Below are 57,671 nucleotides of genomic sequence, written 5' to 3'. Positions count from 1 at the left end.
TGCCTGGAGAAGAACGGCGTCAAGATCGAGACCACCCCCGACGGCGAACTCCGTGTGGTCAAGACCGGTGGGAACGAGGCCGGGCTGACCAAGGCAGAGGCGGAGTGTGCGGACCTCCTGCCGGACACCCCCAAGGACACGGGCGAGGCGGCGAACGCGGACCCGGCCTTCGCCGCATGCATGAAGGCCGAGGGCTTCGCCGAATACAAGCGGGACGACATCGACGACAAGGACGCCCTCGTCGCGGCCGTGGAGAAGTGCAGCCACGGCAAGAACGGCGGCCAGGACCCCGTCGTCGGCGGCTGACCGACCCCGGCAGGACACGACGAAGCAGGTCTGCACGGTGCGACGAGGAATGTGATGACGTGACCGCACAACCGGATGCCGGGGACGAACCCGTTGTAGAGACGACGCAGGAGGTCGCGGTGACCGCCGCAGGCCCGGCTCCCGCCGACGGACTTGTGCGCAGGCGCCGCTGGATCGCCGCCGTCGCGGGTGGGGCGATGCTGCTCGCGGGGGCCGGGGTGGTGGCGTCCACGCTGATCAAGTCGCCTTCGCAGGCGGCGGCGGAGGCGAGGCCGCCGGAGCGGTCGGTGCTGACGTCACCGGTGGAACACCGGGTGCTGACGTCGTCGGTGATCGTGCGCGGGCAGGTCGTTGCCGGACAGAGTGTGGACGTGGCGCCGCAGGTGGCCGGCGGGGAGGACGGTGCCGCACCCGTCGTGACCAAGTTGCCGGTCAAGCAGGGCGATCGGCTGAAGGCCGGGCAGGTGCTGCTCGAGGTCTCCGGGCGGCCGGTGTTCGCCCTGCCCGGACGGATACCCGTCTACCGCGATCTCAAGCCCGGCGCGGTGGGCGACGACGTGAAGCAGTTGCAGGGGGCGCTGCAAGGCCTGGGCCACGGCACGGGCGGCGACACCGCCGGGACCTTCGGAGCGGGTACCAAGGCCGCGCTCAACGCCTTCTACGCCGCGATAGGTTACGACCCGCTGCCGGCCGTGGACGACAACGGGGTGGGGCTGAAGACGGCCCAGGGCGCGGTGACGGCGGCCGAGCGGGCTGTGGAGGAGGCCAAGGACACCGAGGGCAAGGGGTCGGCCCGTGCGGTGCAGTACGCGCAGGCCGATCTGGCGGCCGCGCAGGCCGATCTGGCGACCGCGCAGGCCGCGTCGGGCCCTCGGCTGCCGGCCGGCGAAGTGGTCTTCCTGCAGGGCTTTCCCGCCCGGGTGGATGCGGTGCCGGGGCGGGTGGGTTCGCCCGTGAACGGGACGATGCTGACGGTGTCCGGCGGGAAGCTCACGGTCCAGGCCTATCTGCAGGAGTACCAGAAGGGTCTGGTGCGCAAGGGGCAGCGGGTGCAGATCTACTCGGAGCTCACCGGCATCGAGGCGCGGGCGAAGGTGGGGTCGCTGGCCGCGTCACTGACCGCGCCGGACAGCGGCGGAGGCGGCGACGAGGGCGAGCAGAGCGGTGAGGCGCCCGGGGCGACGGGGCAGAGCGGCTATCTGCTGCGAGTCGATCCGGACAAGACGTTGGACGCCCAGCTGGCCGGGCAGGATGTGCGGCTGACCATCGAAGCGGCCCGTACCGACGGCAAGGCGCTGGTCGTACCGATCACCGCGCTGACCGCGGGGGCCGACGGCCGGACCACGGTCACGGTGCTCCAGCCGGACGGCAAGCAGCGTCGGGTGGAGGTGCGCACGGGCACCGCGGGCGACGGCTTCGTCGCCGTGGAGCCGGTGGGGACCGCCCGGCTGGACAAGGGAGAGCAGGTCATCTCGGGTGTGAAGAGGGGGGCGGCGGGCCAGTGACGCCGGTCATCGAGTTCCGCCAGGTCGGCCTCACCTATCCCGGGCCGCCGCCCGTGCCTGCCCTCGAACCGTGTGATCTGGTCGTCGAGCCGGGGGAATTCGTCACGGTCGTCGGGCCCTCGGGCTCGGGCAAGTCCACCTTCCTCAACATAGCCGGGCTGCTGGACGCCCCCACCCACGGCACGTACCTCCTCGACGGCTACGACACGGGCGCGCTGTGCGACGCCGACCGGACCGCGCTGCGCGGTCGTCGCATCGGCTTCGTCTTCCAGTCCTTCCACCTGCTGCCGCACCGCTCGGCGTTGGAGAACGTCACCCTGGCCATGGTCTACAACGGCGTCCCCCACGCCGAGCGGGCCCCGCGCGCCCGCGACGCCCTGGTCCGCGTGGGCCTCGGCCACCGCGTCGACTCGCTGCCCACCCGGCTCTCGGGCGGTGAGCGCCAACGCGTCGCCATCGCCCGGGCGCTGGTCGCCGGCCCCTCTCTGCTGCTGTGCGACGAGCCCACCGGCAACCTCGACACCGCCAACGCCAAGGCGGTCCTGGGGCTGCTGGACGAACTGCACGCCGATGGGATGACCATCTTGCTGATCACGCACGACCCGGAGGTGGCCGCCCGTGGTGCCCGCACCGTGGCCATCCGCGACGGTGTCCTTCGTGAGCAGCGGGTGGCCGTGTGAAGCTGCGCATCCGGCGGGGACGCGCCACCGCCGTCCTGCCCTCCGTCTTCACCCCCCGCGACATGCTCGCCGAGGCCACGGCCGGAATGCTGCAGCGGCCCGCCCGCTCCGCGCTGACCGCGCTCGGCACGGTGCTCGGCGTCGGCACCTTCGTGGCGATCCTCGGGCTGACCGCGACCACCTCGTCCCAGATCGACGCCCGGTTCAATGCGCTGACCGCGACCGAGGTGACGATCGAGGAGACGGTGGACGACCCCGACCAGCTCACCGGGCCCGCCTTCCCCGCGGACGCCGACGCCCGGATGCTCAGGGTGAACGGGGTGAGGGCCGCGGGGGTCTACTGGACCGTGAAGGACGACCGCGCGCGCAACATCCGCTCCGCGCCCCTCGGCAACAACGCCGGAGGCGAGCGGATCGATGTGGTCGCGGCCTCGCCCGGTGTCCTGAAGGCCGCCGTACCGGCCCTGTCCGAGGGGCGGCTGTACGACGAGCGGATGGCCCGGGCCGGCCGAGTCGCCGTGATCGGCGCGGGAACCGCGAGCCGGCTGGGCATCACCACCCTGGAGACCCATCCCGCGCTGTTCGTCGGCGACGAGTCGTTCACCGTCGTCGGCATCGTCGACGATGTGGAGCGCAAGGCCGACCTGCTGCTTTCCGTCGTCGTCCCGCGCACCACCGCCGAGCAGATCTGGGGCGCCCCGGGCCCCACCGAGTCCAGCATGCTGATCTCCACCGAACTGGGCGCCGCCCAGCAGGTCGCCACCGAAACGGCTACCGCACTGCGCCCCGACCACCCCGAGTACTTCAAGGCCATCCCGCCCCCGGACCCCAAGACCCTGCGCTCGACCGTGGGCTCCGACCTGAGTCAGCTCTTTCTGCTGCTGGCCGGGATCTGCCTGATCATCGGCGCGGTCGGCATCGCCAACACCACCCTGGTCGCGGTACTGGAGCGGACGGGCGAGATCGGGCTGCGCCGCGCCCTGGGTGCCCGCGCCCGGCACATCACCACCCAGTTCCTGGCCGAGTCCGGCGCCCTCGGCGCCCTCGGCGGCCTGGTGGGCACCAGCCTGGGCACCGTGACGGTGGTCGCCGTCGCTCTGGCCCGGGACTGGACGCCGGTCGTGCACCCCGCGACCGTCGCCGCCGCCCCCCTGATCGGGCTGGTGACCGGCGTGCTGGCCGGCCTCTACCCGGCCTGGCGGGCCTCGCGCATCCAGCCGGTGGAGGCCCTTCGGCGCTGAGCGGTGAGGCCCGATGGGCCTCCCCGGAACGCCGGCCGCGCCCCCGGAGGTTCCTGAGGGCTGTCCCGCAGCCTCCGGGGGCGCGGTCCACACCGGCCGCCTCCCGGCGTCAGCACCTCCGCCGCGTCCGCACCCCGGCCCGCCGAGTGGCGAACCGGGCACCGTCCTGACGGCGTTACCGAGGCGCACGTCCGCGGGATCGACGGGTCGCCGGGGAACGCGGTGGGTCTCCGGCTGGGCCCCGGCCCGGCCACCACCCGGGAGCCCCGTCCGCCGGACGGGGCTCCCGGCGTGTCAGGCGCCCTCCTGGTCCGCGGCCTCCGCCCCGGCCGCGCCCTCCTCGCCCCGGCGCCGACCGGACCGCACCGCGAGCACCAGCAGCACCACAGCCACCACCGCGACCAGCAGCACCGCGTCCGGTACGTGCGTACCGAGGGACCGCGCCCATTCCTCGGCGGCGAAGGACTGGTCCACGTTGAGCAGGCCGGGCAGCGCCGTCGTCCCGTCGTACACGAGGAAGAGGGCGCCGAGGCAGATGAAGAAGAGCCCCGACAGCAGCGTCGTGGTGTGCAGCTCGAAGCGGCCGAACCGCACGGCACGGCCACGCAGCCACGCCCGGCGGCCCAGCTCGAACCGCTCCCAGACCAGCGCGAGCAGGAAGAGCGGCACCGCCATGCCCAGCGCGTAGACGGCGAGCAGCAGTCCTCCGTACGCCGGGCTGCCGCTGACGGCCGCGACGGTGAGGACACTGCCGAGGATGGGCCCCGCGCAGAAGCCGGCCAGGCCGTAGACGGCGCCGAGTGCGTAGACCGACACGGCGGTCGTGGGGCGGATCCGGCCGCTGAGCGCGGAGATCCGGCGGGAGGCGAAGCCGAGTCCGATGATCTGGGCAGACCCGAGGCCGATGATCAGCCAGCCGGCGCCGAGGACGAGGGCGTCGCGATGGCTGTAGAAAAGCCGTCCGGCGTACGACCCTGCCGCCCCGAGCGGGACCAGGGTGGTGGCCAGGCCCGCGTAGAAGATGCCGGTCCGGGCGAGCAGCCGGGAGGCGGAGTCGATGGAGTACGCGAAGAAGGCGGGGAGCAGCAGCGCGCTGCACGGGCTGAGCAGGGCCAGCAGCCCGCCGAGGAACGCGGCGAAGTAGCCGATGTCCGCCGTCACTTCGCGAAGCCCTCACCGGGAGATGCCAAGCCCCCGGCACGGGGTGCGGAGCCTTTTTCGGGGGATGCGGCAGCCGCTCCCGGAGAGGGGGTGGCGTCTGCGGGGGATGCGGAGCCCTGGGCTTCCTGGCCCGCGGCGCCGGGCTTCTCCGCCCGGGCAGCCGCCTGTTCGACGGCCTGGGTGAAGGCCTCCGTCGGCTGCGCCCCGGCGACCGGGCGGCCGTTGATCAGGAAGGAAGGGGTGGACGTGGCGCCGATTCCGTACCCCTGCTCCTGGTCCTTGCTCACGGCTGCCGCGGCGGCCGCGCCGTCCGCGTCACGGACGAAGCGGTCGAGGTCGGGCACCCCGGCCTGGCGGGCGAGCTCCTTCAGCCGGTCCTCGCCGAACCCCTTCTCCTTCGCCCCTTCGGCGTACGCGGCACGGTGGAACTCCCAGAAACGGCCCTGCTGGCCGGCGGCCCACGAGGCGCGCGCGGCGGCCTCGGACTCGGCCCCGAAGATCGGGAAGTTGCGCCACTCGATGCGCAGGGTGCCGGCGTCGACGTACTTCTCCACCAGGGCGGGTTCGGTGTCCCGGGCGAACTTTCCGCAGTAGCCGCACGCGAAGTCGGCGTACTCGATGAGGACGACGGGCGCGTCCGCCCGGCCGAGCGCCAGCTTGTCGCCGGCGTCGCGCCGGGCGAGCCCGGCCAGTTCCCGGTAGAGGTCCTCGTCCGGGCCCGCGGTGACGCCGGCCACGACCGAGGACGAGGAACCGGCGCCGGGGGAATCGGGGGCGGTGGCCCGGTAGGACACGTATCCGAACAGCGCCGCGGCGACGACGACCCCGACGCCGTAGGCCAGGGGCTTCCTGCTGGGTGTCCGGGACGACTGCCGGCGGGGCGGCTTCGGGGACGGCGTGGGCAGGGATGTGGGCATGCGGAACTCCGAGCTGGTGATGCGAGAAGGAAGGGCGGCCGTGAAGCGGGGGCGGGCCGTCTACACCCTCAGTACGGAGAGTTCCACCGGGGTCGGAGCGGCCGCGTCGGGTCCGCGCGGCGTCGTCGGGGCGGGCTGCCGGACCGGCCCGGGGACGACGGCTGCCGGCAGGCCCCGTTCGGCGAGGCCGGGTGCCTGGTCATGGGCGGCGCGGGCCCGTCCCGGCAGGGCCGGCTCGGTGCCGTCGTGCTTGCCGCCCCTGCCGCAGCCCGGGACGCCGTCTCCCGGCCCGATGCTCACCGACACGGCGACGGCCGGACCCGAAGGCTCCGGCGCCACAGCCGTCGGCGGTCCCCCGAAGAGCCCCACGACGACCGCGAGAACCGCCACCAGGCAGCACCACGACGAACGGGACACGGAGAAAGGCCTTCCGGCGGAGAGGGCGGCAGCGACATCAGCGGGGATCAGCTGTCCGGAATGGTACGTGCTGTGATCACGCCCTCCCCGGCCGTAGGGACGGGTGACCGAGGCCGCGCGAAATAGGTTCGCCGTTCCCCGGGCCCGGGTGAGATCCTGGGACCCGTATGTCTACTTCCTTTGCCGATCTCCAGTCCCAGCTCGGTCAGCTCTCGCTCCGCGACGCGCACCGGCTCGGCCGCCGCCTCGAAGGCGCGCGCCGCATTCGCAAGCCCGAGGCCCAGCAGGCCGTGCTGGACGAGATCGCGGCCCAGGCCACGAAGGCAGCCGGCCGGCTCGCGCTGCGGGCCGGGCGGATGCCTGCCCTCTCGTACCCGGAACAGCTGCCGGTCAGCCAGAAGAAGGACGAGATCCTGGAGGCGATACGCGACCACCAGGTCGTGATCGTCGCCGGTGAGACCGGCTCCGGCAAGACCACCCAGATCCCCAAGATCTGCATGGAGCTGGGCCGTGGCGTCCGCGGCATGATCGGGCACACCCAGCCGCGCCGGATCGCGGCCCGTACGGTGGCCGAGCGCGTCGCCGAGGAGCTGAAGACGCCGCTGGGCGAGGCCGTCGGCTGGAAGGTCCGCTTCACCGACCAGGTCAACCAGGACGCGACCTTCGTCAAGCTGATGACGGACGGCATCCTGCTCGCCGAGATCCAGACGGACCGCGAGCTGCTCGCGTACGACACGATCATCATCGACGAGGCCCACGAGCGGTCGCTGAACATCGACTTCCTGCTCGGCTACCTGGCCCGGCTGCTGCCCAAGCGCCCGGATCTGAAGGTCGTCATCACCTCGGCGACCATCGACCCGGAGCGCTTCGCGCGCCACTTCGGCGAGGCGCCGATCGTCGAGGTCAGCGGGCGTACGTACCCCGTGGAGGTGCGCTACCGCCCGCTCCTCGAAGAGGACAGCGACGACTCCGACCGCGACCAGATCACCGCGATCTGCGACGCCGTCGACGAGCTCCAGTCCGAGGGGCCCGGTGACGTCCTGGTCTTCCTCTCCGGCGAGCGGGAGATCCGCGACACCGCCGACGCGCTCGGCAAACGCAACCTCCGGCACACCGAGGTGCTCCCCCTCTACGCGCGCCTGTCGCACGCCGAGCAGCACCGCGTGTTCCAGCGCCACACCGGCCGCCGGATCGTCCTGGCGACGAATGTCGCCGAGACCTCGCTGACCGTCCCCGGCATCAAGTACGTGATCGACCCGGGCAACGCCCGCATCTCCCGCTACAGCCACCGCACCAAGGTCCAGCGGCTGCCGATCGAACGGATCTCGCAGGCCAGCGCCAACCAGCGCAAGGGCCGTTGCGGCCGTACGTCGGACGGCATCTGCATCCGGCTGTACTCCGAGGACGACTTCCTGACCCGTCCGGAGTTCACCGATCCGGAGATCCTCCGTACGAACCTGGCCTCCGTCATCCTCCAGATGACCGCGGCCGGCCTCGGCGACATCGAGAAGTTCCCCTTCATCGACCCGCCGGACCACCGCAACATCCGCGACGGCGTGCAGCTCCTCCAGGAGCTGGGCGCGCTGGACCCGGAGGAGAAGGACCCCAAGAAGCGGCTCACCCCGCTGGGCCGCAAGCTCTCGCAGCTTCCGGTGGACCCGCGCCTGGCCCGCATGGTCATCGAGGCCGACCGCAACGGCTGTGTCCGCGAGGTCATGGTCATCGCCTCCGCGCTCTCCATCCAGGAGCCGCGCGAACGGCCTTCCGAGAAGCAGACGCAGGCCGATCAGCAGCACGCCCGGTTCAAGGACGAGACGTCCGACTTCCTGGCGTTCCTGAACCTCTGGCGCTACATCCGCGAACAGCAGAAGGAGCGCGGCTCCTCCAGCTTCCGCCGGATGTGCAAGCAGGAGTACCTGAACTTCCTCCGCATCCGGGAATGGCAGGACATCTACGCGCAGCTGCGCACGGTCGCCAAGCAGATGGGGATCGAGCTCAATGAGGACGACGCCCCCGAGCAGTCGGTGCACACCTCGCTGCTCGCCGGTCTGCTCTCGCACATCGGGCTGAAGGACACCGAGAAGAACGAGTACCTGGGCGCCCGCAGCGCCAAGTTCGCGATCTTCCCGGGCTCGGCGCTCTTCAAGAAGCAGCCGCGGTTCGTGATGTCGGCCGAGCTGGTCGAGACGTCCCGCCTGTGGGCGCGGGTCAACGCCCGGGTCGAGCCGGAGTGGATCGAGCCGCTGGCCCAGCACCTGCTGAAGCGCACCTACAGCGAACCGCACTGGGAGAAGGACCAGGCGGCGGTCATGGCGTACGAGCGGGTCACGCTGTACGGCGTACCGATCGTGGCCCAACGCAAGATCAACTTCGGCCGCATCGACCAGGAGGCCTCGCGGGACCTCTTCATCCGCAACGCCCTGGTCGAGGGCGACTGGCGCACGCACCACCAGTTCTTCCACGACAACCGCAAGCTCCTGGGCGAGGTCGAGGAGCTGGAGCACCGCGCCAGGCGCCGCGACATCCTCGTGGACGACGAGACGCTCTTCGACTTCTACGACCAGCGCATCCCGGAGCACGTCGTCTCCGGTGCGCACTTCGACTCGTGGTGGAAGCACAAGCGCCGGGACGAGCCGGACGCGCTGGACTTCGAGCGCTCGATGCTCATCAACGAGAAGGCGGGGCCCGTCACCAAGGACGACTACCCGGACTCCTGGCGGCAGGGGAAGCTCAAGTTCCGGGTTACGTACCAGTTCGAGCCCGGCGCGGACGCCGACGGGGTGACCGTCCACATCCCGCTCCAGGTGCTCAACCAGGTCACGTCCGAGGGCTTCGACTGGCAGATCCCGGGCCTGCGCGAGGAAGTGGTCACCGAGCTGATCCGTTCCCTGCCCAAGCCGATCCGCCGGCACTACGTCCCCGCGCCGAACTACGCCGACAAGTTCCTGGACCGCGCCGTACCCCTGCAGGAGCCGCTGCCGGTGACACTGGCCCGCGAGCTCCAGCGGATGGTCGGCGTGCCCGTCACCGCGGACGACTTCGACCTGAGCCGCATCCCGGACCACCTGAAGATCACCTTCCGGGTGGTCGACGAGCGACGCCGCAAGGTCGCCGAGGACAAGGACCTGGAGGCGCTGCGGGTCCAGCTGCGCCCCAAGGCGCGTCAGGCCCTCTCCCAGGCCGCCGCGGCGACCGCGGGGCCGTCAGGCGAGTCCATCGAGCGTTCGGGCCTCACGGACTGGACGATCGGCACGCTGGACCGGGTGTTCGAGACCCGGAGGGCGGGGCAGCCGGTCAAGGCCTTCCCCGCCCTGGTCGACCAGGGCGAAACGGTGGCCGTACGCCTCTTCGACACCGAGGCCGAGCAGCAGCAGGCCATGTGGCGCGGCACCCGGAAGCTGATCCTGCTGAACATCCCGGTGAACCCGGCGAAGTTCGCCTCGGACAAGCTGACGAACCAGCAGAAGCTGGCCCTGTCCCGCAACCCGCACGGCTCCGTCCAGGCGCTGTTCGACGACTGCGCGACGGCGGCCGCGGACCGGCTGATCGCCGCCCACGGCGGTCCCGCCTGGGACGAGGCGTCATTCCGGAAGCTGTACGACAAGGTGCGCGCGGACCTGGTGGACCTGACCGTCCGCACGATCGGCCAGGTCCAGCAGATCCTGGCGGCCTGGCAGGCGTGCGAGCGCCGGCTGAAGACCACCAACAGCCTGGTCCTGATCAACAACGTCACGGATGTACGGGAGCACCTCGCCCGTCTCGTGCCGGCCGGGTTCGTCACCCTGACGGGGCTGCGCCGGCTGCCCGACCTGATGCGCTACCTGGTCGCCGAGGACCGCCGGCTCCAGCAGATGCCGACCAACGTCCAGCGCGACACCACGCGCATGGAGAAGGTCCACGAGATGCAGGACGAGTACGCCTGGCTGCTGGAGCAACTGCCGCAGGGCAGGCCCGTGCCGCAGGAGGTCCTGGACATCCGCTGGATGATCGAGGAGCTGCGGGTCAGCTACTTCGCGCACGCGCTGGGCACCGCGTTCCCCGTCTCCGACAAGCGGATCGTGAAGGCGATCGACGCCGCAGCCCCGTAGGACTCCCGGTGGTGACCGGGTGACCGCTCCACCACCGGGAGTGAGGTCGACCGCACCCTCTGACCTCCTGTAGAGTCTGTCTTCGCAGGCAGCCGCAAGGCAGCCGCGAAAACCTGGTCCTGTGGAGCAGTTTGGAGTGCTCGCCACCCTGTCAAGGTGGAGGCCGCGGGTTCAAATCCCGTCAGGACCGCAGTAACGAAAGCCCGGATCCCCTGGATCCGGGCTTTCGCGCGTCTTGACTCCGGCCTTCGCCGACGAGTACTCAGAAACCAAGGGCTGCCCCTGGTTTCCCGGGCGGGGCGGCGCGCATCCACCGGGAGGTGGCGCGAATGGCGGCATCCACGGGCGAGGACTTCCTGCCGGACCGCTCCGGTCCCCGCGAGCCGGCCACGGCCTCGCCCCCCTTCCCTGCCCGCGGGGCGACACCCCGGCACGAGATCCGCGCCCTGCTGCGCGCCCATCTGGCGGCGGCTTCGGGCTATCGCCACCTGATGCGACGTTGCGCGGTCTGCGCGCGGATACTGCGGCTCGCCATGGAGCCCCTGACGGCCCCGGAGCGGCCGGGGGTGGCCGTAGCACCCCTGGCGGCTCTCGGACCGCCGGAGGCGGCTTCGGCGCCTCTGGCAGCTCTCGCGCCGCCGGAGACGGCGGCGGTACCCCTGGCGGCTCTCGGACCGCCGGAGGCGGCTTCGGCGCCTCTGACCGCCCTCGCGCCGCCGCGGACGGATGCAGGACCCCTGGCTGCTCTCGCACCGCGGGAAGCTGCTGCGGCATCACTGCCGGCTGCCGGGCCTCCGGAAGCAGCCACGCAAGGCTCTACGGGCCCCCCGAGCGCCGGGCGCGAGCCCGGAGAGCACGACGCCTCCCCGAGCGCCGGGCGCGAGCCCGGAGAGCGCGACGCCGCCCCGAGCGCCGGAAACGACCACGGGGGACGGGGCGGCCCCGTGCGCGCGGAGCGTGACGCGTCCCCGGGTGCCGGAACAGACCGTGCAGCCCGTGACGGGCCGGCCAAACTCCCCCTCCGCAGCCCCGACAGAGACGGCTGAGCCGCCGATCGAAGCGCTCCGGCGGCCCTCGGTGGCCGCCTCCGGACCCTCGTCGGGCGGGCGGCGACCCTCGCCCGGCCGACGGCACACCTCACCCCGCACGCGCCTCCGCGTCGCGCGACGGTGCCGGAGCAAGGCCGGTCGCGCTGTACGGCCCCCGTCGGGGGAAGGTCGGAAGTCCCCCCGACGCGTGACCAACGGCGCGGGCTTCCCCTCCCTGACAGTGGCAGGCTCGTACTTGGCAAGACTCATGCGGTGTGACGGGTGTCACCGAATCAGTTTTCAGAAGGGGTGGCTTTACACCCTTCCTACAACTGGCGAATTTAATATGTGCAATTGCACCACTCGGCGGGGACGCCCCCCGGGAACCCCCGCGCCGCCCGGACCCGGCCTCCGGAGAGCCGGGCGGACCACCTCACACAGAGGTGAGCGGGCCCACAGAAGTCCCGTCGGGAGCCAACCGGACGCCCGGTTTCCAGTGGCCGGATACGGACAGGAGACGGGGAGTCGACGGGATCCGAGGCCGGCCGCGCGCACAAAAAAGATCGCGCTGGACCCGGCGGAGTCCAGCGCGATCTCATGACGAAACCCTCATGGCACAGGTATGGCGCCCGTTGGGGCGGGCGCCCGTCATATGGAGCTATGGGTGGGCTGTACGGGTTGGGGGACCCAAAAGCCCAGTTGTGACGCGGCGACAGGGGTATGTCAGGCCTCGCTGCGCTGCTGCGGAATACCCGCAAGCAGTGCGCGGACCTCTGCCTCGCGGTACCGGCGATGTCCACCGAGCGTGCGGATGGACGTGAGCTTGCCTGCTTTGGCCCAACGGGTAACCGTCTTCGGGTCCACGCGGAACATCGTGGCAACCTCAGCCGGGGTCAGCAGCGGCTCGGCATCAGGGGTGCGAGCGGTCATGAGCGGCCTCCTCGGGAGAACCGAACCATCTCGGTTCTTTCCTCTAAATTCTGCACCTTGACCCGCGTTGCCCGAAATGGCGGACGCGGGCCGAGTCGGTTATAGGACGAACGGCTTGTCCTCGGCACTACAACTACACCATCCGTCCAGCCACGTCGGCCAAACCGATGGAATTGCCCTCCCAGGTGTTCATCAGCGACGGAAGCCGATGGACCATGCCATAGCGGACAGTCACACCACCGTGACGATCAGTCACAGAGCGATCAGGAGTCGTCAGACCCCCCATAGAGTGCAATGCAGAGCAATCCGCCCTTACTTGGACGGATGGAGTCCTCCCCGGACTCCTTGTCCTATTTTGGCACGAGGAGTAGGGAAGGACGCAAGGGCCCCGTAAGTGCTATCCATCACGCTTGAGGCAAAGGCCCGGTTCGGGACGTAGGTCCCGAGGCCCCTGGCGTACGGTTCCGCCCCTTCACCCTCACGTGTCACACAGGTCACAGGTTCACGGGTCGTCAGTTCGCGAACTGGCGGTCCCTCACGGCCCTCCAGCGCTCGGCGAGACGCGCATACGCCTCGCTCGCCCCCTCGGCGTCCCCGGCGCCCAGCGCCGCGATGCCCTCGGCCACGTCCGCGGCGCTCCGGTCCCCGGCGAGCTGCTCGGCCGGCAGGGCGTGCACCAGCCCCCCGTAGTCCAGCTCCACGAGCGCGCGCGGATGGAACTCCTCCAGCCACCGCCCGACATCCACCAGCCCCTCGGTCAGCGGACCCTCGTCCGTCGACTCGCGCAGCGTCTTCAGCCCTCGCGCCAGCCTGCGCCGCGCCTGGACCATCGGGGTCCGGTAACGCAGCAGGGGCGGCTCACCGCCCTCCCCCGCCTCCAGGTACTCGCGCTCCTCGTCCGCGAAGAGGACGAACCAGCGCACCGGAACCTGCCACACCGCCGTCCTGATCCACGGCCGGGCGTCCGGATTGCGCTCCGCCCACCGCTCGTGGTCGGCCACGGCCTGCCCGCGCACCACCGGCGGCAGCACCGCGTCGAGCACCGCCGGGGGAAACATGTCCGCCAGACCGTCCAGCGCCAGCCAACCGCGCAGCCGGGTCCGCCACGGGCAGACGCACACCACGCCGTCCACCTCGGTGACGAACGCGTCGGCGCTCTCGTGGGCCGGCACGCCGACCGGCGGGGTCGCCGCCAAATCCGCCAGGGAACGGCGCAGTTCGTCCTGGGCCGTGGGGATCCGCCCGCGGCCCGCATAGCGAGCCCAGTGCGCACGTTCCGCTTCCGGGAAGGCCGCCAGTGGCTCGTACACCCGGAGGTAGGACGCGTAAGGGACGAGCACCGAAGACACCACCGACATGCAGCGATCGTGTCACGCCCTTACTCCTGTAGTGGGTGATCCACGGCACTGGACCGGATCTGCGCCCCCGGAGGACTTACGCTCTTGCCCAGTCGGACCGTCCGTGCCGGTCGGTCCGGGACCCTCCCCACCTTCAGGAGGGTCTTTCCGCCGCTTCGTACTTGGGAGTCACCACAGTGACCGATGTGACCGGCGTGCCTGTCGACGTTCTGCACACCCTGTTCCGCTCGGACCAGGGCGGCCATGAACAAGTCGTGCTCTGCCAGGACCGCGCCAGCGGGCTCAAGGCCGTCATCGCACTCCACTCCACCGCTCTGGGCCCTGCCCTGGGCGGCACCCGCTTCTACCCGTACGCCTCCGAGCAGGAGGCCGTCGCGGACGCGCTGAACCTGGCGCGCGGCATGTCGTACAAGAACGCCATGGCCGGCCTCGACCACGGTGGCGGCAAGGCCGTCATCATCGGCGACCCCGAGCAGATCAAGACCGAGGAACTGCTGCTGGCCTACGGCCGCTTCGTGGCCTCGCTCGGCGGCCGCTACGTGACGGCGTGCGACGTCGGCACGTACGTCGCCGACATGGACGTCGTGGCCCGCGAGTGCCGCTGGACCACCGGCCGCTCGCCCGAGAACGGCGGCGCCGGCGACTCCTCCGTGCTCACCGCGTTCGGCGTCTTCCAGGGCATGCGGGCCTCGGCCCAGCACCTCTGGGGCGATCCGACGCTGCGTGGCCGGAAAGTGGGGGTCGCGGGCGTCGGCAAGGTGGGCCACCACCTCGTCGAGCACCTGCTGTCGGACGGCGCCGAGGTCGTGATCACGGATGTGCGGGACGAGTCCGTGCGCCGGGTCACCCAGAAGCATCCCGAGGTCGCCGTCGCGGCGGACACGGCGGCGCTGATCCGTACCGAGGGCCTGGACATCTACGCGCCGTGCGCGCTCGGCGGCGCCCTCGACGACGACACCGTCGCGGTGCTCACCGCCAAGGTGGTGTGCGGGGCGGCCAACAACCAGCTCGCGCACCCCGGGGTCGAGAAGGACCTGTCGGACCGGTCGATCCTGTACGCACCCGACTACGTGGTCAACGCGGGCGGTGTCATCCAGGTCGCGGACGAACTGCACGGCTTCGACTTCGACCGGTGCAAGGCGAAGGCGTCGAAGATCTTCGACACGACCCTGGACATCTTTGCGCGTGCGAAGGCAGACGGCATTCCGCCGGCCGCCGCGGCCGACCGGATCGCCGAGCAGCGGATGGCGGAAGCCCGCCGTAGCTGATCGCGCCGGGGAGCCTCACAGGGCGTCGTTCCCGCGCACGGGAAGCCGGCCCGCCGACCGGCGAGACAAGACTCACTCCGGTCGGCGGGTCGCATGCCAATAAGAGGTTAAAATCGCAGTTGACCAGCGAGGACAAGCTCCTCACGGGTCCTCTTGCGGGGCACGTGACGCGGGCGGCGTACCGTATGGCCACAGAAGCAGGTACCGTTAAAGCACTACAGGCACGGCCTCTCTGTCGAGAGTCCGTCCTGAAACATGAACGCGTGTCAAGACTCTGGGGCCGTCGAGCCCCGTCACCGAGGGGGTCGAGCCATGGGGCGCGGCCGGGCAAAGGCCAAGCAGACAAAGGTCGCCCGCCAGCTGAAGTACAGCAGCGGCGGGACTGACCTGTCGCGTCTGGCCAATGAGCTGGGCGCATCGCCTTCGAGTCAACCACCGAACGCAGAGCCGTTCGAGGATGACGACGAGGAAGATGACCCGTACGCACAGTACGCGGATCTGTACAACGACGATGACGAGGACGAGGACGATCAGTCCGGTCCGTCGTCACAGCGCCGCGGCGCTTGACCTCGCGCTGACACATCAACCCGGTCCGGGCCTGCCCCGGGCCGGGTTCTGTGTTGTCCCGGTCCGGAGCGTGCGCGCTCCCAGGCGGCCGTGGGCCGCCTCACCGACACGGGAGGGGCGTGCGAGCCGCCCGCCCTCTCCTGCGTGTCCAGCCGGTACGGACGGGCGTTTCCGCCCCGACCGTGACCGGGGTGAGCGCCGGGGAACCTGCACTCCGTGCCCTCGGTTCCGGACGGGCCTTCGCGGCCCGTCCGCCACCTGAGGGCATCCGGCGCGCTCGCGCTCAGCGCGCGTACCCGCCCACGAGCTCCGCGCCCGTCGCGTGCGCCCCGCGGTCGGTGATCTCGCCCGCGACCCAGGACTCGACGCCGCGGTCGGCCAGTGTCGTCAGGGCCGCGTCCACCGATTCGGCGGGGACGATCGCGATCATGCCGACGCCCATGTTCAGCGTCTTCTCCAGCTCCAGCTGCTCGACCTGGCCGGCCTTGCCCACGAGGTCGAAGACCGCGCCGGGCGTCCAGGTCGAACGGTCCACCGTCGCGTGCAGCGCGTCCGGGATGACCCGGGCCAGGTTGTTGGCGAGACCGCCGCCGGTGACGTGGCTGAAGCCGTGCACCTCGGTGGTGCGGGTCAGCGCCAGGCAGTCCAGGGAGTAGATCCGGGTGGGCTCCAGGAGCTCCTCGCCGAGCGTCCGGCCGAACTCCTCGACCTCGCGGTCCAGTGCCCAGCCGGCCCGGTCGAAGACGACGTGGCGGACGAGCGAGTACCCGTTCGAGTGAAGGCCGGACGACGCCATCGCGATGACGGCGTCGCCCTTGCGGATGCGGTCCGGGCCCAGGAGGCGGTCGGCCTCCACCACGCCCGTACCGGCGCCGGCGACATCGAAGTCGTCCGGGCCGAGCAGGCCGGGGTGCTCGGCGGTCTCGCCGCCGACCAGGGCGCAGCCGGCCAGCACACAGCCTTCGGCGATGCCCTTGACGATCGCCGCGACACGCTCGGGGTGCACCTTGCCGACACAGATGTAGTCGGTCATGAAGAGCGGCTCGGCCCCGCAGACGACGAGGTCGTCCACGACCATGCCCACGAGGTCGTGGCCGATCGTGTCGTACACGCCCATCTGGCGGGCGAGGTCGACCTTCGTGCCGACTCCGTCCGTGGCGGAGGCGAGCAGCGGACGCTCGTAGCGCTTGAGTGCCGAGGCGTCGAAGAGTCCGGCGAAGCCGCCCAGGCCGCCGAGGCCGGCGACCTCGGGGCGCTGCGTCTTCTTCACCCACTGCTTCATCAGCTCTACGGCGCGGTCGCCGGCCTCGATGTCGACGCCCGCTGCCGCGTAGGAAGCACCTGTTGTCTCAGACATTGCCTGGGATCTTTCGTGTGGAGATACGGGGCTGGTGGGAAGGCTGCCGAGCGGTCCGGGTCACGGACGGCGCAGCGCGTCGGCCGCGGCGGTCGCCGCAGGGCCTGCCGCCAGCTCGGTCTCCAGCAGCTGCTTGCCGAGCAGCTCCGGGTCCGGAAGCTCCATCGGGTATTCGCCGTCGAAGCAGGCGCGGCACAGATTCGGCTTGTCGATCGTCGTCGCCTCGATCATCGCGTCGATCGAGATGTACGAGAGCGAGTCGGCCCCCATCGACGTGGCGATCTCGTCGACGGACATGCCGTTGGCGATCAGCTCGGCGCGGGTGGCGAAGTCGATGCCGAAGAAGCACGGCCACTTCACCGGCGGGGACGAGATCCGGATGTGGATCTCGGCGGCGCCGGCCTCGCGGAGCATCCGGACGAGTGCGCGCTGGGTGTTCCCGCGGACGATCGAGTCGTCGACGACCACCAGGCGCTTGCCCTTGATGACTTCCTTGAGCGGGTTCAGCTTGAGGCGGATGCCCAGCTGCCGGATGGTCTGGGACGGCTGGATGAAGGTCCGGCCGACATAGGCGTTCTTCACCAGCCCGGCGCCGAAGGGAATGCCGCTGGCTTCGGCGTAGCCGATGGCGGCCGGGGTGCCGGATTCCGGGGTCGCTATGACCAGATCGGCCTCGACCGGCGCTTCGGCGGCCAGCTTGCGGCCCATCTCCACCCGGGAGAGGTAGACGTTGCGCCCGGCGATGTCGGTGTCGGGGCGGGCCAGGTAGACGTACTCGAAGACACAGCCCTTGGGCTTCGCTTCTGCGAAGCGAGAGGTGCGCAGGCCGTTCTCGTCGATGGCGACGAGCTCGCCCGGCTCGATCTCGCGGACGAAGCTGGCGCCGCAGATGTCGAGGGCGGCGGACTCGGACGCCACCACCCAGCCACGCTCCAGGCGGCCGAGGACCAGCGGGCGGATGCCCTGCGGGTCACGGGCCGCGTAGAGGGTGTGCTCATCCATGAAGACCAGGGAGAAGGCGCCCTTCACCTCGGGCAGCAGCTTCGCGGCGGCCGCCTCGATGGTGAGCGGCTTGCCGTCCTCATCTGTCTGGCCGGCGAGCAACGCGGTCACCAGGTCGGTGTCGTTGGTCGCGGCGACCTGGGTGGCGCGGCCGTCCTTGCGCGGAAGGTCGGCGACCATCTCGGCGAGCTGGGCCGTGTTGACCAGGTTGCCGTTGTGTCCCAGGGCGATCGAGCCGTGCGCGGTCGCACGGAACGTCGGCTGCGCGTTCTCCCACACCGAGGCACCGGTGGTGGAGTAGCGGGCATGACCGACCGCGATATGGCCCTGGAGCGAACCCAGAGACGTTTCGTCGAAGACTTGCGAGACCAGTCCCATGTCCTTGAAGACCAGGATCTGGGACCCGTTGCTCACTGCGATGCCCGCGGACTCCTGTCCACGGTGCTGCAGGGCATACAGTCCGAAATAGGTGAGCTTGGCGACCTCTTCGCCCGGAGCCCAGACACCGAAGACGCCGCAAGCGTCCTGGGGGCCTTTCTCTCCGGGGAGCAGGTCGTGGTTGAGTCGTCCATCACCACGAGGCACACCACCGAGTGTAGGCGAGATCGACCACTGGTCCGAATTGGGGACGGCCCGCCGGACCGCAGGAGGAGCGCCCCCTGCCCTCCTCCGCCACCGCATCGAACGGTGACGCGGAGTGATCACCGCGGAGCGCGAGCCGCCGCCCGGAGCCGCCTCGGGGCAAGCGTCGCCCGGATCAACGAGGGGTTACCGAGCGGTTCCAGCCACCGGTCACCGATGCGCCAGGCCGGGGTTCGCGGCGCTCCGCGAGGTGGCCCGCGGCGGTTTCGGCCGAGGTGGCCGAACGCTCGTTTCGTGGTGAGCCTCACACCGGGTGCGCGCCGCGAGGACCGGTATGCGGCTGTTGCGACGCCGGGGAGGTCTTCGGGGGGGCGGGGCGGGAGGGGCGGCTTCAGGGGGCGGGGGACGGCTTGGGGGGCGCGGAGGCAGGGGGCGGGGAACTGCCGGGTGGGGAAGGGCTTCGGCACGGGGGCCGGGAGGGGGCGGGGAACTGCCGGGTCGGGGAGGGCTTCGGCTCGGGGACCGGGAGAGGGCGGGGAACTGCCAGGTCGGGAAGGGCTCCGGCTCGGGGACCGGGAGAAGGCGGGTAGCTCCCGGGTCGGGAAGGGCTCGGCACGGGCACCGGGAGAGGGCCGGTAGCTCCCGGGTCGGGAACGGCTCGGCACGGGCACCGGCAGGGGCGGGGAACTGCCAGGTCGGGAAGGGCTTCGGCACGGGGACCGGCAGGGACCCGGGTCTGGAGGCATTCCGGGGGGACTCGGGACGGCGTTTCGTGAGCCGGAGCGGTTGCCGATGGTCCGCCGAAACCGTCCGAGGCGCGAGACCGCCGTTGACAGGCGCATGCCTCATTGGCAGGCTCCTGCCCCATGCAGCCCCTCGGTGATCACTCGATCACGCTCGTGGAGCGCCGTCACGTCGATCTGGGACGTGTCTCGAGCGCCATCTGTCGCCGCGCCTGATTCCCCGGCGCACGCGAGGGTTCCGCTTTTCCCGGTTCCACGCCCGTCCCACCCCTTTCGCCTCGGTTTCCCTGAAGCCGCCGGGTTCCGTCGTCCGACGCGACGCCCCGGTCGCTCGGTGACGCCGCGTCCCCCTCACGCCAGGCGCATCCAGCGTCCGCGGCGAGGCGACTCGGGCCCCTCGCGCCCGCTGGGTCTTTCATGCGCCTCCTGAGTCCCAGGCACCTCATGTGCCTGCGCCACCGCATGCACCTCATGCATCTCATGCGCCTCGCATCGCACTGACGCGTCGCGCCCCTGTACTCCTCGCCCCCGTCGCGCTTATCGCGCCTCGCGGACATCCGTAGCTGTCCGGCCGGCCCGCAGGCGTCCCTGCGCGGCGGAGCCCTGTCCTGCCCTGGAGCAGTCATGACCACGCTCGACCCGAACACCGGTTCCAGTCCCACCAACCCTCTGACACGGCGTGCTTTCGGAACCGCTGTCGGCGTCACCGCCGCCACCGCGTTGGGGCTGCCGGCGGCCACTCCCGCCGCCGCCGCACCGGTGGAGTCGGCGCACGAGCGGCCCTTCCGGGCGGCCCGGGGCCGCCACTCGCGGCGGCCCAACATCCTCTTCATCCTCGGGGACGACCTCGGCTGGGCCGACCTCTCCTCCTACGGGTCGCCCGACATCCGCACCCCGAACCTGGACCGGCTCGGCCGGCAGGGCGTGCGGTTCACCGACGCCTACGCCGGGTCCGCGACCTGCTCGCCGACCCGGTTCAGCCTGTACACAGGCCGCTACCCCGGGCGTACGAGGGGCGGCCTCGCCGAACCGATCGCAGACCGGTCGGTCGGTCTCGACCCCACACACCCGACCCTCGCCTCACTGCTGCGCGGTGCCGGGTACGCCACCGCGCTGATCGGCAAGTGGCACTGCGGCTATCTGCCGGACTACAGCCCGACCAAGTCCGGCTGGGACGAGTTCTTCGCCAATTTCGGCGGGGCCCTGGAGTACTACTCGAAGCTTGGTCTCGGCGGTGAGTACGACCTGTACGAGGGCGATGCCGAGTACAAGGACCTGCGGTACTACACGCGCATCCTCACCGAACGGGCCAGCGAGTACGTACAGCGCGACCACGACGCGCCGTGGCTGCTGAACCTCAACTTCACCACCCCGCACTGGCCCTGGATCGCCGAAGGCGACACGGCCGAGAGCGCCGAGATCGTACGGAAGATCAAGGAGGGCGGCCTCGGAGGGCTGTTCCATGCCGACGGGGGCTCCGTCGCCAAGTACAAGGAGATGGTCGAGGACCTGGACCGGTCGGTCGGCGAGGTACTGAAGGCACTGCAGCGGTCCGGCCAGGAGGAGGACACCCTGGTCTTCTTCGCCAGCGACAACGGCGGCGAGCGCTTCTCCTACCAGTGGCCCCTCTCCGGCAACAAGAGCTCCCTCCAGGAGGGAGGCATCCGGGTCCCGGCCGTGCTGCGCTGGCCGGCCCGGATCGAGCCGCATCAGGTGAGCGACCTGCCGCTTTTCTCGCCGGACTGGACGGCGACGCTGCTGGAGCTCGGCGGGGCCCGGCCCGATCCGGCGTACCCGCTGGACGGCATCAGCCTGGCGGGATACCTCCTGCGGGGCGAGCAGCCGAAGGAACGCGACCTGTTCTGGCGGGTGCGCGGGGAGCGCGCGCTGCGGCGCGGTGACTGGAAGTACTACCGGGGCAAGGGAGGGACGGATCAGCTCTTCCACCTGACGCAGGACCAGCGCGAGCAGGCCGACCGCGCCGCCGCCGAGCCGGAGCTGCTGGCCGCACTGCGAGCGTCCTGGGAACGGACGGACGCCGGTCTGCTGCCCTACCCGAAGAGCTCCTGACCTCCGCCCCCACCGCCGCCCTCTTCGGCCCCTCCTCCGCTCCCCACCGCCGGCCTCTTCGGCCCCTCCTTCCTCCGGGGCCGAGGCCACGTGTCCCTCACCGTCCGGACCGGTGAGGGACGCGTGGCGTGGCCGATTCCGTGGGCCGTGAGCGAGCCGGTGTCCCCGTCACCCCATCAGGGGCAGCAGCGCGGCCAGATCCGCTCGTTCCCCACTGGCGCTGACCTTGGCCGCGTCGAGTTCCCGTGCCCATTGCGTACGCCCGGTGGCGAGCCTGATCCAGGTGAGCGCGTCGGTCTCGACGACGTTGGGCGGCGTGCCGCGGGTGTGGCGGGGCCCCTGGACGCACTGCACGACCGCGAACGGCGGGACCCGCACCTCGACCGAGCCGCCCGGCGCCTTCTCCGCCAGGGCGTCGGCGAGCAACCGGGTGCAGGCGGCGAGCGCCTGCCGGTCGTACGGGATGTCGAGCCCGACCGCCTCGTTGAGGTCATACGTGTGGACCACGAGCTCCACGGTGCGGGTGACCAGGAAGTCCCCGAGCCGCATGACGCCGACCCGGGTAGCCACCGGCCGGTCGTCCGGCACGCCCCGCACCAGCGCCTCGAAGCGGTCGCCCACCTCTGCGTACAGCGCGTCCACGTCGGGGTTGCCGGCGGCGAGAGCCGCGGTGTCGTCAGCGATCCGGTCAGCCCGCGCGGCTGTGGAGAACGGCCACTCCAGCAAGCCCACCTCGGCCTTGGCGAGAGCGGGCTCGGGCAGCTCCAACTTCCCGCTGACGTGCGACAGCGCCATGGTCAGGTGCACGACGAGCTCACGCACCGACCATGCGCCGAGCCCGCTCGGCCCGTCCAGTTGCTGGGGTGTCAGGGCGGCTACGGCGGCCCGGACATGGGAGAACTGCGCCAGGATCGCGGTGCGGGTCCTGACCGGGTCGTAGCGGCGGGCGCGCTTCTGGGACGGCGGCATGGAGGGAGCCTACGGCGTACCGCGGAACCTCCACCCCCAGCACCGACAACGGCACCCTGAGGACACGACACCCCACGCCACCGCACCGCACATCACGTCACCGCGCGGCCACCCCCCGCGCCCCCACACTGCCCGGCACCCCGCGATCCCACCGTCCGGCACGGCACCGCAGGTCACGGCAGCACCGAACGTCACGGCACGACCACCACCTCACGGCACCGCAGGTCACGGCACGGCACCGCACGTCACGGAAACAGCGCAGGGCCGCGGCCGGGGTCGGGGCCGGGTCGGGGGCCGTCACCGGCGCGGGGTCAGACACGGGCGCGGGGGCCGACACCGGGCCGGGGACAGACACCAGCGCGGGGTCAGACACGGGCGCCGGGGTCGACACCGGCGCGGAGTCCGACACCGGCGCGGGGTCAGGGCCGCGTCGCGAAGTCGCCCAGGCCCTTCTCGAGCAGGTCGAACGCTCGCCCGGCGAGAACGACGGCATCCGACGCGATGGCGTCGGCGGACTCACCGGCCAGCAGCCTTCGATGGTTCTCGGCGATCAAGGCGTTGCGTGTGCCGATCAGCTGGGCAGCCACGACGCGTGCGACGGCCCGGTCCTCTCCCTCCCCCACCAGGGCGTCGACGAGCAGCTCGTCGGTCCGGGCGAAGAACGCGTGAGCCCGGGTGAGCAGAGCCGGCGTCTGCTGGATCAACTGGAGGAGCCCGAGCGCCACCGGCGAATCGCTCATTCCCACCGACGGATCCCGTCGCTCGATGGCGGCGAGGAACTGGCGGCGCATGCCGGCCACCGCGGACTCCCCGGAGACCCGGTCCCGTACTACTCGGGCCACATCGCCGATGTGCTCCTCCATGGGAGCGAGGACCAGGTCTTCCTTACTGTCGAAGTAATTGAAGACAGTCATCTTCGACACGTCGGCCGCGTCGGCGATTTCCGCTACGGAGACCTGATCGAAACCGCGCTCACTGAAGAGCCTCGTAGCCTCGGCCAGCAGACGGCGTCGCGTCTGGATCTTCTTGCGCTCGCGCAGGCCTATCGCCTCAGTCATGCCATCACTGTACCAGGACGAAATTTGATCCTATGACAAATATTGACTTGGTATACCTGCGTGAATTGAGCGCTGTCTGCCACCGCGCCCGACCCCCCACCCCCGGAAAGGAGCCCGGCCATGCTCGAAAAAAGCGGGGACCGCCCCCACTCACGACACCTGAGCCGCGTCCGCATCGGAATCGGGGAGCCATCCCGCTATCCCCCCGGCCGTGAACGTCTCGCCGTTGGTGGGCAGACCTATTCCCCGCCAGGTGAAGGGGATGCCGACCGCCACGTCCAGATCCGGATCGTCCATCAACTGGAAGTGCACATGGGGCTCGGTGGAGTTTCCCGAGTTTCCGCACTCGGCCACCTGCTGCCCGGCCCGGACGGTCTCCCCCACGCGCACCCGGAGTGAACCTCGCCGCAGATGGGCGTACAGGGCATATGTGCCGTCACCCAGGTCGAGCACGAGGTGGTTGCCTACGATGCTGCCGGGTCCGAGTACGTCCCGCACGGACGCCTCGAACAGCATCAGATAGAGCAGCGCGGGCAGGGAGTTGCGGCTGAGGTGGTCGCGCCTGCCGTGCGCGGCGTACACCACGGTGCCGTCGGCCACCGCGAGCAAAGGGGCCCCGAAAGCCGGGAAGTGGTGGTTGCGGCGGGCGACGGGCCACAGCCGACGGAATCCCGGACGGGACGGGCCGGCCTCCCCCTCGGGCCCCGGCTCGGGCTCAGGCTCGGCGACGATGTCTATCGCGTAGGTCTGCCCGTAGCCGTGTGTGCCGTGGCTGGGCACCTTGTCCGCCGGACTGTTCAACGCGGTCCACCGCCCGGCCACCGGCGGCCCGACCTCCACCGCCGGTCGTGGGTCCGTGGCCATCGCGCGGGCCTTGCGGCCCACCGCCACGCCGAGGGCGACCGCAGCGGCCGCTGGCACCCAGGTCAGCCAGTACGGAAACGGCGGGCGAGTGAAGAGGCTGAGGACCACCATCGCGAAGAAGGTGATCCAGCAGGCCCTGTACAGCACCATGACGGCTTTACGGACAGGCATGACTTTCCCCCTGGTCGTCGGTCAGGTCGCGGGCCGAGCGTCGGTCGTTCACCGGCTCACTGTCGGCTCGCTGTCGGCTCGTTCCTGGCTCGTTCTTGGCTCGGTACTCGGTTGGTCGTACGAGGGCGGCGCCGGCTCAGGTTGTCGCGGCCGTGAGGACCACCAGCAGCGGCACCACACGGGCGCCTGGAACCTCGTATCGCCCCCGCCCCTTCGTGTGCAGCCAGCCCGCGCCCGTCAGCTGACGCAGATGGTGGTAGATCTGCCCCGTCGTCCCCGTCTCGTCGAGCGCGGCAAGCTCCGCGGCCGTGCGCCGGCCGCCGAGGATCTCCCGGAGCAACCGCAACCGCAGCGGATGCCCGAGTGCGGCGAACGACTCGGCGGCATCGGCCCAGCCGACACCCGCAGGTGCCTGCCCATCCGCCTCCTCCGCGCCGCCCGCCTCGCCGGCACCTCCCGCGTCCAGCAACTGCTCGGTCAGCGCCCCGTACTGCCACTCGTACCGCTCGCCCGTGGGCAGCCGCACCGCTCCCGCGTACAGCACGCCGCCGTCAGCCGCCCCCGCCCCCGCGAGCTGCTCCTTCAGCCCTTCCAGAGCCCAGAAGTCGGCCCCCGTGGGACGCGGTGCGTCAGCGTGCTCGCCCACCAGCGCTTCGAGCCGCCGCTCCAGCTCCGAGACCCGCTCCTCAAGCTCCATGTCTCAAGCATTACGTAATTACGTAATCCCCGTCAACGGCCTCAGCCAAACACGCACGCAAAAGCCCCCGCCCGGTCGAACCGGGCGGGGGCTTGCGCGAAGGGTGACGACGGACGCGTCCGCCGGGCTACGCGAGCAGCGCGGGGATCGTCCCCTCGTGTGCCGTACGCAGCTCGCTCAGCGGAATGCTGAACTCGCCCTGGATCTCGATCTCGTCGCCGTCCACGACACCGATCCGGGTCACGGGCAGACCCCGCGCCCCGCACATGTCGTTGAAGCGGAGCTCCTCGCTGCGCGGGATCGAGACGATCGCGCGGCCGGCCGACTCGGAGAACAGGAACGTGAACGCGTCCAGTCCGTCCGGCACGACCAGCCGGGCACCCTTCCCGCCGCGCAGGCAGGACTCGGTGACCGCCTGGATCAAGCCTCCGTCGGACAGGTCGTGCGCCGCGTCGATCATGCCGTCGCGGGACGCCGAGATCAGGATCTCGCCGAGCAGCTTCTCGCGGCCCAGGTCGACCTTGGGCGGCATGCCGCCGAGGTGGTTGTGGACGACCTCGGACCAGGCCGAACCGCCGAACTCCTCGTGCGTGTCACCCAGCAGGTAGAGGAGCTGGCCCTCGTCCTTGAACGCGACCGGCGTACGCCGCGTGACGTCGTCGATCACACCGAGCACGGCCACGACCGGCGTCGGGTGGATCGCCGTGTCCCCGGTTTGGTTGTACAGCGACACATTGCCGCCGGTGACGGGGGTGCCCAGCTCCAGGCAGCCGTCCGCGAGACCACGCGTGGCCTCGGCGAACTGCCACATGACGTCCGGGTCCTCGGGCGAGCCGAAGTTCAGGCAGTCCGAGATGGCCAGCGGCCTGGCGCCGGAGGCGGCGACGTTGCGGTACGACTCCGCCAGTGCGAGCTGCGCGCCGGTGTACGGGTCGAGCTTGGCGTACCGGCCGTTGCCGTCGGTCGCCATGGCCACGCCGAGGTTGGACTCCTCGTCGATGCGGACCATGCCGGCGTCCTCGGGCATCGCGAGCACGGTGTTGCCCTGAACGAACCGGTCGTACTGGTCCGTGATCCACGACTTCGACGCCTGGTTCGGCGAGGAGACGAGCCGCAGGACCTGCTCGCGCAGCTCGGCGCCGTTCGACGGACGGGCCAGCGCGCCGGCGTCGTCGGCCTGCAGGGCGTCCTGCCAGGACGGGCGGGCGAACGGACGGTGGTAGGTCGGGCCCTCGTGGGCGACGGACCGCGGCGGCACGTCCACGATCTGCTCGCCGTGCCAGAAGATCTCCAGCTGGGAGCCCTCGGTCACCTCACCGATGACGGTGGCGATGACGTCCCACTTCTCGCAGATCTCCAGGAAGCGGTCCACGTGCTGCGGCTCGACGATGGCGCACATGCGCTCCTGCGACTCGCTCATGAGGATTTCCTCGGGCGAGAGGGAGGAGTCGCGCAGCGGCACGGTGTCCAGCTCGACGCGCATGCCGCCGGAGCCCGCGGAGGCCAGCTCGGAGGTGGCACAGGAGAGCCCGGCGCCGCCGAGGTCCTGAATGCCCGCGACGAGCTTCTCCTTGAAGATCTCCAGGGTGCACTCGATGAGGAGCTTCTCCTGGAACGGGTCGCCGACCTGGACGGCCGGGCGCTTGGCCGGGCCGGTCGACTCGAAGGTCTCCGATGCCAGCACCGAGACACCGCCGATGCCGTCGCCGCCGGTGCGGGCGCCGTACAGGATGACCTTGTTGCCGGGGCCGGAGGCCTGGGCGAGGTGGATGTCCTCGTGCTTCATGACGCCGATACAGCCGGCGTTGACGAGCGGGTTGCCCTGGTAGCAGGCGTCGAAGACGACCTCACCGCCGATGTTGGGCAGGCCGAGGCAGTTGCCGTAGCCGCCGATGCCCGCGACGACGCCGGGAAGGACGCGCTTGGTGTCGGGGTGGTCGGCCGCGCCGAAGCGCAGGGGGTCGACGACCGCGACCGGGCGGGCACCCATGGCGAGGATGTCGCGGACGATGCCGCCGACGCCGGTGGCCGCGCCCTGGTAGGGCTCGATGTACGAGGGGTGGTTGTGCGACTCGACCTTGAAGGTGACCGCGTATCCCTGGCCGACGTCGACCACACCGGCGTTCTCACCGATGCCGACGAGCATCGCGTCGTTGGCGGGGACCTTCTCGCCGAACTGCTTGAGGTGGACCTTGCTGCTCTTGTAGGAGCAGTGCTCGGACCACATCACGGAGTACATGGCGAGCTCGGCGCCGGTGGGACGGCGGCCCAGGATCTCGCGGATCCGGGCGTACTCGTCCTCCTTGAGGCCGAGCTCCTTCCAGGGCTGCGCGGTGTCCGGGGTTTCGGCCGCGTGCTTGACCGTGTCCAGGCTCATGCGTTGACCAGCTTCTTGATGATCGAGGTGAAGAAACCGAGACCGTCGGTACGGCCGGTGCCGACCAGCGGCTCCACGGCGTGCTCCGGGTGCGGCATCAGGCCGACGACGTTGCCCGCGGCATTGGTGATGCCGGCGATGTCACGCAGCGAGCCGTTGGGGTTGACGTCCATGTAGCGGAAGGCGACGCGGCCCTCGGCCTCCAGCTCGTCGAGCGTGCGCTCGTCGGCGGTGTAGCGGCCGTCCATGTTCTTGAGCGGCACGGAGATTTCCTGGCCCGCGGAGTAGTCCGCGGTCCAGGACGTCTCCGCGTTCTCGACGCGGAGCTTCTGGTCGCGGCAGATGAAGTGCAGGTGGTTGTTGCGCAGCATCGCGCCGGGCAGCAGATGCGCCTCGGTCAGGATCTGGAAGCCGTTGCAGATGCCGAGAACCGGCATGCCCGCCTTCGCCTGCTCGATCACCGTCTCCATGACCGGCGAGAAGCGGGAGATGGCTCCGGCCCGCAGATAGTCGCCGTAGGAGAAACCGCCCGCCAGGATGACCGCGTCGACCTGGTGCAGGTCCTTGTCGCGGTGCCACAGCGATACGGGCTCGCCGCCGGCGACCCGTACGGCCCGCAGGCTGTCCTGGTCGTCGAGCGTGCCCGGAAAGGTGACGACTCCGATACGAGCAGTCACTTCGACTCCTCGGCCTTCTCCACCTTCACGGTGAAGTCCTCGATCACGGTGTTGGCGAGGAACGTCTCGGCCATCTCGTGAATACGGGTGAGGGCGGCGTCATCCACCGGCCCCTCGATCTCCAGCTCGAAACGCTTTCCCTGACGTACGTCCGCGATTCCCTCGAAGCCGAGACGGGGCAGCGCACGCTGCACAGCCTGTCCCTGCGGGTCGAGGATCTCGGGCTTGAGCATGACGTCGACTACGACGCGTGCCACTGGCACTCCCGGTGTGGTGGTGTGGTGCGGCTGTTTCTCCGGGGGGTTCCCCAGACCCCCGCGGGTCCTCTCAGCGTACCTGGCCAGAAATTCTACGCGGGTAGATATCCAGCGGCGCAGATCACGCCGAGATATCGACCGCGACAACGGGGGCAAAAGATCCTGCGAAAAAGATCCCCACCGACAGCACACAAAGCGGGTTGACACGCGCAGGTAATTGGGCGGGCTTCACAATGCGGTGCCCGTCGCTGTACAAATGATTACCGGGGAAAGCAGCATTGCCCCTAAACGGCCGACACCGGTCGGCCCGCATCCGCGCTCACAGCCGGAAGGCCGGCATCCGCGCATGTCAGACGCGGATGCCGTAGGAAAGGACCGATATCCGTGGCTCAGCGCGTAGTGGTCACGCTCTCCGACGACATCGACGGGGGAGCAGCGGCGGAAACGGTCACCTTCGCCCTGGACGGGAAGTCGTACGAGATCGACCTCAACCCGTCCAATGCAAAGAAACTGCGCAAGGCCCTGGCCCCGTACGTGGCGGCCGGTCGCAAGCAGACGAAGGCAGGCCAGCACGGCAAGGCGCCCGTCCCGTACCGGCACACCTCGCTCGCACCCGACCCGGCAGCCGTCCGCGCCTGGGCCCGTTCGCACCGGATGGAGGTGCCGGCCCGGGGCCGGATCCCCAAGAAGGTCTACGAGGCGTTCCAGGAAGCCAGTTGAGCCGACGGGTGGGGGACGGGGGCCGGCGGGCGGGCGTCGGACCGTCCGTCACCGGCCGTCCGGACGACACCTCGCGGGAGCCGACTTGCACAACACCCCTGCAGGTCGGCTAGAGTCTGGAGCACGCCGAAGGGCAAGGCCGCAAGGCCGAACCTCACGCAGCGTGCGGGTGTAGTTCAGTAGTAGAACATCCCCCTTCCAGGGGGAAGGCGCAGTGTGCAATTCCTGTCACCCGCTCTGCATCACTCTCTTCGACCACTCCGGTGGATCGGGTAGAGTAGTGCTCGCTCCACCGGTGAGAGCCGAGTGGCTGCAATGCGGACGTAGCTCAGTTGGTAGAGCGCAACCTTGCCAAGGTTGAGGTCGCCAGTTCGAACCTGGTCGTCCGCTCTTGATCGAAGGCCCTGGTCGATTTCGACCAGGGCCTTCGTCGTATTCCGATTCCGGCCGGATCCCTTCCGCTTTCTTCACTCGCGACGCGTGTCATGCGCCGCGATGCATGACGTTTGTCATGGGCAGCGATGACAGCTCGCACTGCTCCTGGTCCCGGGCGGACGGAAACCTTGGGTGCATGACCAGCGACGAAATTCCCCGTACCCGCGTGATCGACGTGGACGGCGTCCGGCGCAGCTATGCGGGCGGCTTCGAGGCCGTGACCGGAGTCACCTTCTCCGTGGCGCGTGGCGAGCTGTTCGCCCTGCTCGGGACGAACGGCGCCGGCAAGACGTCCACCGTCGAACTCCTCGAGGGCCTGGCCCGGCCCGACGGGGGAGCGATAAGGGTGCTCGGACACGACCCGTTCGCCGATCGCGCCGCGGTCCGGCCGCGCATCGGTGTGATGCTCCAGGAGGGCGGCTTCCCGTCCGACCTGACCGCGGCCGAGACCGTACGGATGTGGGCGGGCTGCACCAGCGGTGCCCGGCCGACCGCCGAGGCCCTGGAGATGGTGGGGCTCGGCCACCGGGCCGGGGTCCGGGTCAAACAGCTCTCCGGCGGCGAGCGACGACGGCTGGACCTCGCGCTGGCCCTGCTCGGCCGCCCCGAGGTGCTCTTCCTCGACGAACCGACCACCGGCCTCGATGCCGAGGGGCGGCGCGACACGTGGGAGCTGGTGCGGGGGCTCAAGGAGGACGGCATCACCGTCCTGCTGACCACGCACTACCTGGAGGAGGCCGAGGCCCTCGCCGACCGTCTGGCGATCATGCACCGGGGCCGGATCGTGACCACAGGCACCCCGGCCGAAGTGACGGCCGCACGCCCGGCGCGCATCCGGTTCGAGCTGCCCGAAGGGATCGCGCCGGGGCAGCTGCCGCTGGGCCTGCGCGCCGCGGCCGAGGGCCGGCGGATCGAGATACGTACGCATCGGCTCCAGGAGTCACTGACCGAACTGCTGGGCTGGGCAGCGGGCTCGAACGTTGCTCTGACCGGGCTCGACGCCCGGTCCGCCTCGCTCGAAGAGGCGTTCCTCGACATCGCCAAGTCCGCGGCGGAGACCGAAGAGGTGACCGTGTCATGACGACCGCAACAACCACTGCGCCGGCCACGAAGGTCCGCTCCACGACAACGCTCCGAGGCCGGCTGACGGCCCTCGGCCGAGCCGAACTGACCCTGCTCGCCCGCAACCGCACGGCCGTCGTCGTCGCGCTGCTGGTGCCCTCCGCCATGATCATGGCGATGAAGTCGACGTTCGAGCAGGTGGACCTCGGCGGGACCGGACTGACCGTCGCCGGAGCCGCGCTCACCGGCGGCATCGGCACCGTACTCATCCAGGCCGTCTACATGAACATGGTCGCCGCCTACGTGGCGCGGCGCGAGGACTTGGTCCTGAAGCGGCTGCGTACCGGCGAGATAAGCGACGGAGAGATCCTGACGGGCACCGCGCTGCCGTCGGCCGCCCTGGCACTGACGCAGTCCGCCCTGATCATCGTGACCGGTGCGGTCTTCTTCGACCTCACCGCACCGCGACGGCCCGACCTGCTCCTCGCAGGACTACTGCTGGCCGTGGTGCTGCTGACGGCGCTGGCCGCGGCCACTTCGATAGTGACCCGCACCGTGCAGACGGCGCAGCTCACCACGTTTCCCCTGTTCCTCGTCTCCATGATGGGCTCGGGGCTCTTCGTCCCGCTGGAGGTCTTTCCCGATCCGCTCGCGTCGGCCTGCGCGTACCTGCCTGTGACCGGAGTGATGACACTCGTACGGGCGGGCTGGCTGGGCGTCCCCGAGGGCGCTGACCTGCTCGGGGCAGCATTGACCGGACTGGTCTGGACGGCACTCGCGGTGTTTGCTGTGCAACGGTGGTTCCGCTGGGATCCGCGACGCTGAGGAGGGGGGCGGCGTGTTGAAGCACGTCCGGGCATGGCACCGCGGCTGGCGGGAGCGCGGCAAGATGGAGCGGATCGACCTGTATTCGCGGTTCACCATCTCCTCGCTTCCCTGGCTCTTCACCCTCTCGTGGCAATTGGCACCCTTCAAGTCGGACATCCGCCACCAGCCGCTCCCGCTGGCTCTGGGATCGGCGCTGCTCCTGGTGAGCATGGCGCAGTGCCTGCTGAGCAATCGCAATGTCCGTCCGTCGTACGAGCACTACCTCGGCGTCTCCGTGTTCCCCACGCGGCGCATGCTCCCTCCCCTGGCCCTCTTGCTGCTGCAGGTGGCGTTGCTGGCGACGCTGGCCGGGGTGGACGGGGTCGGCACGTCCGGACTGCTCCTGATGAGCATGAACACACCGATGGCATTCGTGATCACACGGGTGCTCCTGGTCCCGGTCCGCACGTTCCTGATCGAGTCGCTGCTCCTCGCGGCACTGGCCACCGTCACACTCGCCGCGGCCGGAGTGCGGGGCGGCCCCTTGGCCGGCATGGTGCCGGTGACCCTCTTCGGCTCCGTGCTGGTTCTGATCTCGGTACGGCCCAGCGCCTGGAGCCTGAGCGTGATGTGGCAGGCCGAGGAGGCCCGGCACATACAGGCCAGGCTCGCGGTCGCCGAGGAGCGTCTGCGGTTCGGGCGTGACATGCACGATGTGCTGGGCCGCAATCTCGCGGTGATCGCGCTGAAGAGCGAACTGGCGGTGGAGCTGGCGCAGCGCGGGAGGCCCGAGGCGCTGGCCCAGATGGTCGAGGTGCAGCGGATAGCCCGCGCCTCGCAGCAGGAGGTACGCGATGTCGTGCGCGGCTACCGGGAGGCCAATCTGACGACGGAACTGGCCGGGGCACAGGGAGTCCTGCGGGCAGCCGGCATCGAGTGCGCGGTGACGGGCGGCGACGGTACGGGGCTGCCGGGGCCCGTCCAGTCGGCGCTCGGCTGGGTGGTGCGCGAGGCCGCGACCAATGTGCTGCGCCATGGCGATCCGGCTCACTGCACGATCCGGCTCGACGTCTCGCCGGAGGCGGCGGTGCTGGACGTGGAGAACGATGGGGCGCCTGCGACCTGCCCCGTGGGGACCGGCTCCGGGCTGGCCGGACTGCGCGAACGGCTCGGCGCGCTCAACGGCACCCTGGAGGCCGGCCCGGCAGAGGCCGGCCTGTTCCGGCTGAGCGCACGGATTCCGCTGGCCCGCCCGCGCTCCGCTGCCGCCCCCGCCCCGATCCCGGCTGCCGGTGACCTCCCGCATGCGGCTGCCGGTGGCATGCCCCGTGCGGTCGCCGGTGACCTGTCGCGCAAGGCCCTTCTGGAGGAACGACGATGACCGCGGTGCGGGTCCTGCTCGCCGACGACGAGCACCTGATCCGGGGCGCGCTCGCGGCCCTGCTCGCGCTGGAGGACGACCTGGTGGTGGTCGCGGAGGCCGCGACCGGCCCCGAGGCGCTCGCCATGGCCCGGGCGCACCGTCCCGATGTGGCGGTGCTGGATCTGGAGATGCCGGGGGCGGACGGTGTGAGCGTCGCCACATCGATACGGTCCGAACTCCCGGGCTGCCGAACCATGATCGTGACGAGCCATGGCCTCCCGGGCCACCTCAAGCGGGCCCTCGCGGCGGGGGTGCGGGCGTTCGTGCCGAAGACGGTCAGCGCTCGGCAACTGGCCGGGATCATCCGCACCGTCCATGCCGGAAACCGCTATGTGGACCCGGAGTTGGCGGCCGACGCCATCGCCGCCGGGGACTCGCCGCTGACCGTGCGCGAGGCCGAGGTGCTGGAGCTGGCGGCCGACGGAGCACCGGTCGCCGAGATCGCGGCACGGGCGTCGCTGTCACCGGGGACGGTGCGCAATTACCTCTCAGCGGCGGCCGCCAAGCTCGGGGCGGAGAACCGTCATGCCGCGGTGCGTCTCGCACGCGAACGGGGATGGGTATAGTAGTTCTCGCGCTGCGGCGCTTGCGGACGTAGCTCAGTTGGTAGAGCGCAACCTTGCCAAGGTTGAGGTCGCCAGTTCGAACCTGGTCGTCCGCTCGGTTCAGTGAGAAGCCCCCGGCCTTTTGGCCGGGGGCTTCTTCGTGTGCGGCGGAACGCCTGGGAACCTTTGCGGGAACCTCTGCCGGTTCGGAACGGAACGGCCGCCGCTGGGCGGCGGCCGTTCCGACGTCCGGCCGATCCGAACGAAGAGTCCTAGTTCCAGGGCGTGCCGGTGAGGAGCTCGTACGCCTCCAGGTACTTGGCGCGGGTCGCGTCCACGATCTCCTGGGGCAGCGCCGGCGGCGGCTGCTCGCTCTTGCGGTCCCAGCCGGAGGCCGGCGACGTCAGCCAGTCGCGCACGAACTGCTTGTCGTACGACGGCTGGGCCCGCCCCGGCTCCCAGGCGTCGGCCGGCCAGAAGCGGGAGGAGTCCGGGGTGAGCACCTCGTCCGCGATGATCAGTTCCTCGCCGCCGTCGGCGGTGGGCGCGAAGCCGAACTCGAACTTCGTGTCCGCCAGGATGATGCCGCGCTCGCGTGCGATGTCACGGGCCCGGCCGTATACGCCCAGGGTCGTGCGACGCAGATGTGCGGCCGTTTCGGGACCGACTTGGCGGGCCACTTCCTCGTAGCTCACGTTCTCGTCGTGATCGCCGACGGCCGCCTTGGTGGCGGGGGTGAAGATCGGTCCGGGCAGCTCGGAGCCGTCGACGAGGCCCTCGGGAAGGCCGAGGCCGCAGACGGTGCGCGACGCGTTGTACTCGATGAGGCCGGAGCCGGTCAGATAGCCGCGGGCGACGCACTCGACCGGAACCATCCGCAGCGACTTGCAGACCGTCGTGCGGCCGGCCCAGTCCGCGGGGGCGCCGGCGGGAAGCTCCGTGGACAGCACATGGTTCGGCACGAGATCGGCGAGCTGGTCGAACCACCACAGCGAGAGCCGGGTCAGGACGCGGCCCTTGTCCGGGATCTCTGTGGGCAGGACCCAGTCGTAGGCGGACATCCGGTCGCTGGCGACCATGACGAGGTCGCCCGCCTCGTTCCGGTACAGGTCGCGCACCTTGCCCGTGTGCAGGTGGGTGAGCCCCGGAACCTGCACGGGCTCGGGCTTCTCTACAAATCCGGACACGCTGCCTCCGCGTAGGTTGATCCAGGAGCTGTTCCGATTGTCCCGTATCCGGGTGCGGACGGCTGCGGAGGGGGTGGGGACGCGTCGCCGGTAGCGGGCGGGGCGCCCGAACGGCTCAGGCGCGCTTGCAGATGCGGTCGAGGAGGTTGGCCGTCGCCCGCTGGATGCGTGGATCCACGTGGCCGGGGCGGTCCAGGGCCGGGGACCACGCGAAGGTGCCGGAGGCGAAGACGAGCGCGCCCGACGGCGCCCGGTACAGGGACGTCTCCTGGTGGCGCGTCACACCGTCGCTGTCCTGGTACGGGGAGTGAGCGAGCAGGATGCGGTTGTCGTGCTCGGGGAGCGTGGTGCGCGGGAAGTAGCGGTCGGCCTCGCCCGCGACCAGGCCTTCGATCTCGTCGCCGTCGACGGCGTCGGTGGCGTCCCAGAGCCAGTGCTCCGCGTTCCGCACGACCAACGGGTGCGGGTCGGGGACGCGGCCCGCGTACTGGATGCCGAGCAGTTGCTGCTCGGGACGGTCGAGCTCGCGCCAGAGCGCGGGCTTGCCAGGACCCCGGCGCTTGCGGCAGGTGAGCAGCCGGTCGGGGACCCCCGAGGGCGACGGCGCGAGGCTGACCTGCCAGTACATGGTGTTGGCCGAGAGGAAGACGAGGGAGGTGCCGTTGTCCCGGGCACGTTCGGCGGTACGGCGCATGGGCACCGACCAGTACTCGTCATGGCCGGGGAAGACGAGGCCCCGGTAGCGGGTCGGGTCGATCCGGCCCGCGTGCAGGTCGCGGGTGTCGGCGTAGGCGATGTCGTAGCCGTAGCGCTCGGCCCAGCGGATGAAGTCGTAGGCATGGCCGACGTGCAGCGGGAGCCCGGCGCCCGCGTAGGGACGGTCGAAGGAGACGGTGACCGCCGCGTCCTCCTCGCCCAGCAGCCGGCCCTGTTCGTCCCAGGCGTGGTAGAGGCTGGCCCCGGTCCGGCCGTCCTCGGGATAGAGGTTGTACGCCTGCCACGTGATGTCCGGCAGCACCAGCAGCAGGTCGGCCGGGTGGCCGTCGCGGACCGTGAACGGGATGTGGGAGCGGTAGCCGTCGACCGTGGTGAGCACGGCGACATACGCGCCGATCGACCAGTACGCGGGGATCTGCAGCCGCCAGGACTGCCACCAGTGGTGGCAGGAGACCGTGCGGTCGGCCGTGAGGGGGGCCGGCTGGACGATGCCGGAGAGCCGCGGGCTCGTGGTGATCTTGGCGGCGCCGTCCCCTCCGTAGTGGCCGATCCGGTAGATGTCCACGGAGAACTGCTGGGGCGGGTCGACGGTGATGTGGAAGTCGATCGCCTCGCCCGGGGCCGCGGCTCCGGAGGAGATGAACCCCTTGATCTGACGGCGCACGTCGTCGGCGGTACGGGTACCGCCGCCGGTGGAGCCGCACGGCAGCGTGGGGTCGGCGTACCAGGGCACGACCTGCCCGGTGTCGTCGAAGTAGTTCTCGCTCCCCCGCAGCCAGGGAAGGGGCCCCTGGCCGAAGGGATCGGTGACGGCGTGCGCCAGGGCACCCGATTCCCAACGGCGAATCTGCTCCGCCCCCATGACGCATCCCTCCCTCAGGCCCCCGGAACAACACTGGTGCGCCGACTGTCAGCGCCGGTCCCCAGCACATCACATAACGCATCCACTCCGTCACCGTTCGTCGCGAATTGACGTGAACGGAACCTGACGTTCCGGGTATCGGGGGTGGTGGGCGTGAACAGCCGCGCGCCCACAGGTGTTTCAGACGAGACGCACGGGCTTGTCGGTACGCACCCCGACCGAGGCGAGCCAGGACCGCAGCGGCTGTGGGTCACCGTCCTCGACGAGGCTGAGGACCGGGTTGCCGAGGTCGGCCCGGCGCTCTCCGTCGACCAGCAGCGCGGGTCCGTCGAGCCAGTCCAGCCCGGGTGCGGCACCCGCGGTGTCGATCGCGGCGCAGCAGACCATCGCCGCGACATGGTCCGCCAGCAGCTCGATCCCCGTGCGGGGAGGCTGGAGCGGGAGGAGCGGGAGCGGACCGGGCCCCCAGAGATCCAGCACCGCACCGTCCACGTCCCCTGCTGCGCCGCTGACCGGCTGCGGGGCCTGCGCCTCCTCCCGGGCCACGGCCGCGCTGATCCCGGCCGCGAGCTCCTCGCCCCCGTCCCTGCCCGCGGCGAGGTGTTCGACGACGCGCGCCAGTGTGGGAACCCCTGCGCAGGCGCTGTCGGGGCCGACGCCGGAGGCGGGGGGCACACCCATCGTGTCCAGGACGCGGTGCAGCCGGGCCGCCTCCGTCCGCCACTTCCGGTCGACGACCTCTTCCGGGTACTGCTGCCAGTCCACCGGAGCCCAGTCGGGCCCGGTCTCCGCGGGGCCTCCGTGGAAGAGCCGCGCGGCCAGCAGGGACGCCGCCTCGTCGGCCGCTCCCGGTTCCTCCAGGAGGTCGCAGGCGGGCCGTTCGCCGAGGCGGGTGGTGAAGCCCTCGGCCAGCCGGTCGCGCCGGGAGAGCTCGGTGAGGGCGGAGACGACGCCCGCGTCCAGCCGGGAGGGCCAGCGCCCCATCCGCCAGGCGGGGAGCGCGACGCGGGTGAGCAGCCGGTCCCAGCCCGCGTAGGCGAGACCGACCTGCTCCTGGGCGACGACCCGCAGCCCGTAGTCCACGGCCTGTGCGCGCGTCGACGCGGCGGCGGCGACACCCCGCTCCATCTCGGCGGCGTGGTCACGACAGCTGCGCAGCAGTACCCGGGCGATCCTGCCGACGAAGCGGCCCGGCAGCCGCAGGACCTTGCGCAGCGGCCCCTGGCCTGGCTCGGCCGCGTCGGCGACCGCTCCGTCCAGCCCGCGCACGAAACGCCGGGCCGCGGCTATGTCGGGGTGGGCGGAGGGGCCGGTGCCGGCCACCACCGGGGCCAGCACCGCGCGGAGCTCGGCGACCCGCATCCACCAGAGGAACGGGGAGCCGATCACCAGCACGGGCGCCGCCTGTACCCGGCGACGGCCCGGATGACGGCCCGGACCGTCCGCCGGACCGCTCGGGCCCCGGCTCGCGGCCTCGTGGGCCGCCCGGTCCGCAGCCGGGTGGGTGCGGTCCTCCAGCCAGCTGTCGCAGTCGGGCGTGAGCGCTATGGCCGAGGGCGCGGGCACGCCGAGCCGCTCCGCCAGCTCACGGACCAGCCGGTAGAGGTCCGGGGCCGCCTGCTCGCTGAGCGGGACGGTCGGACTGACCGCCGGCTTCGCCCGCACGACCGCGATCGCGACGGCCGCGGCGACGAGCAGGACGACAACGGCGCAGGCCGTCACGGCCCAGCGCACCGCGTCCCAGCCGCTGCCCTCGGCGAAGCCCCGCGCGCCCGCGGCGAACAGCACGACGGCGAGCGCGGCCGGCAGCAGCGCCGCTGCCGTTGCCCTGCTGCGGATGTGCAGCAGGGCGAGAGCCCGGGCGCGCGCTGCGCGCGCACCCAGCTCCTCACCTGTACCGGTATCGGACACGGCCGGACGTCACCCCCTCTGCCCCCACGGCGGTGTTGGTCACTCCCCCACTGTGGCACCCGCCACTGACATCGCAATGCCGGTGGGCCAAGTGCCGGAACGCTTGCGCCGCACCCTAGTTGGGCCTTCGACGGACGTCATCCGGATGGCCTAGCCGTCACTCGATGGAATGGCTTTGGGTAAAGGTGCTGACGCGCCGTCGCCCGTGGGGCAGCGGCGCGTCACTGGTGGTCGGGACGGTACGGCCGGGGCCCGCACAGCCCCTGCCCCGGGCAGTACGGCCGAGGTTCGGCCGGCCCTCTGCGCAGCGGTACGGCCGAGGCCCGAGCCGGCACCCTCGCCGGGAGTGACGGTGAGGTGTCGGCTCAGGCCTCGGCCGTACGGTGACGCCGGAGGGGTGCGGCTCAGGCCTCCGCAGCCTTCTTGGCGATGTCCGTACGGAGCTGGGAGCCGTCGAGCCGGATCCGGGCCGCCGCCGCGTAGGCACGCTCACGGGCGCCCGCGAGGTCCTTGGCGGTCGCGGTCACGGAGAGCACGCGGCCGCCCGCGCTGACGACCTTGTCGCCGTCCCGCCGGGTCCCGGCGTGCAGGACGTACGCGTGCGGCGCGTCCTGCGCCGCGACCTCGTCGAGGCCCTCGATCGGATCGCCCGTCCGCGGGACGTCCGGATAGTTGTGGGAGGCGATGACCACGGTGACGGCGGCCTCGTCGCGCCACTTCAGCGGGGGCAGCTCGTCCAGGGTCCCGTTGGCGGAGCCCAGCAGCACACCGGCCAGCGGGGTCTTCAGACGGGCCAGGACCACCTGGGTCTCCGGGTCGCCGAAGCGGGCGTTGAACTCGATGACCCGTACGCCCCGCGAGGTGATCGCGAGGCCCGCGTACAGCAGCCCGGAGAAGGGCGTACCGCGGCGGCGGAGCTCGTCGACGGTCGGTTGGAGGACCGACTGCATGACCTCGTCGACCAGCTTCGGGTCGGCCCACGGCAGTGGGGAGTAGGCGCCCATGCCGCCGGTGTTCGGGCCCTCGTCGTTGTCGAGGGCCCGCTTGAAGTCCTGGGCGGGCTGGAGCGGCAGCACGGTGGTGCCGTCGCAGATGGCGAACAGGCTCACCTCGGGGCCGTCGAGGAACTCCTCGATGACCACGCGGTCGCAGGCCAGCGCGTGGGCGCGGGCCGCGTCGATGTCGTCCGTGACGACGACGCCCTTGCCGGCGGCGAGACCGTCGTCCTTGACGACGTACGGGGCGCCGAACGCGTCGAGGGCGGTGTCGATCTCCGCGGGGGTGGTGCAGACGTAACTGCGGGCGGTCGGGACACCCGCGCCGGCCATGACGTCCTTGGCGAAGGCCTTGGAGCCCTCCAGCTGGGCGGCCTTTCCGGACGGCCCGAAGCAGGGGATGCCGGCGGCGCGCACGGCGTCGGCGACCCCGGCGACAAGCGGCGCCTCCGGGCCGACGACCACCAGCTCGGCGCCCAGCTCGGTGGCGAGGCGCGCGACGGCAGCGCCGTCGAGGGCGTCGACCGGGTGCAGTTCGGCCACCTCTGCGATGCCGGCGTTGCCGGGAGCGCAGTACAGAGCGGTGACGTCGGGGTCGAGGGAGAGAGAGCGGCACAGGGCGTGTTCGCGGGCGCCGCCGCCGATGACGAGGACCTTCACGGGGTGCAGCCTAGCCGCCAGGGCGAGAGTCCCTCGCCGGACGCCGATCCGTGGACACCGGAGGCGCCGGTCCGGGACGGCTCTGGGGGACGGCACCCCACGCGCCGGTGGGAGGCCGGAGGAGCCCTGACCGGGACCGGCCGGCCAGGCCGCCACCGCGCCTACTCGTTGGTGAACTCCTCAACGACCGTGGCGCCCAGTTCGCGGACGATCAGCTCGTGCCCGGACAGCGCCGAGTCGACGAGGTCGGGGTCGTCCGCCTCGGGGGTGTCGTCCTCGGGGGCGACCGACCGGGGCGGTTCGGGAGCGGCGTAGGACGGGGGCGCCGGCTCCGGGGCGGGGCCACCGCCGGCCTGCTGCTGCCGCTCCGGCGCGGGCCGGGGCTCGTACGCCTGGGGCGGGGGGGCCGCAGGGCGCTGCGGTGCGGGCGGTACGTAGGCGGAGGGGCGGCCGCCGCCGACCTGCGGGGGCTGTCCGGCACCACCCGACGGGTCGACGATCGCCTCGATCTTCCACTGCGCGTTGAACCGCTCGGCCAGGGCCTGCTTCAGCACCTCCTCGCTGCCGCTGCTCGCGAAGTTGTCGCGGGCGCCGGCGTTGAGGAAGCCGATCTGCAGGGTGGTGCCGTCGAAGCCGGTGACCTGGGCGTTCTGACTGAGCAGGATCCAGGTGAACCGGCGGCGGCCCTTGACCGCTTCCAGGATGTCGGGCCACATCGTGCGCACCTGTCCCGCGCCCTGGGTCATGGCCGGAGCGGGCTCGGCTGCGACGGGCGCCGGGGCGGCGGGTGCGGCAGGGGCCGGTGCGGGGGCCGCCTGTGGCGCGGGAGCCTGGCCCGGGGTGGAGGCGGTGGGCCAGCCTCCCGGCCGCCGTCCCTGCTCGGGCGCGGCCGCGGCGGGCCAGGCACCGGGCCGCTGCCCGGCCGCGGGGGCCTCGGCGGGGGGCGGCTGCACCGGCGCGGGCGGGGGGGCCGCCTGCGGGGGAGCGGGCGCGTCCCCCCGCACCGCCGCACGCGCGGCGGACGGCCCCGGCCCGGCGCCCGGCTGCGCGGCGGGGGGCGGCGCGGGGGCCTGGGGCGCCGCGGGGGTGGGGGCCTGCGGGGCGGCGGGGGCGTGGGCCAGGGCTTCGGGTCCGGGGACGTACCCCATCGAGGGACCGGGGCCGGTGGTGGCGAAGGACGCCCCCCGCTCCAGCCGGTCCAGCCTGGCCTGGAGGGAACGCTCGTCGTCGAAGGCCGCCGGCAGCAGCACCCGGGCGCAGATCAGCTCGACCTGAAGCCGCGGGGAGGTCGCGCCGCGCATTTCCGTGAGTCCCTCGTTGACCAGGTCGGCGGCGCGGCTCAGCTCGGCGGCGCCGAAGACGGACGCCTGGGCCTGCATCCGCTCGACGACGTCGACCGGCGCGTCGATGAGGCCCTTCTCCCCGGCGTCCGGCACGGCGGCCAGGATCACCAGGTCGCGCAGCCGCTCCAGGAGGTCGGCGACGAAGCGGCGCGGGTCGTTGCCGCCCTCGATCACCCGGTCCACGACCTCGAAGGCCGCTGCCCCGTCGCCCGCCGCGAAGGCGTCCACGATCGAATCGAGCAGGGAGCCGTCCGTGTAACCGAGCAGGGACGTCGCCATGGCGTACGTCACACCCTCGTCGCCCGCACCGGCCAGCAGCTGGTCCATGACCGACATCGAGTCACGCACGGAACCGGCACCGGCCCGCACGACGAGCGGGAGGACCCCCTCCTCGACGTAACTGTTCTCCTTGCCGCACACCTCGGCGAGGTACTCGCGCAGCGTCCCGGGCGGCACGAGCCGGAACGGGTAGTGATGCGTACGCGACCGGATGGTGCCGATGACCTTCTCGGGCTCCGTGGTCGCGAAGATGAACTTCAGGTGCTCCGGCGGCTCCTCGACCACCTTCAGCAGGGCGTTGAACCCCGCCGAGGTGACCATGTGCGCCTCGTCGATGATGTAGATCTTGTAACGACTGGACGCGGGCCCGAAGAACGCCTTCTCCCGCAGATCACGGGCATCGTCCACACCACCGTGCGAAGCGGCGTCGATCTCGATCACGTCGATCGATCCCGGTCCGTTGCGCGCGAGGTCCTGGCAGGACTGGCACTCCCCGCAGGGCGTGGGCGTGGGCCCCTGCTCGCAGTTCAGACAGCGGGCGAGGATGCGCGCACTGGTCGTCTTGCCACAGCCGCGCGGACCACTGAACAGGTACGCGTGATTGACCCGGTTGTTCCGCAGGGCCTGCTGCAGCGGGTCAGTGACATGCTCCTGACCGATGACCTCGGCGAACGACTCGGGGCGGTAGCGGCGGTACAGCGCAAGGGACGACACACCTACGAGGTTATCGGGGCGGACTGACAACCGGCTCCGGGCCAGGCACACCACCGGCCCCGGGGACGCTCACCGCCAGATCCGGACGCCACGGACGGCCCCGGACACGCAAGGGCCCCCCACGCACCCGCCAGAGCCGACTTACCCTTGCTGCCTTCCGGCCCTGGGGGAGTTCAGTCAGATAGCGCCACGTGAGGGGCTGACGCCCACCTTAGCCGATCCCCACCCCCGCAAGTCCACCTCCCCCGAACCGGAGACCCCGCCGAGACCACCCGGGGACCTCCGGGACGGAACAGGTTCGCGAGCACTCCTCAACGTCTTGTATTGTTTGCCCCGGAGGATTCGCCTAGTGGCCTAGGGCGCACGCTTGGAAAGCGTGTTGGGGGCAACCCCTCACGAGTTCGAATCTCGTATCCTCCGCCATTGCTCTCACCGGGCAATACGTCGAAGGGCCCCGCAGCTTGCTGCGGGGCCCTTCGACGTGGGTGGTCTCAGTTTTGGTCTCAGTTGGTCGGCAGAGTCCTGGCGGGTCGCCCAGTCATGCCAAGCAAGCTTCCAGAGCGCCTACCGGCGGGACCGACGCCCGTTGCGTCGCGCCTGTGAGGCTGGAGGCACTCAAGTCTTGGCGGGTCATGTTGCTGCGCTCACAGATGAGGCAGCCTAGTCAGCTGGGAGTCGGCGATCTGGCAGATCGCATCCATGGCCTCTGCAATGCTTGGCCCATACCACTGGTAGGCAGAAGGCAGGACCGAGTTGAGCACCCTTGGTAACCTCGTGTGGTCGATTGCTGACCAGCTGCGAGGCGTCTACAGACCGCATCAGTACGGCGGCATCATCCTCCCGTTCACGATTCTGCGGCGCCTGGACTGTCTCCTTGAACCCACACGCGACGACGTGCGCGCCCTAGCTGACAGGTACGACGGCGGAGCTTTGGATGTCCAGGTCAAGCGCAAGACCGGCCTGACCTTCTACAACACTTCGCGGTACGACTTCGTCCGCCTGCTCGAAGACCCTGAGGGCTTGCGCGCCAACCTGATTGACTACATCACGCGCTTCTCCGGCAACATTGACGTCTTCGAGCGCTTCGGGTTCGCAGCCGAGATCAACAGGCTCGAAGAGAAGAACCGGCTCTACCTCATCGTCGCCAGGTTCGCCGAGGTCGACCTACACCCGGACACAGTCCCCAACGCTGTCATGGGGGACCTATACGAGCACCTGATCTACAAGTTCGCGGAAGCGTCCAACGAGGAAGCCGGCGAGCACTACACCCCGCGCGACGCGATCCGCCTCATGGTTGACCTGCTGTTCGCGGAGGAGAGCGAGGCTCTGCTAGAGCCGGGCACCATCCGCACGATCTATGACCCCACCGCAGGCACGGGTGGCATGCTCTCGGTTGCCGAGGAGCGCCTGCTGGAGCGCAACCGTCATGCTCGCCTGCGCCTCTACGGGCAGGAGATCAACGACCTGTCCTACGCCATCTGTAAGTCGGACATGATCGGCAAGGGGCAAGAGGTCAGCAACATCCGCCTCGGTGACACCCTGGCCGACGACAAGTTCTACGACAAGACCTTCGACTTCTGCATGTCTAACCCGCCCTACGGGGTCGACTGGAAGTCTTCGGAGTCCGCGGTCAAGGAGGAACGCAAGAAGGACGGCCCGAACGGGCGCTTTGGCCCGGGGCTGCCACCTGTCTCGGACGGCCAGATGCTCTTCCTGACGCACCTGGCACACAAGATGCGGCCCGCACACGAGGGCGGAGGCCGCGCAGGCATCGTCCTGAACGGCTCCGCGCTGTTCACCGGCGCGGCCGAAACTGGCCCGTCAGAGATCCGTCGCTGGCTTCTGGAGAACGACCTGGTGGACGCGATCATCGCGTTGCCCACCGACATGTTCTTCAACACAGGCATCGCCACGTACATCTGGCTCCTGAACAACACCAAGCAGAGCGAACGGCGCGGCAAGGTCCAGTTGATCGACGCCTCCGGCATGTGGACCAAAATGCGTAAAGGTATGGGTTCCAAGCGCAGGGAGATCGACGCGACTACCCGCGAGCGGATCGTGAAGCTGTACGACGCCTTCGCCGAGACCGAGCACTCCAAGATCCTGAAGACTTCCGAGTTCGGTTACTGGACGATCACCGTCGAGCGCCCGCTGCGGCTGAACTTCTCCACATCGCGCGCTGCTGGCCTTGATAACAAGACGCTCGCTAAGGCGTTCGGTAAGGACACCGACCCGACACCCTTCCTGACCGCGCTGGCCAGCATGGGCAAGCAGATCTACCAGAGCCAGTCCAAGTTCATCGAGGCCGTGCGCAAGGAGTTCGGTACAGCCGAACTGAGGCTGACCCCCGCCCAGTACCGCCACCTGGCCATCGCCCTCGGGGAACACGACGACACTGCAGAGATCATCACGGATACCAAGGGCAACGCCGAGCCGGACGTCCCCAGGCGCGACTCAGAGAGCGTCCCGTTCACCTACGGCGGCAACAACCTCGGCGAAGCAGGCCGGAATGAGACGATCAAGGCGTACTTCGAGGCCGAGGTCGTCCGGCACGTGCCGGATGCCTGGATTGACACGAAGAAGACGAAGGTCGGCTACGAAATCCCGTTCACCCGGCTTTTCTACACATACACCCCGCCGCGTCCGTTGGCCGAAATTGACCACGACCTGGAAGCGCAAATCGCCAAGATCATGGGGCTGCTGCGGAAGGTAGATCATCTGTGATTGAGTACGAATCTGTTAAGGCTTCCCAGTCGCCGTGGCTAGATTCAATTCCATCGCACTGGATCTTCAGTAAATTCCGATACGAGGTTCGGGTTAACGGCGGACTGGTGGACCCACGGCGGGCACCGTGGCATCACATGACCCTCATTGCCCCGAACCATATCGAAGGGCAAACGGGGCGCCTGCTGACCCAAGAGAGCGCTGAAGACCAGGGCGCCGACAGCGGAAAGTATCTTGTTAAAGCGGGTCAGGTGATTTACTCGAAAATTCGCCCGCAACTCAACAAGGCAACGGTCGCCCCGTCAGATTGTCTGTGCAGCGCAGACATGTACGCCCTGTCATTTCGAGATGGCGTCGACACTCGGTACGCGGTGTACTACATTTTGGCACGCCCTTTCCACACCTTCGCATCCGTACTCTCCGCGCGCGTCAAAATGCCGAAGGTTAATCGGGAAGAACTTGGGGATGCGCCGTGGCTTGTGCCACCGCTCGATGAGCAGCGGGCCATCGTTGACTACCTCGACCGCGAGACTTGTCAGATCGACACACTAATCGCTGAACAGAAGCGGCTCGTCGAGATGCTAAAAGAGCGACGTCAAGCAATGATCGACCACGCGTTCGCCGAATCCTCACAGCGAATCCAACTTCGGAGGTTCATCGAATTTCTGACCAGCGGATCGCGCGGATGGGGTGATTATTACGCTGATACCGGCGACGTGTTCGTGCGGATCGCCAATCTACCAAGAGGTTCCCTTTCCCTAGGTGGCGATGTGCAGCGTGTATCGCTCCCTTCGACCGTCTACGAGGGGCAGCGCACAAAACTAAAGGTCGGCGATCTCCTATTTTCGATCACCGCCTACGTCGGTTCGGTTGCAGTTGTTGATCAGGAGTGGGTCGACTCCTACGTCAGCCAGCATGTTGCCCTGTGCCGGATCGACCGTTCCGCACTGGACTCCAAATTTACTGGCTATTTCATGCTCTCTACCGAAGGTCAGGATCAGCTTTCCCAAGGCGCCTTCGGCGGGACCAAAGTTCAGCTTGCGCTTGACGATATTCAAGCACTCCGCGTGCCTGCCCCGCCTCTGGATAAGCAGCGGCAGATCGCCGAACACCTTGATCGAGAGACTTCCCGGATTGACATCCTGATCGCGGAGTCTGAACGGCTGGTCGAACTGTCCCAGGAGCGGCGCACCGCCCTCATCACTGCGGCCGTGACTGGCCAGATCGACGTCCGGCAGGAGGGCTGATGGCCCAGCACAACGAGGTCGAGTTCGAGAAGGAGCTGGGCGAGTACCTAGCCGCACGAGGCTGGCTGTACTCCGAGAACGACATCGGCTACGACCGCGAGCGGGCCCTGTTCCCGAAGGACCTCTTCGAGTGGCTGCAGGACTCGCAGCCCGATGAACTGGCCAAGGTCGTCAAGGCCGTTGCAACGGACGAGGCCAAGCAGCGCGACCAAGTGCTGGATCGGTTGGTGAACTTCCTGGCGATCGATATGGAGAACGGCGGCGGCACGCTCAACGTGCTGCGCCATGGGTTCAAGCACCTTTCAGCCAGACTCCGCATGTGTCAGTTCAAGCCCGAGTCCGCCCTGAACGCCACGACGGTGGCGGACTACGAGAAGGTCCGCCTGCGCGTAATGCGGCAGGTCTACTTCTCCACAGCTGACCAGCGCAGCGTGGATCTGGTGTTCTTCATAAACGGCCTGCCGGTAGCCACGGCCGAGCTCAAGACGGACTTCACACAGACGGTCGAGGACGCGAAGCGTCAGTACAGGACCAGGCGGCAACCGAAGGACCCGGGCAGCAAGCACGTGCAACCGCTGTTCACCTCCGGGCGCGGCGCGCTGGTGCACTTCGCCGTGTCCAACGACGAGGTCTGGATGACCACGCAGCTGGCCGGCGAGAAGACCTTCTTCCTGCCGTTCAATCGGGGCAGCGAGGACGGTGGGGCAGGCAACCCGCTCAACGCGGAGGGGTCGCCCTCGTCCTATCTGTGGGAGCGGGTGCTGCAGCGGGATGCGTGGCTGAACGTCTTCGGCCGGTTCATGTACATCAAGCACGACCGGCACATCGATCCGATTTCCGGCAAGGTGACTCGATCGGCGGCCCTGCGCTTCCCGCGCTTCCACCAGTGGGAGGCCGTCACTAAGGTCACCGACGCCGTGATCGAGGAAGGCGCCGGCCACCGATACCTGATCCAGCACTCGGCGGGCTCAGGCAAGACCGACTCGATCTCCTGGCTGTCCCACCGCCTGGCCCGCCTGCAGGTGGACAACACCAAGGTCTTCGACTCGGTCATCGTCGTCACCGACCGCACTGTGCTGGACGGGCAGTTGCAGGACGCGATCAAGCAGATCGACAACGACCAGGGCATCGTGCTGGCCATCGACCGGAAGCAGGCCGCCCGCGAAGGATCCTCCAAGTCAGGGCTGCTGGCGAAGGCCCTGGCTGACGGCAAGCTGATCATCGTCGTCACGATCCAGACCTTCCCCCACGCGATGGCCGAGATCCGGAAGTCCAAGGGCCTGAAGGGCAAGAAATTCGCCGTCATCGCCGACGAGGCGCACTCTTCTCAGTCCGGGCAGGTCGCCAACAAGCTGAAAGCCGTACTAACGTCCGAGGAGCTCGCAGAGATCGAGGAGAGCGGCGAGGTCGACGTCGAGTCGGTCCTGGCTGCCGAGGCGTCCGATCGGGCTGCCAGCGAAAACATCTCCTACTTCGCGTTCACCGCCACGCCCAAGGGCAAGACGCTGGAGCTCTTCGGCCGGGTGGCCGACGGCACGGATCTGGCGCCGCAGCCGTTCCACGTGTACTCGATGAAGCAGGCCATCGAGGAGGGCTTCATCCTCGACATTCTTCGGGGCTACCACTCGTTCAAGCTGGCCTTCCAGGTTGGGCAGAACGCTGCCAGCGGCAACTCGGAGGTCGACCAGAGCGAGGCGACCAAGCAGGTCATGCGGTGGGTGAAGCTCCATCCGCAGACCGTCTCGCAGAAGGCCGCGATCATCGTCGAACACTTCCGCTCCAACGTCGCGCATCTGCTGGACAGACACGCCAAGGCCATGGTCGTGGCCGACTCTCGCAAGGGCGCCGTGCGCTTCAAACTCGCCATCGACGACTACATAGCCAAGAAGGGCCTGGGCTACGGCACCCTGGTCGCCTTCTCCGGCAAGGTCGACGACCCTGAGTCCGGGCCAGCTGACTTCACCGAAGCGTCGATGAACCCGGGCATACACGACCTGCGGACCGCGTTCAAGGGCGACGAATACAAGGTCATGATCGTCGCGAACAAGTTCCAGACTGGCTTCGACCAGCCGTTACTGTGTGCCATGTACGTCGACCGGCTGCTGTCGGGCGTGACGGCGGTGCAGACGCTTTCGCGCCTCAACCGCACGTTCGTCACCCCGTCAGGCGTCCACAAGACGTCGACAATGACGCAGATCGTGGACTTCGTGAACCCTCCGAACATCATCCAGGAAGCATTCGAGCCGTACTACACCGACGCGCACCTGGAGCAGTCCACCGATCCCAACCTGGTGCACGACCTGTCCGCCAAGCTGGACACCTTCGGTATCTACACGCTCGCCGAGATCGACCAGTGCGCCGAAGCGTTCGTAAAGAACAGGGGCAACAACGCCCTGACGGCTGCGGTGAACCCTGGAAAGCGACGGTTCCAGGACCGGTACACCTCTGCTCTTTCCGCGAACGGCGGTGAGGGCGACAAGGCCGCCCTGGAAGAGCTCGACATGTTCCGCAAGGACGTCGGGAGTTTCGTTCGCCTCTACGACTTCATGAGCCAGATCATCGACTACGGCGACGCTGACCTGGAGAAGCGCAGCATCTACCTGCGGCTACTGGCCCGGCGGATCCAGCCGGACAACTTCACGGCCCCGATCGACCTGTCCGACATCGCACTGCAGAACGTCAAGCAGATCGACAAGGGCAAGGCCGACATAGCCCTCGGCGGGCAGGACATCGCGCTCAAGGGTGTGTCGGGCGCGGGGTCGGCAGGCAAGAAGGACCCGAAGATGGTCGCCTTCCAGGCCGTCCTGGATCGGCTCAACGATCTCTTCGGCAACGAGGACTTCACGGCCACCCAGAAGGTGTCCTTCCTTGAGGCCCTCCTTGGCTCCCTGCTGGAAGACCAAGACCTCGTGCAACAGGCCAAGGTCAACAGCCCCAACCAGTTCGCCGAATCCCCGGACTTCGACGACGCTGTCACGGGAGCAGTCGCGGACAACCAGGGCGCACACAACAAGATGAGCGATTACTTCTTCACGAGCACCATGGGCAGGACACAGTTGGTCGCCGAGGTCGCCAAGTGGTTTTACGCCGTCGTCCTCGATCAGGCTGCGAAGACCGATGACGCCACGGAGCCGACCCTTCAGTAAGGCGGGATAGCAAGACGTTCGGAAGGCGGATTCAGGCGGGCCACGTGCGGGCGTTGGCAGGGGGAGGTAGTCCCATGTCAACGCCCGCACTCCAACTCAGAGGGGGGCCGACGGCGCTACCACTCGTCGGTGTCACCGTACTTTCCTGGGTTCTGAGCGCGGTCCACAGCCTGTGCACACGCCTCGGCGAACGCGGCCTCCACAGATTCCTGGTCCGTACCGCGCGCATCAGCCTCGACCTCCTGGCCCACGCCGGAGAGCCGGACTGTGCGCCAGACCGACGGGCGGCCGGTGTAGGCATCGGTCTCGAAGTCCCAGGCCGGCACCGACCACCGATCGGGGAGCCCGGTCGTTGCGCGCTCCCCACCTGGGACGAAGAGGGCTCGGGCGTGGAAGACAACGGTCCGCTCCGGCATCTGGTCGCGCACTGCGCGCACGCCATTGGGTCCCTGGCGCTCCCAGCGTCCTCGGTCCCACTCCTCGACCTCAGCCGTCCGGCCCGGCCAGTCCTCGCTCCACTGGGCAACAACCTCTGCAGCGTGCGCGCGCTGGACGAAAGGCACCCGCCGCTCGCCGAGGCGGGCAACGTGGACCATCAGCTCCGCGAGTACGGGGCTGTGGTCGGGACTGGGCGCGATTGTTCCGACAGCTTGGCCCGGGTCGGTGCCCCAGAGGAGGCCGCCGATCTTGTCGGCGGTGTCCTTGAGAACACGGCTGGTCAGGTGCTGGTATCGGCGACGCATTCGGGCAGACTTTCCAGGTTCCCAGCCCATGATCGCGTCCACCACAGCGTCGGAGACACCGAGGATCAGCAGGACGGTCGCCGCGGTGTGGCGGGCATCGTGAAGACGGCCATCGCGGACTTTCGCTGCCTTCAGCAGATCCTTCCACTTGTGGAAGTCCGTGTTCGGGTTCAAGGGCTCGCCGATGGGCGACGTGAAGACGTACCCCTTCTCCGTCCAGAGGTCGCGGGCGAGCGCTCGTTCGCGGGTTTGCTCCTCCTTGTGCCGGCGAAGTAGATCCATCAGCTCGTCCGGGGCACCGATAGGCCGCTGCCCAGCCCGTGACTTCACGTTCTTGGTCTCGCGCCGGACGTTGATCTTCTGCGGGCAGAAGCCGGGCTTACGCCCGCAGCGGTCGCCACATCCGTGTTGGTAGCGGGGCCGCAAACGACCTCGTCGGACACGGATCACGCCGAGCTCGAAGTCCACGTCAGTCCACTGCATGCCGAGGACCTCGCCCTGGCGAAGTCCGAGCGCCAAGGCGATGACCCAGCGGGCCGCATTGCGGTGCTTCCCCGCTTCTGCCAGGAGGCGCTGGACTTCCTCAACCGAGTACGGCTCGACTTCGTCCTCTTCGAGGCGCGGGGACTTCGCAATCGTGGCCGGGTTGCGAGTGAGGTGGCCACGCCGTACGGCCTCGTTTAGGGCGGTGCGAATGGTGCGGTGGGTCTGGTGCGCGGTGCCGGCGGCGCTGCCAGCCTCCTGCATCTTCTTGTAGAAGCGCTCCAGGTGCTCTGGCTCCAGCTTCTCCAGGCGGTGGGCACCGAGGCCGGGGATGAGGTGATGATTCACCGCGACGCGGTAGCCGTCGATGGTGTTCTCGGAGACGTTCGGCTCGGCAATGTTCTCGACCCAATGGGTGAGCCAGGTCTCTAGGGTCCAGCTTTGACCAGCCTTGCGGACTGCGCCCTTGTCGCGTTGCCGCTCCAGCTCCCGTACGACTTTGGTGACCTCGGCACGGGTCTTGCGGCTGATGTGACGGCGGTCAGGCTTGCCGTCGTCCTTCACTCCGACGGTGACGCGGCCGTGCCATCGGCCGTCCTTGCCGAGATAGATGCTGGAGGCGCCGTTGGGCTGACGGCTCTTCGCCGTCTCGCCCCGCGTCATGCTGCGGTCCCGAAGTCGCTGGCCATGAGGCGCCGGGTCAGGAAGTCGTTCACCGCCTCCGCTGGGATGCGGCGCAAGCTGCCGATCTTGACCGAGGCGATCTCCCCGGAGGTGACGTACTCGTACAGCTTCGTGCGGCCGATGCCGATGCGGCGCGCGGCTTCGGCAACGGTGAGGGCCACGAGGGTGGTGTCGACTCCGGCGGGACGTCGTTCGAAGAGCAGATTCCGCAGGTCGGACTCGGAGACGTCCAGCAGGTCCGCTATCTGGGCAAGCGGCAGTTCGGTGCGGTGCAAGGGAGGGTCCTCTCCTGGCAGGCCACGGGACGGCGAATCCCGGTAGGCCGGCAAGTCGTTCAGGGATGGGCGTGAAGAGAAGGAACCGGAGACGGCAGGCCCTCGCTGTTCGTAGCAGCGAGGGGCCGAGTCAGCTCTGTTCGGACGGCGCGTCCATGCGCTCGCCGAGATAGCTGCGAAGCCGAGTTGGCGCTCCGAGGTGGTGATGGAACTCGCCGTTCGAGGCGATGGTCAGCTCGTGGGTCAGCAGAGCCTTGACCATGTCCTCCTGGTTGGGATTGGCGTCCGTGTACGCCGCGAGTTCGTCCTGGATCCGGCGCATGTCCTTGCCCAGGGCCCGCCATTCCTTCCATCTCGCGACATAGTCGCCGACGAGACGACGGACCAGCGGGTTGGCGAGCTGGCCGGGGGGGCTGGTCAGCTCGTCGAAGGTCAGGTCGAAGACCTTGCAGAAGCCGAGCGCCTCATCGAGGTTGACCCGGCGACGGGGCTTGCCGCTCTCGATGCGCCAGATCGCGGACTGGTTGACCGGGTGGCCAGCGTCTGCCATTCGCTCGGCCAGCGTGACCGTGCTCCACCCGCGTGCCTCGCGTTCGAGCTTGATCCGCTCCGCGACATGCTCCTCGGCTGGCGGCCGGTCCGGCCCCGCGCGGGAGGCGCCTTCGTCACTGCTCATCACTGCACCTCCTTGCTGGGGCCCGACGGACAGCCGGGGCGATGGTGAAAACTAAACACCATTCCGGAGCGAAATGCAACCGTTGCGCTTCCGAAAACGTCAGGTACTGTAGACGTCCGCCCTCGAACGGCGGTGAACGCAAAAAGCCCCCGACGCTACGAACGTCGGGGGCCAAGCACGAACTCTCGTAACCGCCCATCCCTGAACGATTGACCCGCGTGGCCTGGGATTCGCCGTCCCGTACGGCCCGCAAGTTGAGGAGCTCAATGTCCAGTATGGACGAACCCCGGCCGACCGCGCCACACCTCGCGGGAACCGGCCGCCAGCCCACGGCCGGCGACCTCACCGCGGTTCCGCCGCACGACGTCGACGCCGAGGCCGCCGTGCTGGGGGCCTGCATGCACAAGGGCGCGGTGATCGACGAAGTACGCCTGCTGCTCGACGCAGCCGATTTCTACCGCCCCGCACACGAGACGGTCTGGCGTGCAATCCTCGCCCTGCACAGCGAGGACAAGCCGACCGACCCCATCGTCCTGTCGCACCAGCTGCGCGCCCAGGACGACCTGGAGCGGGTCGGCGGTGTGGTGTACGTCCACCAGCTCGCCGACGCCGTGCCCTCCGCCAGCAGCGCCGCCTACTACGCGGGCATCGTGCGCACGATGGCCGACCTCAGGCGTCTGCGCGCCTCCGGCATCCGCACCGCTCAGCAGGCGATGGAGCCGGGCGCCGATCCGGATGCCATCCGCAGCGAGGTGGAGGCAGAGGTCCAGGCGGAGCGCGAGCGTGCGCTGGCCTCGGGACAGGGCCGACTCTCCCGGTTCATCACCGACGGATGGCGCTTCGTCACCGAGACCGGCACTGACACCGAACCTCTCTGGGGCACTCGGGAGCAGACGGCCTGGTCGTCGGGAGAAAGCCTGATGATCGTCGGAGCGCCAGGAGTCGGGAAGACCACGCTGGCCCACCAAGTGATCCTCGCTCGTCTGGGCCTGTCGGACAGCGTCCTGGACATGCCGGTCGCACCGAGCCGACGGGTGCTCTACCTCGCGCTGGACCGGTACAAACAGATCGCCCGCGCCATGGCCCGCAGCGTCGGGCCCGAGCATGAGCAGCGGTTGCGCGACGGGCTCGCCGTCTGGCAGGGCCCCCTGCCCGCCAGTCTGGACAAGGAGCCCGACCTCCTCGCCGACCTCGCCGCAGCCCACCAGGCCGACACCATCGTGATCGACAGCCTCAAGGACGCGGTAAGCACGCTGGTCGACGACGCACTCGGCGTCGCCTACAACAACGCCCGGCAGCGAGCTATCCGCAATGGCGTCGAGATCATGGAACTCCACCATCAGCGCAAGGCCACCGAGGGTGCTCCACGTGCCCAGAAGCCCACCCTGGACCGCGTCTACGGCTCTACGTGGATCACCTCCGGCGCGGGCAGCGTTCTCTTCGTCGCCGGGGAGGCCGGCGACCTCGCCGTCACCCTGCACCACCTCAAAACGCCCACCGGCGAGATCGGCCCCCTCCAGGTCATCCACGACCACGAACGCGGCATCTCGACGCTCGACCCCGCCCTCGACCCGGTCGCCATCCTGCGACAGCGCCCCGACGGCCTGACCGTGCGCGAACTCGCCATGATCCAAAGCGGCCAGAACAACCCCGAGCGCTCGGCCACCGAGAAAGCCAGGCGCACCCTGGACCGACTCGTCAGGGCCGGACTCGCAGGCAAGGCCGAAGGCACCGCAGGCGGCACCGGAGGCGGCCAGCAAGCCCGCTACCGCGCCTCAGTCCGCCATATCGGCGCCGTCTCCTGACCTGATCGCCGAAGGCCGGGACCGTACACGAGGGTGTACACGCACCCCTCCCCCGCGCACCGGCCCACGCCTCGCCGCAGGCGTACACGCCAGGAACGAAACCCCAGGTCAGACGATCACGCGATCGTTCACGCCGTACACGCACACCAGCGTTCACGCGTGAGCCCCCCTTTAGAAGGGGGCTCGCGTGTACGCCCCCTGCGTGAACGCCGTGATCGCCTCCGCAGAACCACCCCGGAGAACCCGCATGACCACACCCGCCACGCCTCATGACACCACCCAGCAGGGCAACGAGATGCCCCACGCCGAGCACGTCCAGGACGTGAAGCCACAAGCAACGGCCCACCATGCGGCCGAGCGGTACGCCCTCGCCGCAGCCGGAACCGTCATCATCGCCCTCACCGCCGGCGGCTTCTGGCTCTCCTACGCACACCTCGCCCAAGTCGCCGGGCAGCATGGCCTGGGAAGCTCCCCGGTCCGGCAATGGGCCTGGCCCGCGACCCTGGACGCCTTCATCGTCGCGGGCGAACTGCTCATGCTCCGCGCCGGCCTCCGTCGAGTGACCGACTGGTGGGCGGTCACTCTGACCGCTACCGGGTCGGTCGGATCCATTGCGCTCAACGTGGCCGGTGTCAGCGGCACGGGCAACGCGAGCATCGTGCCCTTGCTCGACTACGTGGTCGCGGCGGTTCCCCCGACCGCAGCCCTGCTGGCCTTCGGCGTGCTGATGCGGCAGATCCACCAACTGGTCGACCGGCCCCTCGACCGCCCGGCACTCAATTCCGCCGAGGCACCGGAACTGCGGGCCACACCATCCGAACGCATCGCCAATCCGCAGGCAACCGATTCCAGCCGAATGCCGCCGCCCCGGATTGCGGAGGGCCAGCCGCGTGGTGGGCGTCCGGTCAGCGCGACGGTCGAGGAACTGGTTGAGATCGGACGGATCGCCGCGGCCGAGCAGCGCAAGCTCACACGGGGCGTCGTGCAACAGGCCATACGGGCCAAGGGACATACGGTCGGCGGCCAGAGGCTGACCGAAGTCATGGAGGTCCTCCGGTCGGAACCCGGCGCCGGTCGGAACGTCGGCTGATCCCCCGCCATCCGGTGGCCGGAACTCCTCCGGCCACCGGTCGCGACGGCCCCCGCCTCTCCGCCCGATCACTCATCCACACTCCCGCAGTCGTAGCCGTGGCCTCCGCACGCCACCACCCGGCCCACACCTTCCGGAGAGCTATCCGTGACCCACGACCCGAACCACACTGACGGCTCCATCGATGGGCCGCCGACACTGACGAAGTCGCCTACGCTGACAGAACGTTTGCGGCGGGCGTTCGGACGGACGGCTCCTGGCGGAGCCAGTAGTACCCCGAGTCCGACTCCTGGCCGGTCTTCGGGGGTCTCCGCCCCGGGGGTGGCGGAGACGGTCCAGCGCCAGGGGGCGCCGGTCCGGGAGGTCGGGGCCGAGGGCGGCTCCGACCAGAACAAGTTCCGTACCGTCCAGCAGCAGATCCTCCACCCCACGCCCACCGCCGAGCCGACGGCCGGCGAACGCGATGTGCAGAGCGTCCAGCCGGCGATCCGCCGCTTCACCGGCACCAAGCGAACCGTCCGCGTCGGCCCGCTGCGCTTCACCGCCGACGAGCACGCCGCCCTCCAGGAGGCCGCCGCCGAGCACGGCTACAAGGGGGAATCCGGCTTCGCCGCCGACATCGTCCTGGCCTTCATCGACGGCCGCTTCACCGCGAACCTCCCCCTGTCCGAGGACCGCCGCCGCACCCACATGTTCCGCGCCCAGGTCCTGCGCGCCCTCAACCGCACCGGTGTCAACATCAACCAGATCGCCCGGGCGCTCAACAGCGACTTCACGCCGCCCGATATCCGTCAGCGCCTTGACGAACTCCACCACCTGCTCGCCCTGATTGCCGAAGCCCTGCGTCGGCCCACTGATCCGACGGAGGTCTGACCGGATGATCGCCGCCATCAAACCGACCGGATCCAACACCCGCGGTCTGCTCGCCTACCTCTACGGCCCTGGCCGACACGACGAACACCTCGACCCGCACCTGGTGACCGGCTTCGCCATGCTCGGCATGCCCGACCCCGGACGCGACGAGAACGCCACTCTCACCGATCTCGCCCGCCACCTCGACGAGCCCGTTCACCTTCGGAACAGCGAGTTCGGCAAGCCCGTCACCGACCATGTCTGGCACTGCCCTGTCCGCGCCGCACCCGAAGACCGTCATCTCTCCGACACCGAGTGGGGCGAGATCGCCCAGCGCATCGTCCAGGCCGCAGGCATCTCCCCTGACGGCGACGACCTGGCCTGCCGATGGATCGCCGTACGCCACGCCGACGACCACATCCACATCCTCGCCACCACCGTCCGCGAAGACGGCCGCCGCCCCAAACTCCACGACAGCGGCATCCGCGTCGGCGACGAGTGCCGTCAGATAGAGAAGGACTACGGGCTGCGCCGCCTACGGAAGGGCTACCGCACCGCCGAGCGTCGCCCCACCCAGGCCGAGATGCACAAGGCCGAACGCCTCGGCTGGGAGCAGACCAGCCGCCAGTGGCTCCAGGACCGTATCCGCGCCGCTATCCCGCACGCCACCAGTGCCGAGGAACTCCTCGCCTACCTCGATGCCGGCGACGTCCTGGTCAAGCCCCGCCGCGGCCCGTCCGGAGACCTCCTCGGATACGCCGTCGGTCGCCCCGGCGACCTGAACAGGGACGGCGAGCAGATCTACCACCCCGGCGGGAAGATCGCCCCCGACCTCACCCTGCCCAAGTTGAAAGCCCGCCTTGAGAACGGCGCGCCCGAGGAACACCCCACAGCCCGCCGCGACCGACCCACCACTCCCTGGCATCAGGCCACCGAAGCCCTCGACACCCTCCGCCCAGATACCACCATTACGAGCGCCGACGAGGACGCACGGACACAAGCGAGCATCAGCGCTCTGGGCGAACTGATCGAAGCCACCGCCCAAGCAGCGCCCGCCGACCATCGCGCTCAACTGCGCCTAGCCAGTGCGGCATTCTCCCGGGCGCAGCGGTCGCAGATCCGTGCCGAGGACCGTGCCGCCCACGCCCTGCGGACTGCGGCCCGCGACATCGCACACACCGCCACCGGCCCCGACGGCAGCGCCCTCGCAGCGCTGACCGCCGCACTCCTCTGGGCCGCCATCCTCGCCGCACGCTGGCATGAGGCCAAGGGCCACGCCCACCAGGCCGACGCTGCCCGCCAAGCTGTCCAGCACCTCCAGTCAGCAGCCGACGCCGCGCTCGCTCCGACGCTCACCGAACTCGAAGCCCGGCGCCCTGGTGAAGGAACCCGCCGCACTCTTGCCAACGACGTACGCGCAGCCGTCCCCGAACACGCCGAGCGGATTTTCGCCGACCCGGGCTGGCCCGGGCTCGCCACTGTCCTCGCCGACGCCGAAGCCAGCGGCCACAAACCACACCAGCTCCTCAAGGAAGCAGCCGCCCGCCGAGAGCTCAGCACAGCTCGCCGACCGGCCCGCGTCCTGATCACCCGCATCCAGCACACCAGCCGCAACCCCGCACCCAACCGCCGCGCCGAGGCAGCCCGCCTACGAAGCGTCAGCGCATCAGCCCTGGGCGCCCCTTCACCTAACGACCAGCCGAGGACAACCGCAGCGCCCACGAGGCAGCCGAGCCGCCACCGACGCTGACCCGGCAGGAGAGCCAGATCCCCAGAGACCCGCCAGCAACGTCGGCGAGGGTCTCCTCAGAACGCCCGTGAGCCCCGGAAGCGTGGACCTACGTCGGAGATGCGCCTGTATATCAGCGGCTGGGCCGGTCACCACGCGTGGTGACCGGCCCCCCGCCCGGTGGGCGCCCCCTCGGGTGGGGCGTTGGGGAGAGCAAACGGGAGTACGACAAGGACAAAGTTAGGGTTGGGGGTATGGGGGGTGTGG

General features: G+C 69.8%; 43 protein-coding genes, 5 tRNA genes, 1 other RNA gene and 1 pseudogene (1 of these 50 running past the window's edge). 27 read left to right on the top strand and 23 right to left on the bottom strand.

Annotation, left to right across the window (positions count from 1 at the left end):
- The 4 genes from ABZ454_RS32005 to ABZ454_RS31990 all read left to right on the top strand — a co-directional run.
- Nucleotides 1–306 carry the 3' portion of a hypothetical protein gene (locus tag ABZ454_RS32005; protein ID WP_359543078.1) on the top strand. Its footprint begins 180 nt before the window's first position, so only the last 306 of its 486 coding nucleotides appear in the window; the start codon falls outside the window, past its left edge; it ends in the stop codon at nt 304–306.
- 59 nt (nt 307–365) lie between these two features.
- Complete coding sequence (locus tag ABZ454_RS32000; protein WP_356319220.1) at nt 366–1,811, top strand: peptidoglycan-binding protein; 1,446 nt, start codon at nt 366–368, stop codon at nt 1,809–1,811.
- Nucleotides 1,808–2,491: an ABC transporter ATP-binding protein gene (locus ABZ454_RS31995; protein ID WP_359543077.1), complete on the top strand. Its 684-nt coding sequence runs from the start codon at nt 1,808–1,810 to the stop codon at nt 2,489–2,491. Before ABZ454_RS32000 ends, ABZ454_RS31995 begins: the two co-directional genes overlap by 4 nt.
- 62 nt (nt 2,492–2,553) lie before the next feature.
- Entirely contained in the window at nt 2,554–3,732 is a 1,179-nt protein-coding gene (locus ABZ454_RS31990; RefSeq protein WP_359543114.1) for an ABC transporter permease, read from the top strand.
- A gap of 294 nt (nt 3,733–4,026) precedes the next feature.
- On the opposite strand, the gene ABZ454_RS31985 is transcribed toward ABZ454_RS31990, so the two are convergent.
- The 3 genes from ABZ454_RS31985 to ABZ454_RS31975 are packed head-to-tail and all read right to left on the bottom strand — an operon-like array spanning nt 4,027 to nt 6,227.
- The gene (locus ABZ454_RS31985; protein ID WP_359543075.1) at nt 4,027–4,893 is read right to left on the bottom strand and encodes a cytochrome c biogenesis CcdA family protein; all 867 of its coding nucleotides are present in this window, start codon (nt 4,891–4,893) and stop codon (nt 4,027–4,029) included.
- Nucleotides 4,890–5,810 (bottom strand): thioredoxin domain-containing protein, encoded by a 921-nt coding sequence (locus ABZ454_RS31980; RefSeq protein ID WP_359543074.1) that lies wholly within the window; start codon nt 5,808–5,810, stop codon nt 4,890–4,892. The genes ABZ454_RS31985 and ABZ454_RS31980 overlap by 4 nt, the downstream gene beginning before the upstream one ends.
- Before the next feature lie 60 nt (nt 5,811–5,870).
- Nucleotides 5,871–6,227 carry a hypothetical protein gene (locus ABZ454_RS31975; RefSeq protein ID WP_359543073.1) on the bottom strand — a complete coding sequence of 119 codons (357 nt, stop codon included), beginning with the start codon at nt 6,225–6,227 and terminating at the stop codon, nt 5,871–5,873.
- A gap of 167 nt (nt 6,228–6,394) precedes the next feature.
- On the opposite strand from ABZ454_RS31975, the gene hrpA reads away from it, so the two are divergent.
- From hrpA to ABZ454_RS31960, 3 genes and pseudogenes are all read left to right on the top strand, one after another.
- Nucleotides 6,395–10,315, top strand: a complete 3,921-nt coding sequence (gene hrpA / locus ABZ454_RS31970; protein ID WP_359543072.1) for an ATP-dependent RNA helicase HrpA — start codon at nt 6,395–6,397, stop codon at nt 10,313–10,315.
- A gap of 115 nt (nt 10,316–10,430) precedes the next feature.
- A tRNA-Asp gene (locus ABZ454_RS31965) sits at nt 10,431–10,505 on the top strand.
- A gap of 166 nt (nt 10,506–10,671) precedes the next feature.
- Nucleotides 10,672–10,878: pseudogene (locus ABZ454_RS31960) on the top strand (DUF6274 family protein); the annotation flags it as partial.
- A 1,188-nt stretch (nt 10,879–12,066) separates the two neighbouring features.
- Here ABZ454_RS31960 and bldC read toward each other — a convergent pair.
- Both bldC and ABZ454_RS31950 read right to left on the bottom strand, forming a co-directional pair.
- Nucleotides 12,067–12,273 carry a developmental transcriptional regulator BldC gene (gene bldC, locus ABZ454_RS31955; protein ID WP_003949541.1) on the bottom strand — a complete coding sequence of 69 codons (207 nt, stop codon included), beginning with the start codon at nt 12,271–12,273 and terminating at the stop codon, nt 12,067–12,069.
- A gap of 512 nt (nt 12,274–12,785) precedes the next feature.
- Nucleotides 12,786–13,631 (bottom strand): hypothetical protein, encoded by an 846-nt coding sequence (locus tag ABZ454_RS31950; protein WP_359543070.1) that lies wholly within the window; start codon nt 13,629–13,631, stop codon nt 12,786–12,788.
- A gap of 176 nt (nt 13,632–13,807) precedes the next feature.
- Between ABZ454_RS31950 and ABZ454_RS31945 the strand changes: the two genes are divergently transcribed.
- Nucleotides 13,808–14,899, top strand: a complete 1,092-nt coding sequence (locus ABZ454_RS31945) for a Glu/Leu/Phe/Val dehydrogenase dimerization domain-containing protein (protein ID WP_356319212.1) — start codon at nt 13,808–13,810, stop codon at nt 14,897–14,899.
- 312 nt (nt 14,900–15,211) lie between these two features.
- A complete protein-coding gene (locus ABZ454_RS31940) occupies nt 15,212–15,466 on the top strand; it encodes a DUF3073 domain-containing protein (RefSeq protein WP_326678655.1) in 255 nt (84 codons plus the stop codon).
- A 283-nt stretch (nt 15,467–15,749) separates the two neighbouring features.
- On the opposite strand, the gene purM is transcribed toward ABZ454_RS31940, so the two are convergent.
- Both purM and purF read right to left on the bottom strand, forming a co-directional pair.
- Entirely contained in the window at nt 15,750–16,823 is a 1,074-nt protein-coding gene (gene purM / locus ABZ454_RS31935) for a phosphoribosylformylglycinamidine cyclo-ligase (RefSeq protein ID WP_356319211.1), read from the bottom strand.
- 60 nt (nt 16,824–16,883) lie between these two features.
- Complete coding sequence (gene purF / locus ABZ454_RS31930; protein ID WP_356319210.1) at nt 16,884–18,410, bottom strand: amidophosphoribosyltransferase; 1,527 nt, start codon at nt 18,408–18,410, stop codon at nt 16,884–16,886.
- Nucleotides 18,411–19,273: 863 nt separating this feature from the next.
- On the opposite strand from purF, the gene ABZ454_RS31925 reads away from it, so the two are divergent.
- Together ABZ454_RS31925 and ABZ454_RS31920 are read left to right on the top strand one after the other, a co-directional pair.
- Nucleotides 19,274–19,366: a putative leader peptide gene (locus tag ABZ454_RS31925; RefSeq protein ID WP_356319209.1), complete on the top strand. Its 93-nt coding sequence runs from the start codon at nt 19,274–19,276 to the stop codon at nt 19,364–19,366.
- A gap of 408 nt (nt 19,367–19,774) precedes the next feature.
- Nucleotides 19,775–21,220, top strand: coding sequence for a sulfatase-like hydrolase/transferase (locus ABZ454_RS31920; RefSeq protein WP_359543068.1), 1,446 nt, complete (start codon nt 19,775–19,777; stop codon nt 21,218–21,220).
- Nucleotides 21,221–21,388: 168 nt separating this feature from the next.
- Here the strand turns inward: ABZ454_RS31920 and ABZ454_RS31915 are convergent, their stop codons facing one another.
- The 7 genes from ABZ454_RS31915 to purS form a co-directional block, all read right to left on the bottom strand.
- The gene (locus ABZ454_RS31915) at nt 21,389–22,189 is read right to left on the bottom strand and encodes a sterol carrier family protein (protein WP_359543066.1); all 801 of its coding nucleotides are present in this window, start codon (nt 22,187–22,189) and stop codon (nt 21,389–21,391) included.
- Between the two features lie 419 nt (nt 22,190–22,608).
- Nucleotides 22,609–23,247 carry a helix-turn-helix domain-containing protein gene (locus tag ABZ454_RS31910; protein ID WP_359543064.1) on the bottom strand — a complete coding sequence of 213 codons (639 nt, stop codon included), beginning with the start codon at nt 23,245–23,247 and terminating at the stop codon, nt 22,609–22,611.
- Between the two features lie 150 nt (nt 23,248–23,397).
- On the bottom strand, nt 23,398–24,282 hold the full coding sequence (locus tag ABZ454_RS31905) for a M23 family metallopeptidase (protein WP_359543063.1): 885 nt from the start codon (nt 24,280–24,282) through the stop codon (nt 23,398–23,400).
- Between the two features lie 136 nt (nt 24,283–24,418).
- Nucleotides 24,419–24,979 (bottom strand): helix-turn-helix domain-containing protein, encoded by a 561-nt coding sequence (locus ABZ454_RS31900; RefSeq protein WP_359543061.1) that lies wholly within the window; start codon nt 24,977–24,979, stop codon nt 24,419–24,421.
- A 127-nt stretch (nt 24,980–25,106) separates the two neighbouring features.
- On the bottom strand, nt 25,107–27,356 hold the full coding sequence (gene purL / locus ABZ454_RS31895; RefSeq protein WP_356319203.1) for a phosphoribosylformylglycinamidine synthase subunit PurL: 2,250 nt from the start codon (nt 27,354–27,356) through the stop codon (nt 25,107–25,109).
- On the bottom strand, nt 27,353–28,033 hold the full coding sequence (purQ, locus tag ABZ454_RS31890) for a phosphoribosylformylglycinamidine synthase subunit PurQ (protein ID WP_359543060.1): 681 nt from the start codon (nt 28,031–28,033) through the stop codon (nt 27,353–27,355). Before purQ ends, purL begins: the two co-directional genes overlap by 4 nt.
- On the bottom strand, nt 28,030–28,290 hold the full coding sequence (gene purS, locus ABZ454_RS31885; protein ID WP_356319201.1) for a phosphoribosylformylglycinamidine synthase subunit PurS: 261 nt from the start codon (nt 28,288–28,290) through the stop codon (nt 28,030–28,032). The genes purQ and purS overlap by 4 nt, the downstream gene beginning before the upstream one ends.
- Nucleotides 28,291–28,674: 384 nt before the next feature.
- Between purS and ABZ454_RS31880 the strand changes: the two genes are divergently transcribed.
- The 8 genes from ABZ454_RS31880 (at nt 28,675) to ABZ454_RS31845 (ending at nt 33,398) form a co-directional block, all read left to right on the top strand.
- Nucleotides 28,675–29,010 (top strand): Lsr2 family protein, encoded by a 336-nt coding sequence (locus ABZ454_RS31880; protein WP_356319200.1) that lies wholly within the window; start codon nt 28,675–28,677, stop codon nt 29,008–29,010.
- A 165-nt stretch (nt 29,011–29,175) separates the two neighbouring features.
- Nucleotides 29,176–29,247, top strand: a tRNA-Gly gene (locus tag ABZ454_RS31875).
- A gap of 80 nt (nt 29,248–29,327) precedes the next feature.
- Nucleotides 29,328–29,400: transfer RNA gene (locus ABZ454_RS31870), tRNA-Gly, on the top strand.
- A 181-nt stretch (nt 29,401–29,581) separates the two neighbouring features.
- The gene (locus ABZ454_RS31865) at nt 29,582–30,526 is read left to right on the top strand and encodes an ABC transporter ATP-binding protein (RefSeq protein ID WP_359543058.1); all 945 of its coding nucleotides are present in this window, start codon (nt 29,582–29,584) and stop codon (nt 30,524–30,526) included.
- On the top strand, nt 30,523–31,332 hold the full coding sequence (locus ABZ454_RS31860) for an ABC transporter permease (protein WP_359543057.1): 810 nt from the start codon (nt 30,523–30,525) through the stop codon (nt 31,330–31,332). The genes ABZ454_RS31865 and ABZ454_RS31860 overlap by 4 nt, the downstream gene beginning before the upstream one ends.
- A 64-nt stretch (nt 31,333–31,396) precedes the next feature.
- Entirely contained in the window at nt 31,397–32,695 is a 1,299-nt protein-coding gene (locus ABZ454_RS31855; protein WP_359543113.1) for a histidine kinase, read from the top strand.
- A complete protein-coding gene (locus ABZ454_RS31850; protein WP_359543056.1) occupies nt 32,692–33,303 on the top strand; it encodes a response regulator transcription factor in 612 nt (203 codons plus the stop codon). Before ABZ454_RS31855 ends, ABZ454_RS31850 begins: the two co-directional genes overlap by 4 nt.
- Nucleotides 33,304–33,325: 22 nt before the next feature.
- Nucleotides 33,326–33,398: transfer RNA gene (locus ABZ454_RS31845), tRNA-Gly, on the top strand.
- A 156-nt stretch (nt 33,399–33,554) separates the two neighbouring features.
- Here the strand turns inward: ABZ454_RS31845 and ABZ454_RS31840 are convergent.
- The 6 genes from ABZ454_RS31840 to ffs form a co-directional block, all read right to left on the bottom strand.
- Entirely contained in the window at nt 33,555–34,469 is a 915-nt protein-coding gene (locus ABZ454_RS31840; RefSeq protein ID WP_359543055.1) for a phosphoribosylaminoimidazolesuccinocarboxamide synthase, read from the bottom strand.
- Between the two features lie 115 nt (nt 34,470–34,584).
- Nucleotides 34,585–36,048 (bottom strand): N,N-dimethylformamidase beta subunit family domain-containing protein, encoded by a 1,464-nt coding sequence (locus tag ABZ454_RS31835; protein ID WP_356319195.1) that lies wholly within the window; start codon nt 36,046–36,048, stop codon nt 34,585–34,587.
- Between the two features lie 180 nt (nt 36,049–36,228).
- Nucleotides 36,229–37,959 (bottom strand): hypothetical protein, encoded by a 1,731-nt coding sequence (locus ABZ454_RS31830; RefSeq protein WP_359543054.1) that lies wholly within the window; start codon nt 37,957–37,959, stop codon nt 36,229–36,231.
- Nucleotides 37,960–38,363: 404 nt separating this feature from the next.
- Complete coding sequence (gene purD, locus ABZ454_RS31825) at nt 38,364–39,614, bottom strand: phosphoribosylamine--glycine ligase (protein ID WP_356319193.1); 1,251 nt, start codon at nt 39,612–39,614, stop codon at nt 38,364–38,366.
- A 161-nt stretch (nt 39,615–39,775) separates the two neighbouring features.
- Nucleotides 39,776–41,950, bottom strand: a complete 2,175-nt coding sequence (locus tag ABZ454_RS31820) for a DNA polymerase III subunit gamma and tau (RefSeq protein ID WP_359543053.1) — start codon at nt 41,948–41,950, stop codon at nt 39,776–39,778.
- 107 nt (nt 41,951–42,057) lie between these two features.
- Nucleotides 42,058–42,154, bottom strand: an RNA gene (ffs, locus tag ABZ454_RS31815) — signal recognition particle sRNA small type.
- A 131-nt stretch (nt 42,155–42,285) separates the two neighbouring features.
- Here ffs and ABZ454_RS31810 point away from each other — a divergent pair.
- From ABZ454_RS31810 to ABZ454_RS31795, 4 genes are all read left to right on the top strand, one after another.
- A tRNA-Ser gene (locus ABZ454_RS31810) sits at nt 42,286–42,373 on the top strand.
- Between the two features lie 330 nt (nt 42,374–42,703).
- Nucleotides 42,704–44,674: a class I SAM-dependent DNA methyltransferase gene (locus tag ABZ454_RS31805; RefSeq protein ID WP_359543051.1), complete on the top strand. Its 1,971-nt coding sequence runs from the start codon at nt 42,704–42,706 to the stop codon at nt 44,672–44,674.
- Between the two features lie 137 nt (nt 44,675–44,811).
- Nucleotides 44,812–45,921: a restriction endonuclease subunit S gene (locus ABZ454_RS31800; RefSeq protein ID WP_359543050.1), complete on the top strand. Its 1,110-nt coding sequence runs from the start codon at nt 44,812–44,814 to the stop codon at nt 45,919–45,921.
- Entirely contained in the window at nt 45,921–49,067 is a 3,147-nt protein-coding gene (locus tag ABZ454_RS31795; protein WP_359543049.1) for a type I restriction endonuclease, read from the top strand. The genes ABZ454_RS31800 and ABZ454_RS31795 overlap by 1 nt, the downstream gene beginning before the upstream one ends.
- A gap of 116 nt (nt 49,068–49,183) precedes the next feature.
- Here ABZ454_RS31795 and ABZ454_RS31790 read toward each other — a convergent pair whose 3' ends face one another.
- The 3 genes from ABZ454_RS31790 to ABZ454_RS31780 form a co-directional block, all read right to left on the bottom strand.
- Entirely contained in the window at nt 49,184–50,956 is a 1,773-nt protein-coding gene (locus ABZ454_RS31790) for a tyrosine-type recombinase/integrase (RefSeq protein ID WP_359543048.1), read from the bottom strand.
- Nucleotides 50,953–51,252, bottom strand: coding sequence for a helix-turn-helix domain-containing protein (locus tag ABZ454_RS31785; RefSeq protein ID WP_359543047.1), 300 nt, complete (start codon nt 51,250–51,252; stop codon nt 50,953–50,955). Before ABZ454_RS31785 ends, ABZ454_RS31790 begins: the two co-directional genes overlap by 4 nt.
- Before the next feature lie 130 nt (nt 51,253–51,382).
- A complete protein-coding gene (locus ABZ454_RS31780) occupies nt 51,383–51,928 on the bottom strand; it encodes a helix-turn-helix transcriptional regulator (RefSeq protein WP_355287967.1) in 546 nt (181 codons plus the stop codon).
- A gap of 266 nt (nt 51,929–52,194) precedes the next feature.
- Here ABZ454_RS31780 and ABZ454_RS31775 point away from each other — a divergent pair, with 266 nt between their 5' ends.
- The 4 genes from ABZ454_RS31775 to ABZ454_RS31760 all read left to right on the top strand — a co-directional run bounded on the left by ABZ454_RS31775 (nt 52,195) and on the right by ABZ454_RS31760 (nt 57,425).
- Nucleotides 52,195–53,733 carry a DnaB-like helicase N-terminal domain-containing protein gene (locus tag ABZ454_RS31775; protein WP_359543046.1) on the top strand — a complete coding sequence of 513 codons (1,539 nt, stop codon included), beginning with the start codon at nt 52,195–52,197 and terminating at the stop codon, nt 53,731–53,733.
- 295 nt (nt 53,734–54,028) lie between these two features.
- Nucleotides 54,029–54,823 carry a DUF2637 domain-containing protein gene (locus tag ABZ454_RS31770; RefSeq protein WP_359543111.1) on the top strand — a complete coding sequence of 265 codons (795 nt, stop codon included), beginning with the start codon at nt 54,029–54,031 and terminating at the stop codon, nt 54,821–54,823.
- Nucleotides 54,824–55,144: 321 nt separating this feature from the next.
- Nucleotides 55,145–55,696: a plasmid mobilization relaxosome protein MobC gene (mobC, locus tag ABZ454_RS31765; RefSeq protein WP_359543045.1), complete on the top strand. Its 552-nt coding sequence runs from the start codon at nt 55,145–55,147 to the stop codon at nt 55,694–55,696.
- A 4-nt stretch (nt 55,697–55,700) separates the two neighbouring features.
- A complete protein-coding gene (locus tag ABZ454_RS31760) occupies nt 55,701–57,425 on the top strand; it encodes a mobilization protein (protein ID WP_359543044.1) in 1,725 nt (574 codons plus the stop codon).
- Nucleotides 57,426–57,671 lie beyond the last annotated feature (246 nt).

The organism is Streptomyces sp. NPDC005803 (genome assembly GCF_040630435.1).
Classification (GTDB): Bacteria; Actinomycetota; Actinomycetes; order Streptomycetales; family Streptomycetaceae; genus Streptomyces.
The sequence above is the reverse complement of the archived record's forward strand: the minus strand, read 5'-3'. Positions and strand labels throughout refer to the sequence as shown.

What these genes read in the sequence shown, in the direction of transcription:
- ABZ454_RS31990 (WP_359543114.1), top strand. Translation starts at nt 2,554, where the DNA reads ATGCTCGCCGAGGCCACGGCCGGAATGCTGCAGCGGCCCGCCCGCTCC.
- ABZ454_RS31980 (WP_359543074.1), bottom strand. Translation starts at nt 5,810, where the DNA reads ATGCCCACATCCCTGCCCACGCCGTCCCCGAAGCCGCCCCGCCGGCAG.
- hrpA (WP_359543072.1), top strand. Translation starts at nt 6,395, where the DNA reads ATGTCTACTTCCTTTGCCGATCTCCAGTCCCAGCTCGGTCAGCTCTCG.
- bldC (WP_003949541.1), bottom strand. Translation starts at nt 12,273, where the DNA reads ATGACCGCTCGCACCCCTGATGCCGAGCCGCTGCTGACCCCGGCTGAG.
- ABZ454_RS31950 (WP_359543070.1), bottom strand. Translation starts at nt 13,631, where the DNA reads ATGTCGGTGGTGTCTTCGGTGCTCGTCCCTTACGCGTCCTACCTCCGG.
- ABZ454_RS31940 (WP_326678655.1), top strand. Translation starts at nt 15,212, where the DNA reads ATGGGGCGCGGCCGGGCAAAGGCCAAGCAGACAAAGGTCGCCCGCCAG.
- purM (WP_356319211.1), bottom strand. Translation starts at nt 16,823, where the DNA reads ATGTCTGAGACAACAGGTGCTTCCTACGCGGCAGCGGGCGTCGACATC.
- ABZ454_RS31925 (WP_356319209.1), top strand. Translation starts at nt 19,274, where the DNA reads ATGCAGCCCCTCGGTGATCACTCGATCACGCTCGTGGAGCGCCGTCAC.
- ABZ454_RS31920 (WP_359543068.1), top strand. Translation starts at nt 19,775, where the DNA reads ATGACCACGCTCGACCCGAACACCGGTTCCAGTCCCACCAACCCTCTG.
- ABZ454_RS31915 (WP_359543066.1), bottom strand. Translation starts at nt 22,189, where the DNA reads ATGCCGCCGTCCCAGAAGCGCGCCCGCCGCTACGACCCGGTCAGGACC.
- ABZ454_RS31910 (WP_359543064.1), bottom strand. Translation starts at nt 23,247, where the DNA reads ATGACTGAGGCGATAGGCCTGCGCGAGCGCAAGAAGATCCAGACGCGA.
- ABZ454_RS31905 (WP_359543063.1), bottom strand. Translation starts at nt 24,282, where the DNA reads ATGCCTGTCCGTAAAGCCGTCATGGTGCTGTACAGGGCCTGCTGGATC.
- ABZ454_RS31900 (WP_359543061.1), bottom strand. Translation starts at nt 24,979, where the DNA reads ATGGAGCTTGAGGAGCGGGTCTCGGAGCTGGAGCGGCGGCTCGAAGCG.
- purL (WP_356319203.1), bottom strand. Translation starts at nt 27,356, where the DNA reads ATGAGCCTGGACACGGTCAAGCACGCGGCCGAAACCCCGGACACCGCG.
- ABZ454_RS31865 (WP_359543058.1), top strand. Translation starts at nt 29,582, where the DNA reads ATGACCAGCGACGAAATTCCCCGTACCCGCGTGATCGACGTGGACGGC.
- ABZ454_RS31860 (WP_359543057.1), top strand. Translation starts at nt 30,523, where the DNA reads ATGACGACCGCAACAACCACTGCGCCGGCCACGAAGGTCCGCTCCACG.
- ABZ454_RS31855 (WP_359543113.1), top strand. Translation starts at nt 31,397, where the DNA reads ATGGAGCGGATCGACCTGTATTCGCGGTTCACCATCTCCTCGCTTCCC.
- ABZ454_RS31850 (WP_359543056.1), top strand. Translation starts at nt 32,692, where the DNA reads ATGACCGCGGTGCGGGTCCTGCTCGCCGACGACGAGCACCTGATCCGG.
- ABZ454_RS31835 (WP_356319195.1), bottom strand. Translation starts at nt 36,048, where the DNA reads ATGGGGGCGGAGCAGATTCGCCGTTGGGAATCGGGTGCCCTGGCGCAC.
- ABZ454_RS31800 (WP_359543050.1), top strand. Translation starts at nt 44,812, where the DNA reads ATGACCCTCATTGCCCCGAACCATATCGAAGGGCAAACGGGGCGCCTG.
- ABZ454_RS31795 (WP_359543049.1), top strand. Translation starts at nt 45,921, where the DNA reads ATGGCCCAGCACAACGAGGTCGAGTTCGAGAAGGAGCTGGGCGAGTAC.
- ABZ454_RS31790 (WP_359543048.1), bottom strand. Translation starts at nt 50,956, where the DNA reads ATGACGCGGGGCGAGACGGCGAAGAGCCGTCAGCCCAACGGCGCCTCC.
- ABZ454_RS31780 (WP_355287967.1), bottom strand. Translation starts at nt 51,928, where the DNA reads ATGAGCAGTGACGAAGGCGCCTCCCGCGCGGGGCCGGACCGGCCGCCA.
- ABZ454_RS31775 (WP_359543046.1), top strand. Translation starts at nt 52,195, where the DNA reads ATGTCCAGTATGGACGAACCCCGGCCGACCGCGCCACACCTCGCGGGA.
- ABZ454_RS31770 (WP_359543111.1), top strand. Translation starts at nt 54,029, where the DNA reads ATGCCCCACGCCGAGCACGTCCAGGACGTGAAGCCACAAGCAACGGCC.
- ABZ454_RS31760 (WP_359543044.1), top strand. Translation starts at nt 55,701, where the DNA reads ATGATCGCCGCCATCAAACCGACCGGATCCAACACCCGCGGTCTGCTC.